Origin of the sequence: Formosa sejongensis (assembly GCF_033447105.1) — a bacterium.
In the GTDB taxonomy this organism is placed as follows: domain Bacteria; phylum Bacteroidota; class Bacteroidia; order Flavobacteriales; family Flavobacteriaceae; genus Formosa.
Genome location: NZ_JAWQUN010000007.1, coordinates 1 through 57671, shown reverse-complemented (window position 1 = coordinate 57671; position 57671 = coordinate 1). Strand labels below are relative to the sequence as shown.

At 31.3% G+C, this 57671-nt stretch carries 51 protein-coding genes, 1 tRNA gene and 1 pseudogene (1 of these 53 running past the window's edge); 13 read left to right on the top strand and 40 right to left on the bottom strand.

The annotated features are described in order from the left end of the window. From R6X41_RS09235 to R6X41_RS09165, 15 genes are all read right to left on the bottom strand, one after another. A protein-coding gene (locus tag R6X41_RS09235; protein WP_318499543.1) for an aldolase catalytic domain-containing protein crosses the window boundary here: on the bottom strand, positions 1–1144 show its 5' portion. The gene continues 407 nt to the left of window position 1, outside the view; only the first 1144 of its 1551 coding nucleotides appear in the window; its start codon is at positions 1142–1144; the stop codon falls past the left edge of the window. Continuing rightward, complete coding sequence (locus R6X41_RS09230) at positions 1134–1667, bottom strand: hypothetical protein (RefSeq protein WP_318499541.1); 534 nt, start codon at positions 1665–1667, stop codon at positions 1134–1136. Before R6X41_RS09230 ends, R6X41_RS09235 begins: the two co-directional genes overlap by 11 nt. Before the next feature lie 244 nt (positions 1668–1911). Continuing rightward, positions 1912–3168 (bottom strand): sulfate adenylyltransferase subunit 1, encoded by a 1257-nt coding sequence (locus R6X41_RS09225; protein WP_318499809.1) that lies wholly within the window; start codon positions 3166–3168, stop codon positions 1912–1914. A gap of 30 nt (positions 3169–3198) precedes the next feature. Continuing rightward, positions 3199–4110 (bottom strand): sulfate adenylyltransferase subunit CysD, encoded by a 912-nt coding sequence (gene cysD, locus R6X41_RS09220; RefSeq protein ID WP_318499539.1) that lies wholly within the window; start codon positions 4108–4110, stop codon positions 3199–3201. Then, positions 4100–4708, bottom strand: a complete 609-nt coding sequence (gene cysC, locus R6X41_RS09215) for an adenylyl-sulfate kinase (RefSeq protein WP_318499537.1) — start codon at positions 4706–4708, stop codon at positions 4100–4102. Before cysC ends, cysD begins: the two co-directional genes overlap by 11 nt. Then, positions 4705–5127 carry a DUF2061 domain-containing protein gene (locus tag R6X41_RS09210; protein ID WP_318499535.1) on the bottom strand — a complete coding sequence of 141 codons (423 nt, stop codon included), beginning with the start codon at positions 5125–5127 and terminating at the stop codon, positions 4705–4707. Before R6X41_RS09210 ends, cysC begins: the two co-directional genes overlap by 4 nt. Positions 5128–5197: 70 nt before the next feature. Continuing rightward, on the bottom strand, positions 5198–5992 hold the full coding sequence (gene cysQ / locus R6X41_RS09205) for a 3'(2'),5'-bisphosphate nucleotidase CysQ (RefSeq protein ID WP_318499533.1): 795 nt from the start codon (positions 5990–5992) through the stop codon (positions 5198–5200). Further along, positions 5993–6844 carry a dTDP-4-dehydrorhamnose reductase gene (gene rfbD, locus R6X41_RS09200; RefSeq protein ID WP_318499531.1) on the bottom strand — a complete coding sequence of 284 codons (852 nt, stop codon included), beginning with the start codon at positions 6842–6844 and terminating at the stop codon, positions 5993–5995. Then, entirely contained in the window at positions 6841–7386 is a 546-nt protein-coding gene (rfbC, locus tag R6X41_RS09195; protein WP_318499529.1) for a dTDP-4-dehydrorhamnose 3,5-epimerase, read from the bottom strand. Before rfbC ends, rfbD begins: the two co-directional genes overlap by 4 nt. A gap of 7 nt (positions 7387–7393) precedes the next feature. Further along, positions 7394–8257, bottom strand: coding sequence for a glucose-1-phosphate thymidylyltransferase RfbA (gene rfbA, locus R6X41_RS09190; protein ID WP_318499527.1), 864 nt, complete (start codon positions 8255–8257; stop codon positions 7394–7396). Between the two features lies 1 nt (position 8258). Beyond that, positions 8259–9278: a dTDP-glucose 4,6-dehydratase gene (rfbB, locus tag R6X41_RS09185; RefSeq protein ID WP_318499525.1), complete on the bottom strand. Its 1020-nt coding sequence runs from the start codon at positions 9276–9278 to the stop codon at positions 8259–8261. Further along, complete coding sequence (locus R6X41_RS09180; RefSeq protein ID WP_318499522.1) at positions 9268–10356, bottom strand: hypothetical protein; 1089 nt, start codon at positions 10354–10356, stop codon at positions 9268–9270. Before R6X41_RS09180 ends, rfbB begins: the two co-directional genes overlap by 11 nt. A 5-nt stretch (positions 10357–10361) precedes the next feature. Continuing rightward, positions 10362–12050 (bottom strand): DUF6909 family protein, encoded by a 1689-nt coding sequence (locus R6X41_RS09175; RefSeq protein WP_318499520.1) that lies wholly within the window; start codon positions 12048–12050, stop codon positions 10362–10364. A 27-nt stretch (positions 12051–12077) separates the two neighbouring features. Then, the gene (locus tag R6X41_RS09170; RefSeq protein ID WP_318499518.1) at positions 12078–13580 is read right to left on the bottom strand and encodes a GH3 family acyl-acid amido synthetase; all 1503 of its coding nucleotides are present in this window, start codon (positions 13578–13580) and stop codon (positions 12078–12080) included. Next, positions 13577–14449 carry a M23 family metallopeptidase gene (locus R6X41_RS09165; RefSeq protein ID WP_318499516.1) on the bottom strand — a complete coding sequence of 291 codons (873 nt, stop codon included), beginning with the start codon at positions 14447–14449 and terminating at the stop codon, positions 13577–13579. Before R6X41_RS09165 ends, R6X41_RS09170 begins: the two co-directional genes overlap by 4 nt. 118 nt (positions 14450–14567) lie before the next feature. On the opposite strand from R6X41_RS09165, the gene tatA reads away from it, so the two are divergent. Then, the gene (tatA, locus tag R6X41_RS09160) at positions 14568–14759 is read left to right on the top strand and encodes a twin-arginine translocase TatA/TatE family subunit (RefSeq protein WP_318499515.1); all 192 of its coding nucleotides are present in this window, start codon (positions 14568–14570) and stop codon (positions 14757–14759) included. 72 nt (positions 14760–14831) lie between these two features. On the opposite strand, the gene R6X41_RS09155 is transcribed toward tatA, so the two are convergent. The 3 genes from R6X41_RS09155 to R6X41_RS09145 all read right to left on the bottom strand — a co-directional run bounded on the left by R6X41_RS09155 (position 14832) and on the right by R6X41_RS09145 (position 18758). Beyond that, entirely contained in the window at positions 14832–15809 is a 978-nt protein-coding gene (locus R6X41_RS09155; RefSeq protein WP_318499513.1) for a DUF4837 family protein, read from the bottom strand. A gap of 24 nt (positions 15810–15833) precedes the next feature. Next, complete coding sequence (locus R6X41_RS09150; protein ID WP_318499511.1) at positions 15834–17456, bottom strand: LysM peptidoglycan-binding domain-containing protein; 1623 nt, start codon at positions 17454–17456, stop codon at positions 15834–15836. A gap of 114 nt (positions 17457–17570) precedes the next feature. Continuing rightward, positions 17571–18758: a phosphoglycerate kinase gene (locus tag R6X41_RS09145; RefSeq protein ID WP_318499509.1), complete on the bottom strand. Its 1188-nt coding sequence runs from the start codon at positions 18756–18758 to the stop codon at positions 17571–17573. 206 nt (positions 18759–18964) lie between these two features. On the opposite strand from R6X41_RS09145, the gene holB reads away from it, so the two are divergent. Both holB and R6X41_RS09135 read left to right on the top strand, forming a co-directional pair. Further along, positions 18965–20116, top strand: coding sequence for a DNA polymerase III subunit delta' (holB, locus tag R6X41_RS09140; protein ID WP_318499507.1), 1152 nt, complete (start codon positions 18965–18967; stop codon positions 20114–20116). Between the two features lie 6 nt (positions 20117–20122). Further along, the gene (locus R6X41_RS09135; RefSeq protein WP_318499505.1) at positions 20123–20518 is read left to right on the top strand and encodes a DoxX family protein; all 396 of its coding nucleotides are present in this window, start codon (positions 20123–20125) and stop codon (positions 20516–20518) included. 429 nt (positions 20519–20947) lie between these two features. On the opposite strand, the gene R6X41_RS09130 is transcribed toward R6X41_RS09135, so the two are convergent. From R6X41_RS09130 to R6X41_RS09100, 7 genes are all read right to left on the bottom strand, one after another. Then, positions 20948–21808, bottom strand: a complete 861-nt coding sequence (locus tag R6X41_RS09130; protein WP_318499504.1) for a DUF4249 domain-containing protein — start codon at positions 21806–21808, stop codon at positions 20948–20950. Positions 21809–21814: 6 nt separating this feature from the next. After that, positions 21815–24184, bottom strand: coding sequence for a TonB-dependent receptor (locus tag R6X41_RS09125; protein ID WP_318499502.1), 2370 nt, complete (start codon positions 24182–24184; stop codon positions 21815–21817). Between the two features lie 215 nt (positions 24185–24399). Next, complete coding sequence (locus R6X41_RS09120) at positions 24400–24912, bottom strand: OmpH/Skp family outer membrane protein (RefSeq protein ID WP_318499501.1); 513 nt, start codon at positions 24910–24912, stop codon at positions 24400–24402. Positions 24913–25142: 230 nt separating this feature from the next. Beyond that, positions 25143–26000: a class I SAM-dependent methyltransferase gene (locus R6X41_RS09115; protein WP_318499499.1), complete on the bottom strand. Its 858-nt coding sequence runs from the start codon at positions 25998–26000 to the stop codon at positions 25143–25145. A gap of 109 nt (positions 26001–26109) precedes the next feature. Further along, positions 26110–27981 (bottom strand): tRNA uridine-5-carboxymethylaminomethyl(34) synthesis enzyme MnmG, encoded by a 1872-nt coding sequence (gene mnmG, locus R6X41_RS09110; protein WP_318499498.1) that lies wholly within the window; start codon positions 27979–27981, stop codon positions 26110–26112. A gap of 67 nt (positions 27982–28048) precedes the next feature. Then, a complete protein-coding gene (gene ybeY, locus R6X41_RS09105) occupies positions 28049–28459 on the bottom strand; it encodes an rRNA maturation RNase YbeY (protein ID WP_318499497.1) in 411 nt (136 codons plus the stop codon). Further along, a complete protein-coding gene (locus R6X41_RS09100; protein ID WP_318499496.1) occupies positions 28456–31863 on the bottom strand; it encodes a DUF4175 family protein in 3408 nt (1135 codons plus the stop codon). The genes ybeY and R6X41_RS09100 overlap by 4 nt, the downstream gene beginning before the upstream one ends. Before the next feature lie 164 nt (positions 31864–32027). Here R6X41_RS09100 and gltX point away from each other — a divergent pair, with 164 nt between their 5' ends. Then, entirely contained in the window at positions 32028–33539 is a 1512-nt protein-coding gene (gltX, locus tag R6X41_RS09095) for a glutamate--tRNA ligase (RefSeq protein WP_318499495.1), read from the top strand. Between the two features lie 97 nt (positions 33540–33636). On the opposite strand, the gene R6X41_RS09090 is transcribed toward gltX, so the two are convergent. After that, positions 33637–35448 carry a T9SS type A sorting domain-containing protein gene (locus R6X41_RS09090; RefSeq protein WP_318499493.1) on the bottom strand — a complete coding sequence of 604 codons (1812 nt, stop codon included), beginning with the start codon at positions 35446–35448 and terminating at the stop codon, positions 33637–33639. A gap of 282 nt (positions 35449–35730) precedes the next feature. On the opposite strand from R6X41_RS09090, the gene R6X41_RS09085 reads away from it, so the two are divergent. Then, entirely contained in the window at positions 35731–36660 is a 930-nt protein-coding gene (locus R6X41_RS09085; protein WP_318499491.1) for an SPFH domain-containing protein, read from the top strand. Between the two features lie 139 nt (positions 36661–36799). Here the strand turns inward: R6X41_RS09085 and R6X41_RS09080 are convergent, their stop codons facing one another. The 5 genes from R6X41_RS09080 to R6X41_RS09060 form a co-directional block, all read right to left on the bottom strand. After that, positions 36800–37111, bottom strand: a complete 312-nt coding sequence (locus tag R6X41_RS09080) for a hypothetical protein (RefSeq protein ID WP_318499489.1) — start codon at positions 37109–37111, stop codon at positions 36800–36802. A gap of 105 nt (positions 37112–37216) precedes the next feature. Continuing rightward, entirely contained in the window at positions 37217–37849 is a 633-nt protein-coding gene (locus R6X41_RS09075; RefSeq protein WP_318499487.1) for a response regulator transcription factor, read from the bottom strand. Next, positions 37846–39465, bottom strand: coding sequence for a sensor histidine kinase (locus tag R6X41_RS09070; protein ID WP_318499485.1), 1620 nt, complete (start codon positions 39463–39465; stop codon positions 37846–37848). Before R6X41_RS09070 ends, R6X41_RS09075 begins: the two co-directional genes overlap by 4 nt. A 35-nt stretch (positions 39466–39500) precedes the next feature. Next, positions 39501–40526, bottom strand: coding sequence for a lipoate--protein ligase (lplA, locus tag R6X41_RS09065; protein WP_318499483.1), 1026 nt, complete (start codon positions 40524–40526; stop codon positions 39501–39503). Between the two features lie 138 nt (positions 40527–40664). Next, positions 40665–42956, bottom strand: coding sequence for a glutamate--tRNA ligase family protein (locus R6X41_RS09060; RefSeq protein WP_318499481.1), 2292 nt, complete (start codon positions 42954–42956; stop codon positions 40665–40667). A gap of 133 nt (positions 42957–43089) precedes the next feature. On the opposite strand from R6X41_RS09060, the gene folB reads away from it, so the two are divergent. Then, positions 43090–43452 (top strand): dihydroneopterin aldolase, encoded by a 363-nt coding sequence (folB, locus tag R6X41_RS09055; protein ID WP_318499479.1) that lies wholly within the window; start codon positions 43090–43092, stop codon positions 43450–43452. A gap of 53 nt (positions 43453–43505) precedes the next feature. Beyond that, positions 43506–43576, top strand: a tRNA-Cys gene (locus tag R6X41_RS09050). Positions 43577–43622: 46 nt separating this feature from the next. Here R6X41_RS09050 and R6X41_RS09045 read toward each other — a convergent pair. Next, complete coding sequence (locus R6X41_RS09045; protein ID WP_318499477.1) at positions 43623–44087, bottom strand: Lrp/AsnC family transcriptional regulator; 465 nt, start codon at positions 44085–44087, stop codon at positions 43623–43625. 167 nt (positions 44088–44254) lie between these two features. On the opposite strand from R6X41_RS09045, the gene metE reads away from it, so the two are divergent. Continuing rightward, positions 44255–46564 (top strand): 5-methyltetrahydropteroyltriglutamate--homocysteine S-methyltransferase, encoded by a 2310-nt coding sequence (gene metE / locus R6X41_RS09040; RefSeq protein WP_318499475.1) that lies wholly within the window; start codon positions 44255–44257, stop codon positions 46562–46564. 53 nt (positions 46565–46617) lie between these two features. Here the strand turns inward: metE and R6X41_RS09035 are convergent, their stop codons facing one another. The 3 genes from R6X41_RS09035 to rnr all read right to left on the bottom strand — a co-directional run bounded on the left by R6X41_RS09035 (position 46618) and on the right by rnr (position 50351). Continuing rightward, positions 46618–47298 carry a LysE family translocator gene (locus tag R6X41_RS09035; protein WP_318499473.1) on the bottom strand — a complete coding sequence of 227 codons (681 nt, stop codon included), beginning with the start codon at positions 47296–47298 and terminating at the stop codon, positions 46618–46620. Between the two features lie 42 nt (positions 47299–47340). Further along, positions 47341–48015: a head GIN domain-containing protein gene (locus R6X41_RS09030; RefSeq protein WP_318499471.1), complete on the bottom strand. Its 675-nt coding sequence runs from the start codon at positions 48013–48015 to the stop codon at positions 47341–47343. A gap of 146 nt (positions 48016–48161) precedes the next feature. After that, the gene (gene rnr, locus R6X41_RS09025) at positions 48162–50351 is read right to left on the bottom strand and encodes a ribonuclease R (RefSeq protein WP_318499468.1); all 2190 of its coding nucleotides are present in this window, start codon (positions 50349–50351) and stop codon (positions 48162–48164) included. Between the two features lie 726 nt (positions 50352–51077). On the opposite strand from rnr, the gene rpiB reads away from it, so the two are divergent. The 5 genes from rpiB to R6X41_RS09000 are packed head-to-tail and all read left to right on the top strand — an operon-like array spanning position 51078 to position 53305. Then, the gene (rpiB, locus tag R6X41_RS09020) at positions 51078–51512 is read left to right on the top strand and encodes a ribose 5-phosphate isomerase B (protein WP_318499466.1); all 435 of its coding nucleotides are present in this window, start codon (positions 51078–51080) and stop codon (positions 51510–51512) included. Next, positions 51513–52424, top strand: a complete 912-nt coding sequence (locus tag R6X41_RS09015; protein WP_318499464.1) for a cation diffusion facilitator family transporter — start codon at positions 51513–51515, stop codon at positions 52422–52424. Further along, positions 52425–52646 carry a hypothetical protein gene (locus R6X41_RS09010; protein ID WP_318499462.1) on the top strand — a complete coding sequence of 74 codons (222 nt, stop codon included), beginning with the start codon at positions 52425–52427 and terminating at the stop codon, positions 52644–52646. Positions 52647–52679: 33 nt separating this feature from the next. After that, positions 52680–52856, top strand: coding sequence for a hypothetical protein (locus R6X41_RS09005; RefSeq protein WP_318499460.1), 177 nt, complete (start codon positions 52680–52682; stop codon positions 52854–52856). Between the two features lie 2 nt (positions 52857–52858). Beyond that, positions 52859–53305 carry a GNAT family N-acetyltransferase gene (locus R6X41_RS09000; protein ID WP_318499458.1) on the top strand — a complete coding sequence of 149 codons (447 nt, stop codon included), beginning with the start codon at positions 52859–52861 and terminating at the stop codon, positions 53303–53305. Here the strand turns inward: R6X41_RS09000 and R6X41_RS08995 are convergent, their stop codons facing one another. The 5 genes and pseudogenes from R6X41_RS08995 to R6X41_RS08975 form a co-directional block, all read right to left on the bottom strand. After that, positions 53306–54943, bottom strand: a complete 1638-nt coding sequence (locus tag R6X41_RS08995) for a S41 family peptidase (protein ID WP_318499456.1) — start codon at positions 54941–54943, stop codon at positions 53306–53308. 43 nt (positions 54944–54986) lie between these two features. Then, positions 54987–55367: a ribonuclease P protein component gene (gene rnpA, locus R6X41_RS08990; protein ID WP_318499454.1), complete on the bottom strand. Its 381-nt coding sequence runs from the start codon at positions 55365–55367 to the stop codon at positions 54987–54989. 3 nt (positions 55368–55370) lie between these two features. After that, entirely contained in the window at positions 55371–55976 is a 606-nt protein-coding gene (pncA, locus tag R6X41_RS08985) for a bifunctional nicotinamidase/pyrazinamidase (RefSeq protein WP_318499452.1), read from the bottom strand. Continuing rightward, positions 55976–57382, bottom strand: coding sequence for a nicotinate phosphoribosyltransferase (locus R6X41_RS08980; RefSeq protein WP_318499451.1), 1407 nt, complete (start codon positions 57380–57382; stop codon positions 55976–55978). Before R6X41_RS08980 ends, pncA begins: the two co-directional genes overlap by 1 nt. A gap of 179 nt (positions 57383–57561) precedes the next feature. Continuing rightward, a pseudogene (locus R6X41_RS08975) lies at positions 57562–57671 on the bottom strand (IS1595 family transposase); the annotation flags it as partial.

Sequence of the window (57671 nt, the reverse complement as noted above, 5' to 3'; positions counted from 1 at the left end):
AAGCAAAATACTGTTTATTTGTAACATCTAAATACGTGCTTGCATTACGTGCACCTGCATGTATAATGCATAAATTAGAACTCGTTGCAGCAAGTTTCTTTATAGCTATACTGTGAGATTTTGCAGATGATCCTCCACCTAAAATTACTGCGGAATTAAAAATGTCTTTTCGTTCTAAAAGAGGTAGTTTAATATTGTCTTGCAAAGAATCTTTTTGATTATTTAATGCATTTACAATATTTCCTATAGGGTACCTGTTCATTCCTACCCATTCCATTACTTGTTTCTGTGGTAACGAAAATGCTCCTGAAAACATATAAGGTAAACTTGTTCCCCATTTATAATGGCTTTTTAACGATTCAAATTCATTTACAATAGGGCTTAACTTTGTAAAATCTACATGTAATATTTTCTTAGAATTTAAATATGTTAAAAGGAGTTCTGTTCTTAAATTCCCTGCACCTCTACCCATTCCTGTTATAGTACCATCAACAAGTACACAGTCATTTTCTATAGCTGTTAACGTATTAATTAATGCCATTTCCAAGTTATCGTGTCCATGGAATCCTAAAGGAACATTGGTTTTAGACTTCACTAAATCAATAATTTCTATTACATCTTCGGGTAAAATACCTCCAAAAGAATCAACCATATAAAAGAAATCTATTGTAGTCTCCAATCCTTCTAATAAATTTAGGAAAGAAGAATCTTCTTTCCAACTGGACATATACATAACGTTAAAAGCAACCTCAAAACCCATTGCTTTAACCCCTTTTGCTAAAACAATTGCACGTTCAAAATTTTTAGGATCGATAGCCATTCTTACCATAGAAATATATGGTTTACATGGCTCTAATAAATCTTTTAAATGCTCTGGACGAATATTTTTTTCATCTAAAATTATTACTAATTTTTTTGATGGCATGAAGGATTTTAAGCTCTCCATAACGTATTCTGGGCAATAAAAATATTCACCTAAATACCCCTCTAACGATATGCTTCTATAACCTATTTCTACATATTCAATGGGAAGGGCCTCCATAGTCCGACAGTAGTCTTCAACAAGTTCTTTATTGAAATCCCAATTGGTGTAATACCCTCCGTCTCTTAAAGTACAATCTAATATTTTAAACTTACTCGACATTATCTTCATTAAATAGGTTAGTAACTATATCATTAATATTTATAGTGACCATAAAGGGGTCATACACTCCATCTATAGAAATTCTATTATAAATATTATTAGATTCTTCGTGTTCTATAAATTTATTGGTTTTAAAAAAAGTATTCAATTCTGGACCTTCGAATGATTTACTTTTGGCTGTAGTCGATAACGTTATTTTTCTAATCTCTATTGGAGATTCAACCTCACTAGACCCAATATCAATTCTTAATTTAATTGGGTATATTCTTTCGGGTAGTTGAAATGAAATATCTTGAAATTCTGTATCTCCAATTACGTGTTTTTCAATTTTATCTTCAACATGATACTGATTTAATATATCTTCAGAAAAATAGACTTCAAACTTATCATTTTCTAATACCTTGGCGTTGATAACTACGGTTAAATAGGAATCCATTTCAATAGATTTAATATTTTTGTTTTCAACAGGTTTGTCTTTACAAGAAAACGCCATTAAAGCCAATACTAAAATAATTCGTTTCATATATTTAATTAATCTAATTATAGAATTAAGAGTTAAAAGCTACAACTACAAATCTTTTTTAAATGATTTCAAATTCATACCATTTCCGATTAATCCAAAAATAAAAATTGTAGTATTCTATATTTATAACATCCTAGTCTATGGAATAACATTTTATAATAGTTTTTATTATAAAAAAACTAAGGATAAGCAAAAATAGCTTATCCTTAGTTAAATTTCCATGTTGGAATTAATTTTTATTATTCTAAACAATCATACCTGCGGCAACTGTTTCATTTGTAGAATCATCTACCAAAACAATACTTCCTGTCATTCTATTTTCTCTATAAGAATCTATCATTAATGGTTTAGTTGTTCTTATCTTAACTTTTGCAATGTCATTCATGTTAAGAACATCATCACCTTCAACACGATTTAAACTTTCAATGTCTATTTTATAAACAACTTCTTTAATCATTGCTTTCTGATCGTTAGATGTATGTTTTATAGTGTATTTTGTACGTGGTTTTGCCCCAGTACTATTTAACCAACATAACATCACTTCGATGTCCTGAGATGCTTCTGGCTTATTATTAGAACGCACAATCATGTCTCCTCTTCCAATATCAATATCATCTTCTAATTGAATAGATACAGACTGCGGAGCAAAAGCTTCTGTTAATTCCTGATCGTTTAAATTAATTCCTTTTATTTTAGAAGTAAACCCAGAAGGCATAACAGTAATTTCGTCACCTACACGTAGTACGCCACTAGCAACACGACCTGCATAACCACGGTAATCTCTGTGAGAATCATTCTGTGGTCTTAATACAGTTTGTACAGGAAAACGAGCATCAACTTTATTAATATCACTACTAATATGCATGGTCTCTAACATATATAACATAGGAGAACCTTGGTACCAAGGCATATTCTCCGAACGGTTTACAACATTATCTCCATCTAATGCACTCATAGGAATAAATCTAACATCTCTAATTAGCATTTTAGATGAAATTTGCTCGAATTGAGATACAATATTATTGAACACCTCTTCTGAATAATCTACAAGATCCATCTTGTTTACACACACGATGACATGTGGTATATTTAATAAAGAGGCAATAAATGCATGACGCTTTGTTTGCTCTATAACACCATGTCTTGCATCTATTAATATCGTTGCTACATTTGCTGTTGAAGCTCCTGTAACCATATTTCGTGTATATTGAATATGTCCTGGAGTATCTGCTATAATGAATTTACGCTTTGGTGTCGTAAAATATCTATATGCAACATCTATTGTTATTCCTTGTTCACGCTCGTCTTTTAAACCGTCTGTAAATAACGCTAAATCGACACCTGCATGACCTTTTTTCTTACTTGTATTTTCTATTGCTTGTAACTGATCCTCGAAAATAGATTTTGAATCGTATAATAAACGGCCAATTAAGGTACTTTTTCCGTCATCTACACTCCCAGCTGTTGTGAATCGTAATAATTGATTATTATCTAACATAATACTTGTTTCTTAAATTGATTGGAGAATTGATTAAAAGTAGCCTTGACGTTTTCTGTCTTCCATCGCAGATTCCGAACGCTTATCATCACTTCTGTTACCACGTTCTGTTTGACGCATTCCGGCAACTTCATCGGCAATTTTAGCTAAAGTATCAGCTTCAGATTCAATACCACCTGTAATGGTAATATCTCCTAATGTTCTAAATCGTATTTTCTTTGTTACCACTTCTTCATGCTCTTCAAGAACTAAAAATTCTGAATTAGGAATCCATGTATCTTGTCGCCAAACCACTTCACGGTCATGTGCATAATACAATGAAGGAATCGCAATATTCTCGCGTTTAATATAATTCCAAACGTCCATTTCTGTCCAGTTACTTATTGGGAAAGCTCTAAAATGCTCACCTTCAAAATATTTACCGTTTAAAATGTTCCATAATTCTGGACGTTGGTTTTTTGGATCCCATTGTCCGAAATCATCTCTATGTGAAAAGAAACGTTCTTTAGCTCTCGCTTTTTCTTCGTCACGACGACCACCACCAATAGCACAATCTACTTTATTAGATTCAATAGCATCTAAAAGCGTTGTAATTTGAAGGGCGTTACGTGTGGCATTTTTACCTTTTTCTTCAGCAACTCTACCATCATCAATAGATTCTTGAACAGAACCTACAATTAAGTTTACTCCTAACTCTTTAATAATATCATCTCTAAATTGAATCGTTTCAGGGAAGTTATGGCCCGTATCGACGTGCATCAAAGGGAATGGTATTTTTGAAGGGTAAAACGCTTTTTTTGCCAAATGCGTTAAAACAATAGAGTCTTTCCCTCCAGAAAATAAAATTACTGGATTTTGAAATTGAGCCCACACTTCTCTTAAGATATAGATAGCTTCACTCTCTAATTCATCTAAATAATTTAAATAATACTTATTACTGCTCATTGCTCAATAATTTTAATTTAGGTAATATATATTCTACTATTCTGTTTGCTGCATCCTCGACAGATACTTCTTCCGTTTTTATTTCGATATCCGGATTTTCTGGCGCCTCGTAAGGTGCCGAAATTCCTGTCATATTTTTAATTTCTCCTGCTCTAGCTTTTTTATAAAGACCTTTTGTGTCTCGACGTTCGCATTCCTCTACGCTAGTATTAATGTAAATTTCAACAAAGTTATCATCTTTAACGATAGTCTTAATATTTAATCTATCATCTTTATAAGGAGAAACAAATGCCGCTAAAGTAACAACACCAGCATCTATCATTAGATTTGAAATTTCAGCTATTCTACGGATATTTTCCGTTCGATCTTCTGGAGCAAATGTTAAATCGTTATTGATTCCCTTACGAATATTATCTCCGTCTAAGGTATAGGTTTTTATTCCTTTCTCAAACAATTTCTGTTCAACTACATTCGCAATTGTAGATTTACCTGATCCTGAAAGTCCTGTAAACCACATTAAAAACGAATTATGCTGATTTAACTTCTCTCTATCTTCTCGGGATATCTGATAATCGTGAGGTATAATATTCTCTTTCATAATTCGTGAGTATGACGTTTATCTTTGTTTAATCCGAAATTAATTTTATACCAAGCTTTTTCATGTAAATAATAAAAAAGCATTTTAGTTACGACTTCAGCTCCTCCTACTTTTAACCCTATCATGGGATCTCCAGAGATTAACCAAGCCAATGTCATGGTATCCATTGTTCCTACAACACGCCAAGTAATTGTTTTTAAAATATGTCGCTTATTACTTTCCTCCATGTCAACTTTAAACCATACACGTTCGTGTAAATAGTATAAAATCATTTTGGTTGTAATTTCTGCTAATCCAATTTTAAGACCTGTTAACGGATCTCCAGATATTAACCAAGATAACAAAATGGTATCTAAAGTCCCTACTATACGCCAAGTGATAGCTTTTGCAATATGTCTCTTATGTGAGGTATCTTTCATTTTTCTTTAGACTATGTCTACATGTTTAACATTGACAAAAGTAAACATTTTTTCAATAAAAACAATTATCCTATAGACTAACTAGGAAATAAGGATTTAATAAATTTTCTTTGTTGTATAATAAAGAACTATTTGTTTCTTTTGAAATGACTTCAATCCCAACAGCATTACAAATTGCCTGACCTGCAGCAGTATCCCATTCCATTGTTGGAGCGAATCTTGGATAAACATCTGCATTACCTTCTGCAACCAAGCAAAATTTTAATGAACTTCCTTTTGAAACAATTTCCACTTCTTTGCCATTACCCTTTAAAGTTTCGACAAAATCTAAAGTATCCTGACTCATATGCGAGCGACTTCCTACAACTTCAACTGGATTTGAATCTGCACTTTTAGGTTGTAATGCTTCAGCATGTTCTAAAATGTAATCTAAGGATGTATTATGATCTTTTAATTCAACTTTAAAACCTTCATTTTTTGTGACATCAGCATAATATAACGTCTTTACAGCTGGTACATAAATAACACCCAAAACAGGTTTGCCGTTAGTTACAAGCGCTATATTTACAGTAAATTCACCATTACGTTTTATAAATTCTTTAGTCCCATCTACAGGGTCTACAATCCAACAGGTTTCCCAATTTTTTCTAACAGAAAAATCTGTTTGCTTGTTTTCTTCACTAATGATTGGAATTTCAGTCGGAATTAAAAATGAATTAATCACATCATTTGCTTTTTTATCAGCTTCGGTTAATGGCGATTTATCATCTTTTAATTCCACATTAAAAGCGGTATCATACACTTGCATAATAACTTCTCCTGCTTTTAAGGACGCTTCAATAGCGGTTTTTAAACTTGCATTCATCTATAAATTTTTAATTGCTTTTTTTAAACTGACTCTCCAATGCGGTATATCAATCTTAAAAACTTCTTTTATTTTTGATTTATCCATAACACTAAACTGCGGACGTGCAGCTGGTGTAGGATAAGCTTCTGTCTTAATAGGAAAAACTTTTGTTTTTGTATCCGCAATTTCAAATATGGCATCTGCAAAATCATACCAACTAGCGACACCTTCGTTACTATAATGGTATAAGCCATAATTAGTACTATTAACGTTTATGATGTTCAAAATCACAGAAGCCAAATCTGTTGCATAAGTTGGTGTACCAATCTGATCTGCAACTACATTTAATTCTGGTCTAGTTGCTGCTAAACGTAGCATGGTTTTCATAAAATTATTAGCATGCTCTGAATACAACCAAGATGTTCTTAAAATAAAATAAGAATCTAAATTGTTTTGAATATCTAGCTCTCCCTCTAATTTTGTTAATCCATAAACTCCAAGAGGTTCTGCGGCATCTAATTCTGAATAAACTGTTGTAGATTTTCCATCAAAAACAAAATCTGTAGACACATGAATTAATTTAACACCATTAGCTTTACAAGCAATGGCTAAATGTTTTGCACCGTCTTTATTTACTTTACGAGCTAATTCGATATCAGATTCAGCTTTATCTACTGCGGTATATGCTGCACAATTAATACAGAAATCTAAGTCGTTATTATGAAAGAAATCATTAACAGAGTCCTGGTTTGTAATATCTAAATTTTCTGAATCTGTATATATAAACTGTAGTTGATTTTCATCTTTACTAACATCTTTAATACTTGCCGCTAATTGTCCGTTTCCCCCGGTAACTAAAATTTTCATCATAATGAAGCTTTTTCAAATGAAGGTAAAATGATATCTTTTTCTGATATCATCATCTCGCTTTCATCAATTTGCCAATCAATATTTATTGTCTTGTCATTATAAATAATTCCACCTTCTGAAGCTTTATTATAAAAATTATCACATTTATAAGAAAAAATTGCTGTTTCACTTAAAACTACAAAACCATGAGCAAATCCACGAGGCACGAATAATTGTTTTTTATTCTCTTCAGTTAAATTTACTGCAACATGCTGACCAAAAGTTGGAGAGCCTTTTCTAATATCTACTGCAACGTCTAAAACCTCACCTTTAACCACGCGAACTAATTTAGCTTGTGCATGTTCTCCTAATTGGTAATGAAGTCCTCTTAAAACACCTCTAGAAGAAAACGATTCGTTGTCTTGAACAAATGTTACATCTTGATTCGTTAATTTCTTAAACGTTTCTGCATTGTATGATTCTAAAAAATAGCCTCTTTTATCACCAAAAACTTGTGGTTCTAAAATGAAACAATCTTTTAATTTAGTTTCTGTAACAGTCATTAATTAATTATTTATTTAATAATCCTAATAAATTTCTACCGTAACCACTTTTTAATAATGGTTGAGCTAAAGCTTCGAATTGTTCTGCATTAATATATCCCATTTCGTATGCGGCGGCTTCAATAGAACCAATTTTTAATCCTTGACGCTCTTCTAAAACCTCAACAAATTGAGATGCCTGCATAAGCGATTGGAACGTACCTGTATCTAACCAAGCTGTTCCTCTATCAAGAATACTCACTTTAAGATTTCCTTGTTCTAAATATACTTTATTAACATCGGTAATTTCTAATTCACCTCTATGACTTGGTGCTATATTTTTAGCAATCTCAACTACTGAATTATCATAAAAATAAATACCTGGAACTGCATAATTAGATTTTGGATGCTCTGGCTTTTCTTCAATAGAAATTGCTTGTCCATTTTCATCAAAATCTACAACACCATAACGTTCTGGATCATGCACACGATAAGCATAAATAATACCACCATCAGGATCATTATTCTCTTGTAATAATTTTCCTAAACCTGTTCCGTAGAAAATATTATCTCCTAAAATTAAAGCTACTTTATCGTCTCCAATAAAATCTGAACCAATAATAAAAGCCTCTGCTAAACCATTAGGTGCATCTTGTACAGCATATTCGAATTTACATCCGAACTTTTCTCCATCGCCCAATAAATCTTTAAACAATGGTAAATCTTTAGGGGTTGAGATGATTAACACCTCATTAATACCTGCATACATCAAAGTTGAAAGCGGATAATAAATCATTGGTTTATCGTAAATAGGCATTAATTGCTTACTTACTGATAATGTTAAGGGATGTAATCTTGTTCCTGATCCTCCTGCTAGAATAATTCCTTTCATCTTAGTTTTTGTATTTATTAATATACCATTCTATTGTTTTCTTGATACCTGTTTCAAAATTTTCATCAGCTTTCCAACCTAATTCATTCTCTAATTTTGAAGCATCAATTGCATAACGGAAGTCATGCCCTGCACGATCTTTTACAAACGTAATTTGGTCTGCATATGGTTTGTCTTTAGGGAAAATAGTATCTAAAATACCACAAATAGTATTTACTATATACATATTATCACGCTCATTTCTTCCTCCAATATTATAAGTTTCACCGAACTCTCCAGTTTTATAAACTAAAGCAATTCCTTTACAATGATCTAAAACATACAACCAGTCACGAATATTTTTTCCATCTCCGTAAATTGGAATGTTTTCACCAGAAATTGCTTTTCTAATAATTGTTGGAATTAATTTCTCGTCGTGTTGTTTCGGACCATAGTTGTTTGAACAATTGGTCGTTAAAACATTCATTCCATAAGTATGGAAATAACTTCTGACAACAAAATCTGAAGATGCTTTTGAAGCACTATATGGGCTATTTGGAGCATAAGGTGTAGACTCTAAAAATAAACCTGTCTCTCCTAATGTTCCATATACCTCATCTGTTGAAATATGGTGAAATTTATTATTCTCGCAACCTTCTTTAAATTCGAAGGGTCCGTTCATCCAATATTTTTTAGCAACATCAATTAAATTAAATGTACCAAAAATATTCGTCTGCATAAAAGCATCTGGATTTTTAATAGAATTATCAACGTGAGATTCTGCAGCAAAATGAATAACCCCTGAAAATTTGTGTTTTTCAAATAATTCTTCAATTAAATTACGATCACAAATATCACCTTGAACGAAGGTATAATTAGAATTGTTTTCAACTTCACTTACATTCGCTAAGTCACCAGCATAAGTCAGTTTATCTAAGTTTACGACATGAATATCTTTATTTTCTTCTAAAAAATAAGGAATAAAATTAGAGCCGATAAACCCAGCTCCTCCTGTTACTAAAATTGAAGTCTTATCCTTCATAATTCTTTATAAATTTAATGGTTTTTGATACAGTGAATATTAAATACAATACTAAAAATGCTAGTATTGGTAGTATAAGCATATATTTTTGTTGAATTTTTGATACTTTATTTCCTACGCTCTGAAACCCCGAAATAACATCAAAAAGCGTGTCTTCATTTAATTTTTCTGCTTCAAGTCTCACTAATTGATTTCTTAACTCCACCTCCCTATTAAACAGTTCGTATTCTTTAGTTACAGATTTATCCTTTTCGAAAGATAAACCATCTCCTATTGTCATTCCTTTTCTTGATTGCGATTTAGACTCTGCTTCTAAAACCGAAATATAAACTTTCTGTAAAGAATCTATTTTAACTAAAGATGAATTTATATTATCTTTTTCAATAACATATAATTTATTCCTTTTATCCATCAATGTCTGAGAATATTTATTCTCAAAAGTTGTGTTTAAACCCGCTTCTAAATCTTGAAAAATATTATTTTTAAGAGCTTCAACTTTAATTTCAAATATTTTTGAAGAATACATATCTCTACCTTCTAAATACTTTTCATAAGTAAAATTGCTTGCCGTTGCAGAATCTGTAGATTGTAAAAATTCTTCGTATTCTAATATTAAATCTGTTTCCGTTTCCGGTCCTTTTTTCACTTCAAAACTTTTAATATTTTTAGCCGTTATTGTATCTATCTGAAAAATGTTAGATAATACTTTGTAATCAGCATTTCCTAGAAGCGAATTATAATAACCAATGTTATTTATAAGCTGAAATTTGGATTCATAATATGGTTTTACCAACATAGTTGAACTGTAAACTACAGGCTTGTTTTTTTCTAAAAAATAACCAGCAATAGCAAATACTACCATAACTAAAATAATAATTTTAGCGTATTTTATAACAGGTTTTAAAGCATAAATTAAACCTTTAAACAAAGACTTAAATAAACTTCCAATAAATTTAAAAAAATTAGAAAATCCTTTTCCAATATAGTTAAACAACACTATTAAATCGACTTCATCTGTCGTGTTTTGTTGTTTTTGAGGCAGATTAGAATTAGAATTCTCTGGTAAGTTTGTGTTCATTTATATTAGTTAAATATTTGTTGTAATATGGTTCTGGTTATTAAATATGTTGGTTTAACACCACTGGTTCCTAAACCTCCAGAAGCTAACGTTCCTCCTGTTTCTAATGGATTATCACTAGCATAATAGGCATATCTTACTTTTACATTTGGAGAGATATTTCCTCTCACTTTAGAAGCAGACTGAATAGCTTTTTGGTAATGCGCACCTTCCATTTCTAAGCCAATAACATTCCATGACGAATTATAAAAGAATTTTAAAATATCTTTATTTTGAAGAGATGTTCCTAAAACGGTAATCATAGTACCTTCAAAAACATCTATACCATGACCTTCTAAATCAGATTTTTTTAATTCGTTATTTAATGGATAGTTATCTGCTGTACCTTCAAAAATATGAGCAGAAGGAATCATAATATCTCCTTTTCCTCCTTCTAAAATTCCAGCCTTACCCATTATAGAAAGCGACTCTACGTTTAAATGCACTTTTTTACCTTCAATTTTATAAGGTTTTAAAAGTTCGTCTATAGTTTCGTAAGCTTGTTCTCCAAAAGCGTAATCCATTACTAAAATCACAGGTTTTTCTTTCTGTAATTTCGTTTGGTCTGAAGCGATATCTATTTTAGAAAAATCTATTTTCTCGGTATCAAAAATTTGAACATCAATATTAGTTCCAGATGTATCTTCTATAAAAATCATCCCTCTTTGCAACGCTTCTTTGTTTACTTTATTGCGAAGCACCTTATTATCTTTATGACTAATAGCTTCATACACCTCAAAAACATCCTTTTTTGAAACTAAAGGTTTTAAAGCGTTTGGTGCAAAAAGTGTATTCATTACACTGTGCATATTCGCGCTTATAACATGAATTGGACGGTCTAATAAATTATTTTTATAAAGCACCTGTTTTATGTTATTCGCCCAGATTTCACCATGAATATGATGTCCTAAGCGTTCGCGTAACATCGGGCTGAAACTAACTGTACGTTTATCGTTATTTAAAACTTCTTCTATCGCTAATTTCCCTAACCAATACACAATGTGTAACAAACGTTCTGGACGACCTGGAGTAGAAAACTGATTGTAAATATCAGTGATTTCATTAAAAGTTCTTCCTAAAATATTTGCGGTATACGTAATAGCTATTTCACGTTCTTGTTGTGATAATTCTTCATTATCTAGAACTACTTTTTCAAGTTTTAACCAATCTCTAGTCGTTGTGCCTTCATCATCGATAATAACACGTTTACTGATTTTATGAGATTCAATAAAAAGAAAGGTAAGATGGGTTAGAATATCGTAAATTTCTGAACGACCACGAGTGATTTCAATATTCATCTGGTCATCGTCAATACGGTAACAATTACGACGTCTTTTTGGAGGAATAATCGCTTGAAAATGAGAATCGGCATAGCCTTCATCGCTTGTTAAATTAATATAACGACATTCTTCTATACCAATAGGAAGTCTGTCAATTATATATAACAATCCATCTAATTCGGCTTTCTCGTCTCCAACAGAACCATAAATTTCTGGTCTTAAAAGCAATAAAGCCTCTCTTAACGTTTCGCCAGAAATCCCCATGGGTTTGTAAAATCCACGATTAAACAAATGCCTCATTGTAATATACATGCGCTCTATTGCGCCAGAACTCTCTTGAGCCCGCGTTCTTTCGTGATGTTTTTTGTTACCCATACAAATGATTTGCGTGCAAATATAACACTATTTAGTTACTTTTAAGGTATATAGCGTATCTGCTATTTTTCGGTCGTTAGATAATCTAGGAATTTTATTTTGACCACCTAATTTTCCAATTGATTTCATATAGTTTTGAAATCCGTCTTTTTTAATCGAAGTTATTTTTAAAGGTTGAAGCACTTTTCCAACAATTAAATCGTAGTAATAGCTATTTTGTTTTTGAAGAGATTCATCTAAACTATGTATTAATTCTTGAATATTCTCTGGTTCGTTTTCAAACTCGACAAACCATTCATGAAAAGGCAACCCTGACTCTGGAGTTATTTGTGGTGCTACAGTAAATTCAGAAATACGAATATCTGTGTTTTGTGTAGCTTCTTTCATAGCCTGTTCTACTTCTTTACCAATAACATGTTCGCCAAAAGCAGAAATAAAATGTTTTATTCTCCCTGAAACAATAATACGAAAAGGTTTTAAAGATGTAAATGCAACGGTATCTCCTATATTATAAGCCCACAATCCTGCCGTCGTCGAGATAATCATCACGTAATTTACTTCTAACTCAACATCCTTAATAGTGATCCGTTTTGGTTCTTTTTCAAAAAATTCATCGGCTCTTATAAATTCATAGAAAATTCCTGAATTTAATTGCAATAGCATCCCTTTTTCATTCTGCTTATCTTGATAGGCAAAAAACCCCTCACTTGCTGGGTAAAGTTCTATACTATCAACTTTTCTTCCTATTAATTTCTCAAATTTAGCGCGATATGGTTCGTAATTTACACCTCCAAAAATGAATAAATTAAAATTCTTAAACACTTCACCAACCGGTTTTCCTGTTCTACTTTGAAGTTTCTCAAAATACATTTGTACCCAAGACGGAATTCCAGAAATAATGGTCATATCCTCTGGCAGCGTTTCATCTACAACAGCATCAACTTTAGTTTCCCAATCTTCAATACAATTCGTTTCCCAACTTGGTAATCTGTTTTTTTGAAGATATTTAGGCACATAATGCGCTACAATCCCTGATAATCGTCCAAGGTTAACGCCGTTTTTCATTTCCAAAATCGGACTTCCTTGAAGGAAAATCATTTTTCCATCGACAAAACTTGAATTTCCTGTTTCGTTTATATATAATAAAATGGCATTTCTTGCCGCTTCGATATGCGTAGGCATACTTTCTTTTGTAATCGGTATATATTTAGCACCAGATGTAGTACCAGACGTTTTAGCAAAGTAAAGCGGTTTCCCTTTCCAAAGGATGTTTTCTTCACCTTCTACAACTTTTAAAACGTATGGTTTTAAATCTTCATAATCTCGAACAGGAACTTGATTTATAAAATCTTCAAAAGTCTTTATATTTTGAAAATCGTGATCTTTTCCAAACTGTGTAAAACGTGCTTCAGAAATTAAATTTTGAAATACTTTTTCTTGGGTTTCAAAAGGATTATTTGCCCATTTTTGGACAGTGTAAGATATGTATTTGGCAAACGGTTTTGCCAATGCTGCTTTTATAGACATCATGGTTTAAAATCGATAAAATTAATTGGATTAATAGGATATCCATCACTCCATAATTCAAAATGTAAATGTGGTCCCGTGGTATACTCGCCAGAGTCTCCTGCTGTTGCAATAACTTCCCCCGCTTTTACTAAATCTCCTTGTTCTTTTGTTAAAGATGCATTGTGTTTATACACAGATATTAATCCATAACTATGTTCTACAATAATAACAAAACCGGTTTGTGAAGTCCATTCTGCAAAAATAACACGACCGTCGGCAGTAGCCTTTATTGGCGTGTCTTTAGCTACAACAATATCTACAGCATAATGTTTATCTTTTACACTGTAAGATTCACTAATTTCTCCACTTACTGGTGGAAATAACACAAAGTTAACAGCAGAAGTCGCCGAATCGAAAAGATTATATTTATCCTCTTTATCTACTTTGTCTCTTAATAAAGAATCTGCTTTTGTCGGACTTAAATCTACTTGACTAGCTTCATACTTTGTGGCTGCAATAATGGAATCTTTATTAATATCGACTGTAGAAATATCGCCTTCTAGTACTTTTTTAATAGAAGCATAAAACTGTTCATTTTCATGTAACACTTGTTGTAACGAATCTGTTCTATAATGCAATTCTGTGGCCGATTTTTTTAATGCTGAAGAAGAATACCCTGGAATATATTCTCGTAATGGTGTAAATGCAATAAAAATGGTTGTTGCTGCAATTAAAAATATACTTAAAAACGAGAGTACAACAAATACATTTAAGCGCGTAAGTTTAAATGATAAACGCTCTTCAAAAGTGTCTTCATTTAAGATAACTAGTCGGTACTTATGAAGTAACTTCTTTGTAATTTTTTTCTTTTTAGGTTTCTTTTGATTCATCTTAAGAACAAAATTAAAGAAATTAATTTCATGAATGCTTTATGTTTTCCTAAAGTTATTATAATAGCATTAATATTAAACATTAATTATTACCTTTGTTTTTTAAACTCATAATAATATGATTTCTTTAGGAATATTTTTAGTTATTGGTGCTCCACAAATTATCTTAATTGTGGTTATTGTTTTATTACTTTTTGGAGGTAAAAAAATACCTGAACTTATGCGCGGATTAGGAAGTGGAATTAAAGAGTTTAAAGACGCTTCTAAAGAAGAAGAGAAAGAAGGAGAAAACAAAGACAAGAAAGAATAGTTAAATATTCGTTATACAAAAAAGCCAACAATTAATTGTTGGCTTTTTTTTTGTACATTATTTTAATGCTACTTAATCTATTTTTACAGATTTAATAATCGCATCGAGTTCCGATACATAATCTCGTTTTTCTACCGAAGGTGCAAAGGTAAATCCTTCAATAACAAGTAATCTATTATTTGCTTTATCTTCAATAATATAATTTACAAAAGGTCCAGACATAAAAGCATTTTTCACATCCCAAATACCTTTTGTTTCAATAGTAGGTTTATCATCTATAGTGGTATGAAATAAATACGGAGCGTATGCTTTCTCTGTAATCATAAACGTACCTTCTACCGGTCCAGGAATATGAACTTTTCCTATAGAATCTCTTATTTTTATAATCTGATTGACTAAACTATCATTGTCTTTAAGTGCATTCAGTGGTAACTCATATACCATGATATTCTGTGTACCAGTTGTAATGTCTTTCCTTAACCAGAAAAAATTATCCCCTTTTTCAGCTATTCTATAAGCCGATGGAAGTTCCATTTTAATACCTAGTGCTTTTTCTATAGTATCAATTTTAAGAAGTGATAATTTAATCCGACGTTGCTTTTCTTTTAATTCTTGAGACTTAAAAGCCTCTATAATCTTAGGTGCATTTGTGTTTAATTGCGCGATAACCTCATCTTGAGTTTTTCCTGAAACAACTACCACTTTTTGAGGAATAGCATATATATTTTTACCAAATTTAACTGAAGGCTTTTTATTCTCGCCAACTTCAACTCTTAGTACTATTCTGTTTTTTGTAACAAATCCGCTAAAAACTTGTGGTGGAATTTGACTTAAAGAGAATAGCGGTTCGTCTTGCGGTAAACCGTCTACAGGTGCAGCCATTGTGTTTCGGATGGCCTCCCCAACCTTTCCTTGCCATAAATCGTTATCGACCACGACAGATAGGTTATTTAGATTTCCAGAAGAGTCTGACAAAATCTTTTGTTTTTTGTCACCATTACAGCCACTAAGCACCAAAAGTGCTGATACAAAAAATAGAATTTTACGCATAATGTTCGTTTTTAAATAGAAAAATTAGCCTTTAGATAATTTTAGAGTCATCCCTGGTTTTAAACCACTACCGCTAATATCGTTCCATTCTTTTATATTATCAACAGAAATCCCAGAATATTTTTGTGCTATGCTCCATAATGAGTCTCCTTTTTTAACAATATAAGTGTTTTTCCCTGAAGGTAATACCGTTGAAGTTGCTACAGTTGCTGTCGTTGTTTTAGGTGCTGCAGTAGAGTTTCTTGGATAAATGGTTAAACGTTGTCCGATCTTTAAATCATTACTTCTTAGCCCATTCCACTGTTTTATTTGGCTAACCCTAACACTATACTTTCTTGCTATTCGTCCCAAATAGTCTCCAGACCTAACAGTATATCTCGTTTTAGTTTCCGATTCTTCAAACTGAGGTAAAGGTTTTTCACGTTCGTCAAATTCAGCTTTAGCAAAAGCATAAATCTGTTCTTCGTTAGCCACAAAAGGCCCAATAGCCTGAACAGGTAAACGCAATGTATAATTCTCTTTTGGGATGTAAGGAATAATATCTAATTTATAGGCAGGGTTTAAAAACTGAAGTTCTTCAATATTAACACCTGTAAGTTCTGAAACCTGATCTAGAGTTATCATTTGTTTCACATGAAGCGTATCTGTTTCAAGATATGCAAATTCTGGTTTAGATCTATAAAATCCTAATTCTTCAGCATTTTCAAAAATATACATCGTTGCTAAAAAAGCAGGTAAATATCCTGCGGTTTCACGAGGTAAATAACTCCTGATATTCCAATAATTTTCATATCCACCAGAACGTCTTATCGCTTTAGTAACATTTCCAGGTCCTGAATTATAAGCTGCTAATGCCAAATCCCAATCGCCAAAAATACTGTATAATTTAGATAGATATTTTGCTGCTGCTTCAGTAGATTTTAACGGATCGCTACGCTCGTCGACATAACTACTCACATCTAAGCCGTAACTTTTTCCTGTAGCATACATAAATTGCCACAAACCTGTAGCTCCAACTCTAGATTTTGCTCTCGGCTTTAAAGCCGATTCTACAATGGATAAATATTTTATTTCTAATGGAATATTGTAATTATCTAATTCGCGCTCGAACATCGGGAAGTAATATTCACTTAAAACCATTAGTTTTTGAAGCGAGTTTCTTCGGCGTTTTAAATACGATTTAATTACACTTTCTAATGCTGGATTATACTCTACATTAAAAGGCGTTTTGGCATTTAACTCTTCTAAACGTTTTTTAAGCGTGTCTGTATTTAACTCTGGATAATCAACTTCATCATAAGTGAGTTCTGTAACAGATTCGTAAATAGAATCGTATAGTGTATTGTTATATAATTCTTGCAACCAAAGTTGATCGACCATTGCAGAATACGCATGGTCTTCCATGTTTTTTAAACTTAGAGAATCAATTATGGGTTTTATTTCATGTTTATAATATGTTTTACCATCTATAATGGTATCTACATATTTTTCTCCGGAGAGCAACATATCCTCAGTTAATAGTTCTGTAACTACTACTACATCTAAGGGATCTTGATTCACTTTTACAGAGAGTGAATCTTGTGCATAAAAACAAGTGATTTGTAAAAATGCAAAATAAAAAAAATACGAATTTAGTCGTTGCTTCATCAATAAAACCATTAAGTGGATATAACGTGGAACCGGCTAAATTCGTATTTTTATACTGAAAATGAAAGTTAAAGTTGCAAAACTCTTAAACTATCATTTTTAAAATAGTATTCTCTAGTCTAAAATAGCAGCAATACCAGGTAAAGTTTTTCCTTCTAAACTTTCTAACATTGCACCACCACCGGTACTTACATAGCTCACTTTATCTTCGAAACCAAATTGTTTAACAGCAGCAACAGAATCACCTCCACCAACTAAAGAAAAGGCTCCATTTTTAGTAGCTTCTGCAATAGAATCTCCTAAAGCGATAGTTCCTTTTGCAAAGGTTGGCATTTCAAACACACCTAAAGGACCATTCCATAAAATAGTTTTACATTCTAAAACCACTTTATTAAAGTTTGCGATAGATTGTGGACCAGCATCTAAACCTTGCCATCCATCAGGAATTTTAGTTACGTCTACAATTTGAGTTTCTGCATCGTTGCTAAATGCATTTGCAGCAACAACATCTACAGGAATATGTATTTGTACATTTTTCTCTTTAGCTTTTTTCAAAATTTCCAAAGCCAATTCCATTTTATCATCTTCACAAATAGAATCTCCTACTTTACCACCTTGAGCTTTAACGAAAGTAAATGTCATACCTCCACCAATAATTAAGTGATCTACTTTATCTAAAATGTTTTCAATAATTGTAATTTTTGAAGACACTTTTGCGCCTCCTAAAATAGCTAAAACTGGCTTTTCTCCAGTTTCCATTACTTTTTGAATACTTTCAATTTCTTGAGCTAATAAATAACCAAAACATTTCTTCTCTGGAAAAAATTGAGCAACTATAGTTGTTGAAGCATGAGCTCTATGCGCAGTTCCAAAAGCATCATTTACATAGATATCTCCTAATTTAGAAAGTTGCTCAGCAAATTTTAAATCGCCAGCAGTTTCTTCTGAGTGAAAACGTAAATTTTCTAATAATAAAACTTCTCCTGGCTGAAGAGCTGCAACAGCTTTCTCTGCTTCCTCTCCTACACAGTCTGAAACCGTTTTTACAGTTACGCCTAATACATTAGAAACTTCTTCACTAATATGTTTTAAAGAAAATTCAGCTTGAACACCTTTTGGTCTTCCTAAGTGAGACATTAATACACAGCTTCCGCCATCTTCTAAAATTTTAATAATTGTAGGTTTTGCAGATACAATTCTTGTGTTATCTGTTACGTTAAAATCCTCGTCTAAAGGCACATTAAAATCTACTCTAATTAATGCTTTTTTATTATTAAAATTGAAATCATTAAGTGTTTTCATCCTAAAAAGTTTTGATGTTATTCTACAAATGTAAACAATAATAAACAGCTTTAAAACGTGTTTTTTTACGAAAACGTTTTCTATTTTAAAAGATTTTTAAAATATTGAGATTACATTACTTAAAATACCGATAAATCTAAATTTCATAATAAAAGTATACCGCATAAAATTCTTAGCCTTAATTAAAAAATATTTAGTTTTGCGACATGTTATTTAAAGATATATTAGGTCAAGATCATATTAAAAATCACTTAACGCAAAGTGTAGATAATGGTCGTATTCCACATGCTCAATTATTTGTTGGCCCGGAAGGTTGTGGCACATTACCACTAGCTATTGCCTATGCGCAATATATTTTGTGTAAAAACAACAACGGCGAAAACAATTCGGGAAACGAAACCTGTAATCTAAAATTTAATAACATTTCGCATCCAGATTTACATTTTGCATTTCCAGTAACCACTACCGGAAGTGTAAAATCGCATCCTGTTTCTAGTCATTTTTTAACGGAGTGGCGCCAATTATTAAAAGAACAACCTTACGGAAATCTTTTCGATTGGTATAAAATGCTAGGTGTCGATAATAAACAAGGACAAATTGGTGTAGACGAAGCCCAAGATATAGTAAAAGCATTGTCTTTAAAAGCGTATGAAGGCGGCTATAAAGTGATGATTATTTGGATGGCTGAAAAAATGAATGCTGCTGCAGCCAATAAATTATTGAAGTTAATCGAAGAACCGCCAAACAAGACTGTTTTTATTTTAATTGCCGAAGAAGAACAAAGTATCATTAATACGATAAGATCGCGTTGTCAAGTTTTACATTTCCCTATACTTGCCGAAGATGTAATTGTAGAAGCTCTTGTTAAAGCTTACCAAATTAAAGAATCTGAAGCAACAAAAATAGCTCATCAGTCAAATGGTAATTACAACAAGGCTTGCGATTTAGTATACCACGATTCCGAAGACACTCAATTTGAAGATTGGTTTGTACTTTGGGTTCGTAGCGCTTTTAAAGCAAAAGGGAATAAAGCAGCCATTCATGATATTGTAAATTGGAGTGAAGAAATTGCGAAAACAGGTCGTGAAACACAAAAGCAATTTTTACATTTTTGTATGGAATTTTTTCGTCAAGCGATGCTTTTAAATTACGGTGCAAACGCATTGGTTTATCTAGAACCAAAGACCACTTTTAAATTAGAAAAATTCGCGCCTTTTATTCATAGTGGTAATATTATGGATATTTATGAAGCGCTTCAAGATGCCATTTATCATATAGAACGTAACGGAAATTCGAAAATAGTTTTAACCGATTTATCGATAAAACTAACACGATTACTACACGCGAAACAAGATTAAGTCATAATGGAACATATTTTAAATCACAGTGCGGAACTGCTTATTCTTGTTTTTTTAATCATTACTTTTTTAATCAGTTTTATTGAAAAAATCACAGATTGGAAAGGTAATATTTCTTTTTTAAAATCACATTTTTCGGAAACTTTTATACTTCCGTTAATTCCAATAACACTAGTCATTATTACCATCTTAGAAGTCTTAGCTGCAGCATTTTGTAGCTTAGGTATTTTTGAACTAATCGCAGGAAAAAACACCAATTTTTCACTGCTCGGTTCCATTATTTCATGTGTTATTCTTTTACTATTTTTAATAGGGCAACGCATCGCAAAAGATTTCGATGGCGCAAGGAATATTACTATTTATTTTATGGTTTCAATTTTTGCTGTTTATCTGTTTCAATAAAGAAAAATAGCTGATTAATCTTTCTCAAAAAGTATATGTTTTTTTAGTAATTTGATCTACTCATTAAAATAGATAAATTCTATATATTTCTGTATTTATTCAGACTACTTGTTATTGGCAGTTTAAGCGAATTCTAACATAATTACATACCATCTCGACGCCGCTCGATTTGACACTAAGATTAATTAAAACACTACATACTGACAACTAGCTAATATTCAAAAAATTCAATTTATAATTTCATTTTTTTACATAATTTTAAAATTTTTAATTTTTCAAAAAAATAAAATTTATTTTAACTATTTTTCCTTTGATTACAATAGTTCACAACGTTTTTAATTTTGAACTCAGCACACAAAAAAAGCATTAAATTTTAAACCCTAAGTTCAAAAAATTAATACTTTTAAGCATATTTTTTACTGTAAAATATCACTCCCCATCATCCACAAAAGTATACGTTTCCTTAGCTGTTTCTGTAACTCTAAAAAAACCATACGGATAATTATTAGCATCAGTAATATTTATACAATTACCACGAATTTCTACAGGAGCTGGAGCAAACGGATTTCCAGAACTTCCTGATTGACTATTTAACAACTGCATAAAATTATAATACTCCTCAGAGATGTTATAAAGATTTACACTTACAGTATCTCCAGGTTCAAATTCAAAATCTTCTCCATCACCATCATCCTCTTCTTTTTCAAAAAACACATGAATTTCATTTCCATTTAAATATTCATCAGATACCGTTGTTATCGTTGGAAAGTAATCACCTTCTTCACGAAAAATTAAAAGATAAAAATTTGTCTCATCTGCTGGATCTTCAAAATAGACATTCAATTCTAAAACATCAGGATAAAACCCTTCACTTCTGGACTGAGTTACACGTGTAATATCTGTTGTAGGTAATAGTGTTTCTGTAGCTGTAAATGTTTCATCTTCATAAATCACATTTAAAGTATAGATGTCGTTTAAACCTGCTCCAAAGTTTGTTGTTGTATACTCTCCATTTAATTGATCTTCGAAAACATACAAAGCATTATCTCTTTCTCTAGTAACTGTAACTTGAGCACCAATTACTGCATTCGGATAATCTGTATCAAAAAAGGGAGTTGTTGTACTTAACTTAATAGTTTGCTGTGTTCCAAATGTTTCTTTTTGCCAATCTACAGACGCTTCTATTACAAGTCTAGGTGCTGCTGTTGGAACTTCAATATCTACGACATCCGTACATGAAATTAACGAGCTAAAAAGAATAACGAAACAAATATATATAGTGTTTTTCATGATGATTTAAAATTTGAAATTATAAGTTACAGAAGGAACAATTCCGAATATTGCAGTTCGTGTCGCTTCATTTGCACCGGTTTCTAAATTTTGTCCGAAGGAAATTGATGCCGCATTTTTACGATCGTACACATTATAAATACTAAACACCCACTCGCCTTTCCATTTTGCATTTGGCTTATTTTGGGGAGTTAAAGTCGCTGCAAGATCTAGTCGGTTGTAAGCTGGTAATCGGTTTGCATTTCGTAAATCGTATACTGGAATTGATAGATCTTCATACTCGTATTGCCCAACAGGATAAGTTGTTGGTCGACCGGTTTGAAAAATAAAATTACTACTAAAACTCCATTTTTCTGACAACTCATATGCTCCTGTTAACGTTATATCATGTGTTCTATCGTAAGATGTATCGTACCATTCACCCTTATTAATTCCGGGACCACCAGCATTTCCACCGGGTGTTTTTTGTTCAGATTTAGAAAGTGTATATGCCAACCAGCCTGTTAAACGGCCTCTGTTTTTTCGCAATGAAATTTCTAATCCATACGCTCTAGATTCGCCTTCTAAAATTTGGGTTTCAATATTATTATTAGCTATTAAATTAGAACCATCAATATAATCTATTCTGTTTGCTACCGTTTTATAATACGCTTCTGTTTCTATTGTAAATAATCCGTTTGTAAGCTCTTTAAAATACCCCACAGAATATTGATTTGCCATTTGGGGATCTATATATGTTCCACTAGGTGTCCACACATCTAAAGGCGTTGCATTTGCTGTATTCGACAATAAATGCAGGTATTGAGCGACTCTAGAAAACCCTAATTTTACAGAAGCTGTTTTATTTAACTGGTAAGCCAACCCTAAACGTGGTTCAAAATTCGAAAATGTCTTTATAGATTCTCCTCTAGAATAATCGATTTCTCCTGTTGTAACCCCTTCTTGATAAATCCCTATTGATTCATTATATACCACAGGCAAATCATTCTCATAAGTTGCCATTGGTTGCCCACCTAAACGATTAAAGTAACTAAAACGCAATCCTAACTGAACGTTTAATTCATCTGAAAATTTGTGTTCGACATTCACGTAAGCACCACCCTCGAAAGCACGTTTTTTATCTAAAATATCTTCATTAATAGAAGAACTTTCATCGGTTGGTTTAACTTCTCCCGGATTAAAATCATAATTAATTCCACTCACTCCAAAATCTATAACTGTACTATTATTTAGATAATATTTAAAATCGTATTTAACATTGAAATTTTTAATATCAGACACCCAATCTAAACCTATAAAATCGAGAGTTAATCCATAATTATACTTACTGTAGACTAAAGATAAATTTGAAAAAAGCTTATCATTAAAAACATGATTCCAACGTAAATTAAAGGTGCTATTCCCATATGAATTTTGAAAAGAATCAGAAAAATTTAAAATATCTCGTCCGAAATACCCTGATATATACAATTTATTATTCTGATTGATTTCATAATTACCCTTTGCATTTAAATCATAAAAGTAAGCGGTGTTATCTTGCTGAGCGAACTTTAAAAACAGATGTGCATAAGATGCACGTCCAGCAACAATAAAAGATCCTTTATTCTTTAATATTGGCCCTTCTGCTGCAAGTCGGCTTGAAATTAAGCCAATTCCGCCCGTTAGATGAAAATCCTTACTATTCCCATCTTTCTGACGTATTTCGAGCACAGAAGATACGCGACCACCATAATTAGATGGAATATTACCTTTGTAAAGTTTCACATCTTTAACAACATCGGCATTAAATATAGAGAAAAAACCAAATAAGTGAGATTCGTTAAAAATAATAGCTTCATCTAAAAGCACTAAGTTCTGATCTGTTGCTCCTCCCCTTACATTAAAACCGTTAGAACCTTCACCGTTACTAGTTACACCAGGTAACAATTGTATTGATTTTATTAAATCTACTTCACCTAAAACAGCTGGCATTTTTTTAATTGTTGAACTTTTAAGTACTGAAACACTCATCTGAGGATCTCGAAGATTTACTTTTTCAGATTCATCTGCGGTAATAACAACTTCATCTAAAGCAGTGGTATCTTCTTCCAATTCTATTGACACATTTTGATTTCCATCTAATAGAATTTCTTTATAAGTTGTGACGTATCCTATATAAGAAACCACAAGAGTGTAATTTCCTTTTGGTGCAGACAAGGAGTAAAATCCGTAGGCATTAGTTATAGAACCATTACTCGAATTCTCTAAATATACAGAAGCACCAAAAACAGATTCTCCGTTAGCAAAATCTTTCACAGTTCCGCTTATTGAGAAGTTTTCTTGGGAGTACATAATCGCACTAAATAGTAAAAAGCAAACACTAAGTGTCGTTTTCATAATATTGGTTGATGTTAAATTTCTAATACAAAACAAGTGAATTTATATTTAATTACACAGATAAATATCGCTCAAGACACTGAATTATTGCAATTAAAAATCACATTATAATTTATAGTTAACAATAGCTTTATAAAGTTTACTAATAGTTAGACATAAAAAAAGTCAAACACGAAATTCATGTTTGACTTTTTTTTATAAAATTATAAATAGACTTATTTCGAATACGTATCGTTTAAAGCTTTAACAAGTACTTCTGTTAAATCGTCTCCATCTTTTCCGTACATAACACTACCTGCATCATTACTTCCTAAAATAAAATCGTACGCATTTGTTTTTCCGTAATCTTTCACAAATGTTCTTACTTTAGAAATTAAAGAATCTATTTCTTGTTGACTCTCTGCAGACATTTGTTGCTCTGTCATTTGTATTTGTTGTTGCAACATTTGTTGCTTTTGTCCTAACTGTTGGTAACGCTCTTGAGCTTTATCTTGAGGCATAGAACTTGCTTGGGCTTGAAATTCTTGATATTCTGCTTGAAAAGATTGAGATAAACTATCAATAGTTTTACTTGATTTCTCAATCATTGCTTTGTATTTCGCTTCAACATCAATTTTTTCTTGATATTCATTTATTAATTTAGAATTGTCTACAAATCCAATTTTTTTCGATTCCTGACAAGAAGCCATAGTAATAAGCGTAATTACTAATAAAGATATTTTTTTCATTTTATTTTAAAATTTATTTCTGAAACAAAAATAGAAAAGTTAAGCAAATAATTCAGAACAAAATTCGCTAATACGTAATCATCACAGTTATTTATAGTAATTTAAAATTAAATAAATTTTAACTATTGAAAACAAGCTTACTAGAAGCTGTATTAGATTAAATCACAAAAAAGACAAACTCTAACACGTAAACCTAATAAAAAGCCCTAAAATCGCTTTAAATTGATTTTTTACTCGTTTTTGGCCACATAAATCAATGAAGAGTATTCTCCAGACTGTTTTGCTTTTAAATTTGATTGTAAACCAATTTTAAGAGCTTTAATATAATTCATCTTCCCTGTTTTATATTTTTCAGAAAGTAAACACACATAAAACGCATCGAAAATCATAGGGAATGTTTTCGCAACTTTAAATTGTTGCTTCTCTAGAAGTTTCGAAATTCCCGTTTGAGAAAAATGCCAAAGATGTCTTGGCACATCGAACGCTGCCCAAAACGATTTATAATATATAGCATCGTAACTCTTAAAGTTTGGAACTGCTATAATTAAAACACCTTTTGGTTTTAAAAGTCTTTTATAGTTTGCAATATGAGTATCTAAGTTTGGCAAATGCTCTAATACATGCCAAAGCGTAATCACATCAAAACTATTATTTTTTAGAGTTTCTATTTTAGAAGTATCATAAACATTATTTCCTACTTTTTTAAGAGCCAATTCTCGCGCATCGCTATCTGGTTCTACCCCGCAAACTTGCCAACCATTTGTTTTTGCAACCTGCAGAAAATCTCCTGTACCGCAACCAACATCTAATAGAAATTTCTCTGTTGTGATAAAACTATTAATAAGATTTAGTTTTCGTTTTAAAGCAATTCCTTTTACAACGTGATATGCTTTTTCAAACAGATTACGTTTTGAATCTGTATGCGAAATGTAATCTTCACTTTTATAATATCGGCCTAATTGATTTTCCTTAGGCTGCGGTGAAGTCACTAAAATATCAAGATTGCTATCTTGAATTAATTCAAAATATTCTCCAGAAACAGAATAATCTTTACACTTTAAATACACCTTGTTTACTATTTTATTCATGAACAATACTAATTGAATCTTTACTCTAAGAATTTTAATTTTTAGATTATCTCTATTTTTTGATTTATTAGCGATTAACAATTATAATGTTCCACGTGGAACATTATAATTATCTACCCATATAAACAAGTAATACAGAAACGTCGTTTGGCGAAACACCACTAATTCTTGACGCTTGAGATATACTTGTAGGTTGAATTTTTTTAAGTTTTTCTCGTGCTTCAAAACTCATTGATTTAATTTGAGAATAATCGTAATTCGCTGGGATTTTAATATCTTCTAAACGTGTTAGCTTATCAGCATTATTTTTCTCCTTTTCTATATACCCAGAATACTTAACTTGAATTTCTGTTTGCTCTATTATCTCACGATCTAATTCGTGTTCTTGAATATAATTTTCAACTTCTTCGATTTTACGCACATCATCCATTTCAATATTTGGTCGCGCAAATACTTTAAATAATTTTCCAGATTGATTAACAACTGCAGATTCTTTACTTTCTAAAATTGGATTCACAACTTCTGGTTTAACACTGAAATCTTTAAAAAACTGAACAAATTTATCAGACTTATTATGCTTATCCTCCATTCTAATTAAACGATCTTTAGAAGCTAAACCTAGTTCATATCCTTTTGGCGTTAATCTAAAATCAGCATTATCTTGTCTAAGCAATGTTCTATATTCCGCACGAGAAGTAAACATTCTATAAGGTTCCTCTGTACCTTTTGTAATAAGATCATCTATTAAAACACCAATATAAGCTTCATTACGTTTTAGCACAAATTCATCTCTTTCTTGAACCTTAAGACTTGCATTTATACCCGCCATTAAACCTTGAGACGCTGCTTCTTCATACCCTGTAGTTCCGTTAATCTGACCTGCAAAATATAAACCATCAATTAACTTTGTTTCCAAGGTATGTTTTAATTGTGTAGGCGGAAAATAATCGTATTCTATAGCATAACCAGGTCTGAAGAATTTTACTTTTTCAAAACCAACTACAGAACGCAACGCTTTAAATTGAACATCTTCAGGAAGCGAAGTAGAAAAACCATTTACATACACCTCACATGTATTCCATCCTTCTGGTTCAATAAATAACTGATGACGATCTTTATCTGCAAAACGATTAATCTTATCTTCTATAGATGGACAATAACGTGGCCCTAAACTTTTAATTCTACCATTAAACATTGGCGAACGATCGAAGCCTTCACGAAGCAAATCATGAACCAACAAACTCGTATAGGTCATATAACAAGACCTCTGGTTTGTTAAGGGTTTTGTTATCTTAGAATAGGAAAATTTTTCAGGAATTTCGTCTCCCGGTTGTTCTACCATTTTAGAATAATCTAAAGAACGACCATCAACTCTTGGAGGTGTCCCCGTCTTCATTCTACCAGATTGAAAACCTAAATCTACTAGCTGCTCTGTAATTCCAGTAGCTGCTCTTTCACCAGCTCTTCCTCCACCAAAATTCTTATCACCAATATGAATTAATCCATTTAAAAAAGTTCCATTTGTAAGCACAACAGACTTAGCCCGAACTTCAATTCCTAAAGAGGTTTTAACACCAGCAATCTTACCACCTTCTATAATTAAACCGGAAACCATATCTTGATAGAAATCCAAATTAGGTGTACCTTCCAACATCATTCTCCAATCTTCAGCAAAACGCATACGATCACTCTGTACTCTTGGACTCCACATTGCAGGTCCTTTAGACTTATTAAGCATCTTAAATTGAATGGCGGAAGTATCACTTACAATACCACTATAACCACCCAAAGCATCAATCTCTCTTACAATTTGACCTTTAGCAATTCCACCCATCGCAGGGTTACAAGACATTTGTGCAATGTTTTGTAAATTCATTGTAATTAACAATGTACTACTCCCCATATTTGCAGCCGATGCAGCAGCTTCACTACCAGCATGACCTGCTCCAACAACAATTACATCGTAAACTTTATCAAACATTTAAATTCAATTTAATATTAAACTTTTTACATTGTTCCACGTGGAACATTAACAGAAATAAGGACTTTTAAACAACTTTAGAAAGATAATAATCTTCCTTAGTTCGCATTAATTCAGCATCAGATTCTGTTTTATCTTTATAGCCGCAGTAGTGTAAAACACCATGTATTATAACCCTGTTAATTTCATCTTGAAACTCAGTTTTATAATCTAAAGCATTTTCCCTAACACGTTCTACAGAAATATAAATATCGCCATGTAATTCCTTACCTATGCAATAATCAAAACTAATAACATCTGTTAAAGTATCATGATCTAAAAACTCGACATTCAATTTATGAAGATACTCGTCATCACAAAAAATATAATTAATTTCGCCCTCCTTAAATCCTTCTTCTATAATAGTCGTAATAATCCAATTAGATAACGCATCTTCATTACCTAAGTCAAAATCTGTTTCGTAATTAAAATATATCATTCTTCGTTATTAAAATACTGTTTCACTTTATACTTAAAACTATTTTGCAAAGGTAGGACTTGTCTATTTAATATCTCAGTAGTATTAAAATATTGTTTGGCTTGTGGTAATTTATCTGAAGTGCTATTTAAAAACGTATTTCCATTAGATTTTGATTCACGTTTATTATCCTGTTCTTGCTGAAAAGTAGCGTCTTGAAGTTTCAATAACTGATGCTCGAAATTAAGCATTTTCTCCAAGGTCTTCTGAGTAAACCCATCGTTTAAAAGTTCCATTTCGACATCTTCCATATCCCTTAATAAACGATATCCGTCTGGTAATAATCCTTCCTTAGCTAAGCGTTCTTCTAACTGATTTCTCAATTCTTGCTGACGTTGGTAAATGCCAAATAAATCGCCACTCATACCTTCTTTAGACTCACTGCCTTCACCCTGCTTATTACCTTTTCCTTTTTCATTATTAGTACCATTTTCTCCTTCAGAACCCGTTTTACCACCTTCACCAGACTCGCCTTCTTTACCATCTTTAGAGCCTTCCTGCTCTCCTTCTCCTTGGGTTTTGTTACCCATTTGCTTATTCAATTGTTGCTGACTCATAATAATATCTTGAAGTTGACCTTCAGACTGACCAGATTTTTTTCCTTCTGAACCTTGCCCAGCAGAAGACGCGGAGTTCAATTGATCCTCCATATTATCTAACATATTACTTAATAAATCTGCTAAAACATTAGCAGAAGTAAAAACGTATTGTTGTGATGCTACACCTTGATAAACCTGATTTTCAGAAAACTCAATAAGTGATTCATCCAAGTAATAAAAGATACTAGTAACTTCTGTATTAACTTTCTCAGACAACATAGGTTGACGAAGAGATAATGAAAACAAACTATCATCTACATGTTCAAAATATTCCCGTAAAGTATGCTGCTTACGTAAATGTGTAGCATAACTATTTCCGTTAGTTTCTACACTTTTAAAAACATTCATTAACCGTTCTTCATCAAAGGAGAATATTAAAAGATTATCAAGTATCTGACGTAACATTTCAGCATCTTCTTCCATTTGTTCTCCGCCATCCATCTGCATAGATTGTTGCATGGACTGACTCATTTCTTTCATTTTCTCACCTGAACGTTTCTGTTTCTGTTGTCCTTGTTTTTCAGAATTCTTCTGCTCACTAGGACTTTGTTGTTGGGATTCACTTTTCTTTAAATCGTCTGAAGCTTCCTTTTGAAGTGCGTCAATCTCATCTTCTGACTTTTGGTTTCTAGGTAATTCCATAGGTTTTTTTAAACCCTTGTTTTCTGTATTCAAGGCATCCAACTCCATTTGAAATTCTTTAAATTTGGAATTTAATTCATCTTGTTTTTCTGATGTATTTTCTTCTTTAGTTTTTTCTGATTGTTTAATTTGTTCATCGGCTAAAGTTTCTAAATCATCCTGCAATTTTTCCATCTTTTTTTGAACATAAAACCGCTTAGTTAATTCTACCAACTGTTCTAAACTTCTCTTCTGTCTTTTATTTTGTTTACTTAAATATTTAAACTTTTTAGCTAACTCTTCATCACTAATTTTATCTTGTAATTTCTCTAATTCTTTTAAAAGACGTTCATCTTGTTCTAACTTTTCTTCATTCTCTTTTAACCTTTTTTCAAGTTGCTCTAATTGAGGATCAGTTTCTTGATTATCTTTTTTAAATTCTTCTAAATTATCTTGAAACTCCTTATTGAAATTCTTCATCAACTTTTCTTGTTGTTTCTGACGTTTCAAAACATCTTCAATTTTCTTTTTATCGTTAAAACTTAAGCTCTTTTTTGTCTTCTGCGATTTAGAAATATCATCAAGTAATTTTTCGTTTTCATCGAACTTCTCTAATGAATTATTTAAGTCTTGAATTGTATTTCGTTGTTGTTCTAATTGGCTATTTTTCTTTTCACTTTTGGTTTCTTCACGATACTTAAAAACTTCACTCTTTGTGCGTTTAAAATGATGTAATTCATCATTATCAAAAACCTCAAAATACAAATTGTAAGAGACACCTTCTTGTAGTTGTAATTGATTTGGAAAAGCAGTTAAAAATTCATCAACATTGGTTTTAGAAATCGGTATTGAAACCGTTTGCAGTTCATTATTTTTATTACTTTCAAAGTAAACTAAGTTTACCTTTCGAAGACCATAATCGTCACTTACTTGCCCTTTAAAATATAGCGTTTGTAAATCCACGGTATCCCTAACCATTTCAATTCTTAATTCAGGAAATTGATCCTTTATAACATCTATAGAAAAACTTAAATTTTCATAGTTCTGAAGGTGTTTGTTACTCGTACTTAAACTGTAATTAAAATTTGAAATTACCGCTTTAGAAACTTCAAAAGAATGTTCATCAATCTTTTTAAAAGCAATCGTGTCGTTTGAAAATATATGTACGTTATCTGTAGATTTGGTATTCAATTTCCATGTGACTTTTGTCCCTTCTGGAACTATTGCATTTCCAGTACTTTTTAAAATTTCATCAGATTTTTGAGTATAGTTGGGGTAATCTAAAACCATGTCGAAACCTAATAATGTAGGAACCTCAACTACAGATAATTCATAAGGTTTAGAACTTACGCCATTAGCATATAATTGAAATGTGATATTAGATTTAGGACTACTAAAAACATATTCGAACTCACCAGAGCCTTTATTTTGTAAAATATATGTTTCGTTATTAAATCTAATTTCAGCCTGTTCTGGAATAACACTACCAGCAGTATTTACCTGAAGTTTAAAATCTTTATTTTCTATGCCATTCAAGTTTTCATTGAGTACAAAAAACTGAAAAGGAGCTGGTGGCTCATATGCTGTTTTATAATCTACAACACGTTTATAACTATCTGTAAACCAATTTATTTTCCCCAATAGCACAACTAATAAAATTAGAAAAACAGGAAGAACAGCATATTTTAAATACGAGATATTCTTATTAAAATTAATTGCTAATTTAAAAGGTACAGGACTTAATTCTGAAGCTTTTTGATTGATACTAGCTAACAATAATTCAGATTTTGAAGTATCGTTATGAAGCTGAAGCACATTTAATAATTTATCGTTTACCTCGGAAAAATGATTCCCAATTAGTTTAGATGCATCTTCGTAATTAATACCTTTTTGAAGTTTGAATAATTTACTAATTGGAAGCAAAATAAACTTCACAAAAAGAAGAGTTTCAAACAAAACAAATACCCAAAATAAAATAGCACGAGCCATTGGGCTTAACCATAAAAAATGTTCGACCAAAAGGGTAATCAATAAATATAAAAGGCCGATAGAAAAAAACAAAATGGCACCTTTGATAAGTTCGTTTATATAATAACGTCTTATAAAGCCTTCAAGCTTATTTACTATTAATTTAAAATTATCCAATCTAACGTGTATTTAACCAACTAATTTACAACAATAATTCTAGCTGTAATAAAGTACAAATGTAACATTCTGTTAAAATGAAATTTACAAAATGATTATCTCTTTTATAAAATCTTTCATCTTTACACATATCACAGTATCTTTGCAGTCTTAAATAAAAAAACATGACTAAAAATGTTCGTGTGCGTTTTGCACCAAGCCCAACAGGACCACTTCATATAGGTGGTGTTCGTACAGCTTTATTCAACTATTTATTTGCTAAAAAACATAACGGAACTTTTGTTTTACGTATTGAAGATACCGATCAAAACAGATATGTAGAAGGTGCCGAAAATTATATTGTTGACGCCTTAAATTGGTGTAATATTCCTTTTGATGAAGGTCCAGGAAAAAATGAAAAATTTGGTCCTTACAGACAAAGCGAACGTAAAGAAATATATAAAGCTTACGCTGAAGAATTAATAACTTCTGGAAATGCCTATTACGCTTTCGATACTGCTGAATCTTTAGATTTTCATAGAAAGGATCACGAAGAAAAAGGAAAAACATTTATTTATAACTGGCATAATCGTTTAAAATTAAGTAACTCTTTGTCACTATCTTCAGAAGATGTTAAGCAAAAATTAGATGCAGGCGAAGATTATGTCATCCGATTTAAATCACCTCAAGATGAAACACTTCATTTAAAAGATATGATTCGTGGCGATATAAAAATCGATACTAATGTTTTAGATGACAAAGTGTTGTTTAAAAGTGACGGGATGCCAACTTATCATTTAGCGAATATTGTAGACGACCATTTAATGGAAATCTCTCATGTTATTCGTGGTGAAGAATGGTTACCTTCTCTTGCTTTACACTATCAATTATATAAAGCATTTGGTTGGGAATCTCCTGAATTTGCACATTTACCATTAATTTTAAAACCTACAGGAAAAGGGAAATTAAGCAAGCGTGATGGCGATAAATTAGGATTCCCAGTATTTCCTTTAGAATGGATTGACCCGAAAACAAACGATGTTTCACGTGGTTACAAAGAAGATGGTTATTTTGCTGAAGCTATGATTAATTTCTTAGCCTTTTTAGGATGGAATCCAGGAACAGAACAAGAATTATTTAGCTTAGACGAACTTATTGAAGCATTCGATATAGAACGTGTACATAAAGCTGGAGCACGTTTCGATCCAGACAAAATAAAATGGTTTAATCACCATTATATGCAAGAACAACATAATTACGAACTTGCAGAAGCATTTAAAGCACAACGCGAAGAATTAAAAGACATCGATGTGGAATACATCTCTATGGCTGTTAATTTAATTAAAGAACGTGCCACCTTTATTTCAGATTTATGGGATTTAAGTCACTTCTTTTTCGAAGCTCCAAATACTTACGACGAAAAGGCTTATAAAAAAGCGGTTAAAGAAGACACCAGAGAGCTTATAAGCGAATTAGCTACACGCATTAACGCTATTGAAGATTTCTCTACAGAGATGCTTCAAAACAATATAAAAGGATGGATAACATCTAAAGAAATAGGTTTTGGAAAAGTAATGATGCCTTTACGATTAGCATTGGTTGGAGCTTTACAAGGTCCTGACGTTTTCGACATTATGTTTATGATTGGAAAACAAGAATCTATTCAGCGTATCGAAAATCTGGCAACAGGTATTTAATACTAAATCCATTCAAAATAATGGGTTTAAACTTATAGAATATAACATAAAAAAAGCGCGTATTAAACGCGCTTTTTTTTGCACTATTTTGAATTGGTTACTGTTTAATAAATTTAAAATTAGTTGCATAATCTTTAAATGAAACTAGATATAAACCATTTGCTAAACTGGAAACATTTACAGTATTATTAGATCTTGTAATTGTATGACTTAAAACCTTTTGACCCATTAAATTATAAATACTAATTTGATGTTCGTTACTTATATTCTTGAAAGCTATAACATCAGAAGCTGGATTAGGATAGATTTTAATACTAGTAAATTCATTTTCGTCTACACTTAAACTAGAACACTCAAACGCTTCTACTCCATAACCTCTATCGTTAAAAATAGTGGTTAAATATTCAATATCGCCACAAGCTAAATCCATATCAACTGCAGCTTGTCGAATGGCTGCTATAGCTTCTGCCTGATTAGTTTTATTACTCGTCATAGACAAACCTTCTAAAACAATTTTATCTGTAGTTTCTTTTCCTAAAAACTCCCATACTTCCATCAAGGTGCTTGCAAAAATTTGTCCATCTTTATGAATTTTTCCTATCAACCCTTCAGGATATTTTACATCGTAATTTGTAATGCGTCCGCTCCAAAATTCATTATGTCCATCCCATTTAAATAAGTTATTATAAGATGTATTAGATCTAGAACTGTTAGAACTTTCTAAACCTCTACTGTAAGATTGTGCCCAATAATCGCCAAAGCCTTCACTTAAACCTTCAACCTGAGAAATACTTCCTCTTATTAACCATTCGTGAATACCATGTCCTAATTCGTGAACAATCACATCTGCATCTTCACCATCGTCTACACCACCTATTCCAAATTTTAAAACTCCTCCACCATAAGATGAATTATCTGAACCATTAAAGGCATGCGGGTCGTAATAAATAATACCATCATTAAAAATAGATTTTAAAGGGATCCCTAAGGTTTCATTTATATATCTCATATTTTTATCTATATGATAATATGCATTTACGGCTTCAAAACCATCTTGATCTCTAGTAAAACTAAAGTCTGGAGAGTCTTGTTCAAACAATCCTGTTTCTGGATCTTGAATATCTTTAATTTCTAAATATTCACCTTTCAACTTATAAACACCATCTACACTATTTAAAATATTAAAAGAAACATCTGTTCTAGCATTGTTTAAAAACACGTTTGTACTGTCGTTATTATCTGTAAAATTTCCACCGTAAACTTCATTTGTAACCGATAATGGATCTGGATTAAAAATCTTTCCTTTGGCCTGAATAGTAGGTTCTGTGCTTGCTTCCATTTTTTCATGACCATCATCATGACCGTGATGATAATGTGCAATGTCAGTCTTGCTTATAATTTTAGCAGTATTGGCATCTATTATAGTTTCCCAATATCCGTTTAATGTTTTAGAATTTGTAGTCACACGATATACCAATTGGGTTGTACCGTTATTATTATATACAAAAAGTTTAGATTCCTTTTGAGTTATAGTACCTTCTATACCTAAAGATTTAGCAGCTAAACTAACTGCTTGTTCAGAAGTTATATTTGGAGTTGTATTTATACTTGAAATAGAATTGTCGAAAGAACCAGAATGAAAAGTCACTTCACTATTTGGTGAAACATGAACTGCAATATTAGCATCGTAAACAGGAACATTATTTACATATTGACCATATCTGAAGGTTTCTCCAGATGCGCCAACTTGATTAAATTCCTTTCTAAGTTCGTAGGTTTTTTGGGATTGAAGTTCAATAAAATTAGAATTTAACCAGGCCGAAGCAATTGTTTCATTTTGGTTTTGTGAGTAGGTAATTTGGGTTGAACAAATTACAATACCAATCAGAGTTAAAATTCTGTGAATCATGGTTGTAGATTTGATTAATAGCAGTTCAAATATATTATATTAGTTGCATATCATAGAGTTACAGGGCTTTAAAACGTTGAATTGGAATTTTTAAAGGGTGAATGAAAATATTGAAGCAGTTCATCTAAGAAATCTGCATTTAAAATTTTATAAATTCATAAAAACTAACCGTTTATCTAACATTTAGTCTAAAAAAATAGTTTAAAACAGCTTATTATTATCACAATCAAAATATATAGACTAAATTTAGAGTTGGATTTTACTAACTCTAAAAACATTTATATGTCTGTTTTATTTATTCCTATTATATTCTTTGTTCTAATTATTTTGTTCCTTTCATTTTTTACAGTGAAACAGCAATCTGCTGCTATTATAGAGCGTTTTGGAAAATTTCTAAGTATTCGCCATTCTGGTTTACAAATGAAAATCCCTTTCGTTGATCGTATTGCTGGCCGAATGAGTTTAAAAATTCAGCAATTGGATGTTATTGTAGAAACCAAAACTCGAGATGATGTATTTGTTCGTTTAAAAATATCGGTTCAGTTTAAAGTCATTCCAGAAAAAGTCTATGATGCTTTTTACAAATTAGATTATGCACACGATCAAATTACTTCTTATGTATTTGATGTGGTTCGTGCCGAAGTTCCAAAAATGAAATTAGATGATGTTTTTGTTAAGAAAGATGATATTGCTATCGCAGTAAAAACAGAACTTAACGATGCCATGGCAGATTATGGTTACGACATTATAAAAACGTTAGTTACAGACATTGATCCGGATGCGCAGGTTAAAGAGGCGATGAACCGTATTAATGCTTCCGAACGTGAGAAAATTGCAGCTCAGTTTGAAGGTGATGCACAACGTATTTTAATCGTTGAGAAAGCAAAAGCTGAAGCAGAAAGTAAACGTTTACAAGGACAAGGTATTGCAGACCAACGTCGTGAAATTGCTCGTGGATTAGAAGAATCTGTTGAAGTTTTAAATCGTGTGGGAATCAATTCTCAAGAAGCTTCTGCTTTAATTGTAGTAACTCAACATTACGATACATTACAATCTTTAGGTGAAGAAACAAATAGTAACTTAATTTTATTACCTAATTCTCCACAAACAGGAAGTAATATGTTAAACGATATGGTTGCAAGTTTTGTAGCAAGTAACCAAATTGGTGAAGCGATGAAAGAGCAAAAAAAGAATCCTAAAAAGTTAGAATAATTTAAGATATCAACTCAACAATTAAACTATAATATTTAATATTAAAAGAGCCCTAACAAATTTGTTAAGGCTCTTTTTTTTAACTAATAAATTCACATTACATTTCTAAAACTGAAATACTTTTAAAATCATATTTATATTATTCAGCGTTGTTACGCCATGGCTTGTAATTTTTATAAGCTGGCCCTGTTAATTTAGAACGTTCTGAACCCATTTCTATAACTGCATATGTTTTTTCAGAATCCGTGCGATCCCATGCTTTTCTATTTTTAAATTCTGGTCCTGTTACTTGCTTTTTATTAGCTTCTACCAGCATTACTGTAGGTTGACTTTCATGTTTCCATGATTTGTAATTTTTGTATTCTGGTCCAGTTAAATCACTTTTATCTTGTGCAAATACAACTGTTGTAGAACCTAAAATTAAAGCTAGTATAAGAGATATATTTTTCATGTCGTGTTATGTTTTTCTGTTTGATACAAAATTAAACACAACACTAGGTGTTTACAGGTCGTAAAAACCACGTAATCGGTATCCGTATAAATACGGATAAACGTTTTAAATTAAATTAATCTCGGTTGCTTTTTTTATAAGCTCTGCAGTATTTTTCACATCTAATTTTTTTAAAGTATTAGCGCGATGGGTTTCAATTGTTCGTGTACTTACAAATAACTTTGCGGCAATTTCTTTGGTAGTTAAACCCTCGGAAATTAAACCCAAAACTTCCTTTTCTTTATTAGAAATTATGTTTTCACTAACCTTATGCTCCGACATAAAATTTATCATCTTTTCGGAGATCGTTGGACTAAAATATTTCTTGCCTTGACTTACTATTCTAATCACCTTAATTAATTCATCTTCATCTGTATTTTTAAGCAAATATCCATACGCTCCTGCTTTAGCACTTTTAGCAATATAATTACCATCGTCATGCATAGAAATAATGATGGGTTTAATAGAAGGATTTATATTTTTAAGTGCTTTTAAAACTTCAAAACCATCCATATTTGGCATAGTAAGATCTAGTAAAACAATACTTGTATCTTTTAACTTTTCGATAGCTTCCATAAAAAGTAAACCATCGCCTACCGATGCCAAAACTTCTATATCTTCATGCTTATTTAGAAGTTCTTTTAAACCGTTTCTAAAAAGCTCATGATCGTCTGCAATTATAATTTTTATTTTATTCATAACTCAATAGGTAATTCAATTTCAACTGTAGTATTTCCGGGTTCTGACTGTATCTGAATCTGTCCATTACAAATGTCTACGCGCTCTTTTATATTGGTAATTCCAGAACCTAATTTTACTTTTTTTAAATCAAAACCTATACCGTCGTCAAAGTAAAAAAGAGAAATAAAATCGTCAAATTCAGAAAGTGAAATTCTAATGTTTTTAGCAGTAGAATGTTTCAATGCATTATTAACTAACTCCTGTCCTATTCTAAATATATTTATAGCTTGATTTTTAGTTATTTTACTAGTATTTTCTTGAGTTAAATCTTCGAATTCAATCGAAATTCCAGAGGTCTTTTTAAACGTATTTACAAAATTAGTTAAGGCTACACCTATTCCAAAATCATCTATTGTTGATGGCATTAAAGCATTAGACATTAATCGAATTTCTGAAATGGTTCCGTCTAAAATCCGTATCATTTCTAACTTCTTATTTTTATCTTGTATATGGTTTTCAATATAAAATTTTAAAGCTGTTAATAACGGACCAATACCATCATGAAGTTCTCTAGACAATCGGCGTCTTTCATTTTCCAAACCATCTACCAATTGTCGTTTGGTGTTAATACTATTTTTATTTTCTTTATTTCTAAATTCTATAAGTTTATCCCTCATTTTAATGAGACTTTTACCCAAAACATCGTGCTCACTTTTTGGAGCATAATCTGAATTAAGATTCATTTTACCTAATTCTTTTGAGAAATTTACAGCACCTTGTAACGATTTTTTAAAATTATCCAGTGCTTCAAACATGTCTTTAATCTCACTCGGATTTTTAACAAATTTCTTCTTTTCGTTATAGTCCCCTCCAGACATTATTTTTAAGCTTTTACCCATACTAGCAATAGGATTTGTAATAATGCGCGTTAAAAAAAGTGATAAAATGATGGCGAAAATCATAATTAAGATGGTAAGACCTAATAATTTTGATCTCAGTTGTGCTAAAGGCGCCCTAACTTCACTTTTATCTATTTCTGAAAGTATGGCTAATTTAAGATGAGAGATGTTAATCGGACTATAAACACTATAGACTTCAATGCCACGATAATCTTTTAAAACGCCTCTCCCAATTTTACCAGATAATGCATCTGTAACACCTTGGGTTTTAATCTCTATAGTCGAAGGTGTTTCTTGTGGTAAAGATCTAGATTGGGATCTTAAATAAAAATCTGAACCGACTAAATAGGACTCTCCACTACTCCCCATTCCTGCACGTTCTAATAAAATTTCATTAATTTTATTATAGTCTATAATTTTAACTTTCGGTAGCCCATTTATTTCAGAAACCAAACCAATTGAAGTAATACCATCGGGTTGATATATTGTTAAATCATAAATTCCAGGTATATTTAATACGTCTTTAGGAATACTAAAATTGAGTGAATCTAGAGTAGATGAATCCGTCTTATTTTCATTTAAAAATGTATTCCATTCCGTGTTAATTAAATCTTCTACTTGAATCTGTTTTAATGTTTTTACAGAATTTAATTGCAATAATATTCTATCGTCTAAAACTTTTGAAAACTCATTATAAAACGTAACAGATAGCATGAGTATAACTAAAAATATCACGCTATTTATTATGATTAATATTAAGGCTCTTAGGTTCATAAATTAACCGTTGTAGTATCTAAATCATCATTACCATAAATCATAGTAATAAATTCATTTTTATCAATCGCTCCAAAATACTCCGTCAAATCAATATCTTTTAAAGCATTTTTTATAGCTATTTCCTCATAAGGCAGTCCAATTAAAATCGCTGAGAGTTCTTCAACCGAATTTTTTCCGAAGAAATCTCCAAATACGGTAAATTCAGCAATGTGTCCTTTTTCCACAAAAATTCTCAAATCAATTTCTCCTATAGCAAAACGTTTTGTACGCTGAATATTAAACTTAGGCGAACGTCCGTAATTCCAATTCCAATCGTCATATTTATCTGCTTTTAATTTTGCAATACCTTCACGATCGGCTTCAGTAAATTCATAAGTTTTAAAATTTTTATCGTTCACATATAAACCTTCTAAAATCAAACTTCTAAACGCTTCAATAGTTAACGGTTCATCTAAAAAATCACTAATATTAGCAACACGACTTCTAACCGATTTATGACCTTTGGATTGAATTTTACTCATCTTAACTTGCAAGGCATTCGCGACTTCATTTAAGTCGGTACTTAACAATAACGTTCCATGACTAAACATGCGTTTTCCTGTTGTAAATTGAGCGGTTCCAGATACTTTTTTTCCATCGATTAAAATGTCATTTCTTCCAATAAGTTCGGCTTCAATATTAAAGTTTTTCAACACTTCAATAACGGGTGCAGTAAATTTTTTAAAATTATGCATACTGCTATTATCGTGCTTCGTAATAAAACTAAAATTTAGATTTCCTAAATCATGATAAACAGCTCCTCCTCCACTAATGCGGCGCACCACATGAATACCTTTTTCAGTAATATAATCTTGATTAATTTCTTCTAATGTATTTTGATTTCGACCAATAATTATTGAAGGTTCATTAATGTAGAATAACAAATAATCTGTTTCAGTATCAAAATGTCGCAATGCATATTCCTCTAATGCTAAATTTAAATGCGGATCTGTAATTCCTTCATTATCTATAAAAACCATACTTAAAATTTTAAAAACGTGTTTTACAAAAATACTTAGAATAGATTAAAATATCCCATAAGAGTTCCTAACAATTGGACATAAAAAAAGCCTTGAAATATTTATTATTTCAAGGCTTTAGGTAGTATTGTATATTGATTATAAATCGGAAGCTTCGGCTACTAAAAGTTCATTACTATCTTCTAATCCTTTTTCTATAAATTCGTTAACGGCATCATTACGTTCTAAGCCGTTTTTAAGCAGTACATTTAACGTTAACATCGCAGCGATACGTGTACCTACTTTTTTAGCGGCAGTTCCAAATAAAGGCTCTAATTCGTCGTAAGACACATTTTCTGCCAATTCAAAAATATCAGCTTTAATTTTTTCGCGTTTTTCATCTGGCAGATTGGTATATTTTTTACCAAATTGCTGAATAACATCAATCGCTTTACGTTGCGGCTGATTCGATTTTGGTTTGTTCTGATTCTGGTTTTGATTCGCTTCAGTTTTCGGCTTTTCTTTAATCCAAGAATCACGTAAACCAACCGTTTTGTTAAAAATTATTTTTTCAGCAGAACTATCTTTATCAACATTAAAATACCCTAAACGTTGAAACTGAAAACGGTCTCCAACATGAGCTTCTGTTAAACTCGGTTCTACATAAGCGGTGATTAATTTTAACGATTCTGGATTTACAAAATCCATAAAGCTTTTATCGGCATGACTATCTGGAGATTCATCCATAAATAATCTGTCGTATTCTCTAACCTCAGCTGTAACGGCATGTTTTATAGATACCCAATGCAAGGTTCCTTTTACTTTTCTTAAACTCGCTTCTGTCCCACTTCCACTTAGAGTTTCAGGATCGTAACTCACATGAATTTCGGTAATGTTACCGTTTTCATCTTTAACTACACGCTCTCCTTTTATAATATATGCATTTTTTAAACGCACTTCTTTTCCCAAAGTCAAACGGAAATATTTACTATTTGCACGTTCTTGAAAATCGTCACGTTCGATATATAATTCACGAGAAAAAGGTACTTGTCTAAATCCAGCGCTATCATCTTCCTGATTATTTTCTGCTTCTAACCATTCTTCTTTATCTTCAGGATAATTAGTAACTACCAATTTTACAGGATCTAAAACAGCCATAACACGAGGTGCTGTTTTGTTTAGATCTTCACGAATACAGAATTCTAAAAGCGAAACATCGATTACATTTTCACGTTTTGCAACTCCAACAGTTTCTACAAATTTATTGATAGCAGTTGGCGTATAACCACGACGACGTAAACCAGAAATAGTTGGCATACGCGGATCGTCCCAACCGTTTACCACACCATCTTCTACCAATTGCAACAACTTACGCTTACTCATAATGGTATAACTTAAATTTAAACGTGCAAATTCGCGTTGTTTAGGTAAAATTTTAAGTTTTTTAATTAATTTAGTTAAAAGCTCTCTAGAAAGATCATTATTTTCGTCGCTTGAATTTAAAACTTTATTTTTAAATTCTTCAATTATTCTATTGGATGTAATTTTACCAATACCAGTTATTTTTATAAAACAATCAACTTTATTATTTTTTATTGCATTCCAAAAATCATCTGCAGAAATTTTAGAAATAACATTATATGCTCTTTCATCTCCAATCCGAGGAATACCTTTCAAAATTTTATACACTAATTGATTATTAGAAATTACAACTTGCTTAATAAACCAATCGTAAAGCTCTCTGTGAGGTTTAAATTCTAGCGAACATAAACTATGTGATACTTGTTCTAAATAGTCACTTTCACCATGCGTCCAGTCGTACATTGGGTAAATACACCAAGTATCTCCTGTACGGTGATGCGATTTCTTTAAAATTCTATAAATAATAGGATCACGCATTAACATATTTACATGTTGCATATCTATTTTAGCACGTAAAATATGTTCGCCTTCGTTAAATTCTCCCGCTTTCATACGGTTGAATAAATCTAGGTTTTCTTCTACAGTACGATCTCTAAACGGACCATCTACACCAGGTTGTGTTGGTGTTCCTTTTTGTTCGGCCATAGCTTCAGACGATTGCGAATCGACATACGCTTTACCATCTTTTATAAGTTGAACCGCCCAATCGAATAACTGCTGAAAATAATCTGAAGAATAGACTTCTTTATCCCATTTGTAACCTAACCAAGACACATCTTCTTTAATCGCGTCTACATATTCCTGCTCTTCTTTAGCTGGATTTGTATCGTCGAAACGCAGGTTTACAGGCGCATTATAACGCTCCCCTAAACCAAAACTAATTCCGATGGCTTTTGTATGACCAATATGTAAATACCCATTAGGTTCTGGTGGAAAACGAAAACGTAATTTATCTTGAGATATTTCTGTTTTTAAATCGTTTTCTATAATATGTTCAATAAAATTGAGTGATTTTGTTTCTTCAGACATAAGTGATATGAATACCTATTAAAAATAAAGCGCGAAATTAATGAAATATCCGCTTGCTTACTATTAATCTAAGAGATAATGATTAATTTTATAAAAATTTTTAATCCACAAAATATCATTTATTTATAAGCTTATGGGCATTATAAAAGTAGAAAACATTAGAATTTTCGCGAATCACGGTTGTTTAACCGAAGAAACTAAAATAGGAAGTGATTACCGGGTAGATTTGGTTATAAAAGCCAATTTACAAGCATCGGCAGTATCAGATAACTTGGCTGATACTGTAGATTATGTATTTTTAAATCGGATAGTTAGAGAAGAAATGAAAATCCCTTCTTACCTTCTTGAAACTGTAGCTAAACGTATATTGGTTAGAATTTTAAAAGAAAATAAACAGATAGACAAAGCGAACATTAGCGTTAGTAAATTAAACCCTCCTATAGGTGGAGATGTAGAAATGGTGACTATAAAAATGACGGAGAAAAGAAAAAAGTAAAAGTATATAGCTTACAATCGTAATTTTTTATACCTTTGCAATCCGTTAATTACGGCGTCGTGGCCGAGTGGCTAGGCAGAGGTCTGCAAAACCTTGTACAGCGGTTCGAATCCGCTCGACGCCTCTTCAAAACCTTCAAGTTTACTTGGAGGTTTTTTTATGCCTAATTTTTAATCTATTGGAATATCGTAACTGTGTTTAATCTCGCCCATTACAAAGGTTGTATGTGCACTTCCTATATTTTCTATCGAGCCTAAACTATTTAAAACAAAATCTTGATAATGCTTCATATCTTCTACAATAACCTTTAATAAGAAATCGAAATCGCCAGATGTATTGTAGCATTCTGTAACTTCCTTTAAAGATTTTATGTCGTGAACAAATTTGTTACCTATAATTTTTGTGTGCTCTTTTAAACGAATACTACAAAAAGCTATTAAAGATTTATTTAATTTATCGCCATCTAAAACAGCAACATATTTTTTAATATAGCCTTCATTTTCTAATTTTTTAATACGTTCAAAAACTGGAGTTGCAGATAGATTAACTTGCTTAGCTAACTCTTTTGTAGTCACATTAGAGTTTTCTTGAAGTAATTTTAATAGCTGTATATCTGTAGTGTCTAAGTGATGCATAGTGTTTTATTCTGTGAAGCTTATTTAATCGATAATTAAAAAGATAAAAAAAATATTATTTTATACTATTAAAGGTTTATAATCCTATTTTTTAAAAGATTAAAGATAATAAGAATGTATTTATAATTTTGAAAAGATTTTAAAACTAATTAAAAAACTTGAAAATTATGAAAACGAACCTCTTAGGATATCCCAGAATTGGAAGTAAAAGGGAACTTAAAAAATCTTCTGAAGCCTATTGGAAACATGAAATATCGTTAGAAAATCATTTGCAAAATGCTGCTAAAATTAGGCAAGATAATTGGACCTATCAACAGGAGTTAGGTATAGATTTAATTCCGTCTAACGACTTTTCTTTATACGATCAAGTTTTAGATTTAACGCTTACTTTAGGATGTATTCCAGAACGTTACAACTCCATAAAATTAAAAGATAATCCGTTAGATTTATATTACGCCATGGCACGTGGTATACAAAAAGATGGTTTTGATATTACAGCAATGGAAATGACAAAATGGTTCGATACTAATTACCATTACATTGTACCTGAATTTAGTAAAAGTCAGACTTTTGAACTTCTAAATTTAAAAGCTGTAAACGAATTTAAAGAAGCTTTAAATTTAGGTATAAAAACCAAACCAGTATTAATTGGACCGGTTACATTTTTAGTATTAGGAAAAGAAAAAGAATCTGGATTTAATAGGATTGAATTACTAGATAAGTTAATTCCTGTATATTTTCAATTAGTTGAAAAATTAATCGATGCCGGAGCAGAATATATTCAGTTTGACGAACCGTGTTTAAGCACAAATCTATCTGTAAAAGAACAAGAAAGCATTACTAAAACCTATACAAAATTAACAGAAGCATTTCCAAATTTAAAAATAATATTAGCTAATTATTTTGATTGTTATGGCGATAATTTAAAAACGGTTTTAAAACTTCCTGTACACGCATTACATCTGGATTTAGTAAGGTGTCCATTACAATTAGATGATATTTTAAATGCTGAAACATTTAATAAAAAAATCATTTTATCTTTAGGTGTTATTGACGGTAGAAATATTTGGAAAAATGATTTTGAACAAAGTTTAAAACTGATTGAAAAAGCAACAAATATTCTAGGAAAAGATAAAGTTTGGATTTCCTCGTCATGTTCGTTATTACATAGTCCGTTGGATTTAAATTTAGAACAAAAATTACCAACAGATATTAAACAATGGTTAGCGTTTTCAAAACAAAAAGTTGAAGAAATAGTAAGATTAAAATCATTAGTAATTCATCCAAATTCAGATGAAAATATAGCTGAATTAAAAGCTAATAAACTTGCTAATTTAAACAAGAAAACTTCTAAATTAATTCATAACGAATCTGTAAAAAATAGAGTATCTAGATTAACTCCAAAAGATAGTACTAGACGATCCATATTTAAGGAAAGACAAAGTCAACAAAAAAGCATTTTAAATTTACCATTATTTCCAACAACTACAATCGGATCTTTTCCACAAACCAAAGACGTAAGAAGTTGGCGTTCTAAATTTAAAAAAGGTGACATTTCACAAACTGAATACGATCTATTAATTCAGGTTGAAATAGAAGAAACCATTCGTTTTCAAGAAGGTATTGGATTAGATGTTTTAGTACATGGCGAGTTTGAAAGAAACGACATGGTAGAATATTTTGGAGAGCAATTAAATGGATTTGCGTTTACAAATTTTGGTTGGGTACAAAGTTATGGGAGCCGTTGTGTAAAACCACCAATTATTTTTGGAGATGTCTCTAGAGAACACCCAATGACAGTTAACTGGACGGCTTATGCACAATCCTTAACAGATATTCCAGTAAAAGGTATGCTTACAGGTCCAGTAACCATTTTACAGTGGTCTTTTGTACGTAATGACCAGCCAAAATCGACAACATGTAAACAAATCGCTCTAGCCATACGAGATGAAGTCTTAGATTTAGAATCTGCAGGTATTAAAATGATTCAAATAGATGAACCTGCAATTAGAGAAGGATTACCGCTTAGAAAAGAAGATTGGAAAACGTACTTAAATTGGGCTATAGAATCTTTTAAAATTTCGTCTTGTGGTGTAGCAGATAGCACACAAATTCATACACATATGTGCTATGCAGAATTTAATGATATTATTGATAGCGTTGCCGGTTTAGATGCCGATGTGATTACTATTGAAACGTCGCGTTCTAATATGGAATTATTAGATGCTTTTGTAGATTATAAATACCCTAACGAAATTGGTCCTGGCGTGTATGATATACACTCTCCAAGAATACCGAGTTCTGAAGAAATTGAACTCTTACTTAAAAAAGCATGCCAATTATTACCTATAGAACATATTTGGGTGAATCCAGATTGTGGTTTAAAAACAAGAGATTGGCCAGAAACAAAATTAGCACTTACACACTTAGTAAATACGGCTAAAAAATTACGAGCCGAATTCCAGATTGAAGCTTAATAAAAAAGAAATCCAGAGAAATTGTAAACCAAAATCTCTGGATTATTATATGTTTAATTTAACGGATTTATCTGCTCAAATTTCTCTTTTAGAATTTGCTTTTCTTTCGGAAAAAAACCTTGAACTAATAATAAAACTCCGAATCCTAAAATAACAAGTGATACTATTTTTTTTGTTTTAAAAATAATACGAGGCGTTAACTTATTTCTTAGTGCTTTAGCAGCTAATATTTTAAAAATATCGACAATAAAATACACCGCTAAAATGGTTCCTAGAAACACATGAATACCATATACGTTATCAGTCATAGAATTACCAATTACAATAAAACTTAACCACCCAAACAAGACTCCTACATTTATGAAATTTAGTAAAAAACCCTTCATAAAGAGTTTACCATAATTTCTTTGAAGTTCTATACGATGGTATTCCCGTAAAATAGTTCTAAAGGATTTTTGTGCTTTTACAAAAGATATTAATCCATAAGCGATAAGTAAAATACCCCCAAAAATAATAAAATTAGGATCTCCTTTAACGTGTTCTAAAATATGGCTTGTACTATAAAATGCAACAATTATAAAAAATAAATCGGCTAAAATAACACCTAAATCAAAAATAAGAGCGCTTGTAAACCCCTTTGTAGCACTTGTTTCCAGTAATACAAAAAAAACTGGGCCAATAGTAAAGGATAACAATATTCCGAAAGGAATTGCTCTTAAAATGTCTTCTAACATATCACGCGATCTCTATCGCAAATTTAGTAAAACTTAAGGGAATTAGTCCACTCTTAAAATTCTTCCTCCTAATACTTTGTTTTCAGTAATGGTTTCTGGATTTCCGTAAACATATACATCGCCTCCAGCACGGATTGTAATATCTAATTCTTTAGATGTTTTAACATGTGCTTCGCCAGCCGCCTGAACAGTTACTTTAGACGTTTCAGATTCTAATAATTGCCCATTATAAATACCACCAGTTAAAATACTTATTTGTTCATTCTTTGCAGTTCCTTGTGTTGTAATATTACCACCTGTAATGGATTTTACTACTACGAACGATACATTAAGTGGAATATCTATTTTTGCGCCCTCCTGAGCTTTTAAATGAATTTCGAATTGTTTAAGAGTGTCTTTAGAAGTTACCATAGAACCTTCATTAACATCTATAGTTCCAATAGAAGTGTAATATATATTTACCTTAGTTTTTTCGCCGTTAAAACTATTATCAATGCTCATTCTAACTTTTAAAGTACCATTTTTATTAACGGTTTCAACTTTATCGGCATTATTACCTGAAATTTCAATTTTGTTAATATCTGATTTTATAAGATTTACCGAGATTAAATCGTAAACTTTAAGTTCTTTAAATTCTCCAACTGTTTTTTCTACTGTTTCTTGTGCATGTATTCCCATTGATAAACATGCTATAAAAAGTACTACTAAATGTTTCATTTTAATAAAAATATAATTGTTATTCATTCTATTTAATTCGTTATAAATTTGATAATCATACTTATAACTCTTATTTTAAAAATTACGTTAGGCTGAAATAAATTCAACATAACGTAATTTTTATATGGTAATAAACGGTTATTTATTTAATCGTTTGGTTTTCCTATCAGATAAAAATCAAGATGTTTTCGTGCTAAATCGGTTTCTTTAACCTTTACGATTACTTCATCTCCTAATTGATACATTTTTTTAGATTCCCGACCAATTATAGCGTACTGACTTTCGTCGAATTCATAATAATCATCTTTTATATCGCGAATTCTAACCATACCTTCGCATTTATTTTCGATAATTTCTACATAAATTCCCCAATCGGTAACTCCTGAAATTACACCCGTAAATTCTTCATCTTTATGATCTTGCATAAAACGAATTTGCATGTATTTAATCGAGTCGCGTTCTGCTTTAGTTGCTAAATATTCCATACTGCTGGAATGTTTACATTTCTCTTCGTAAATAACATCGTTAGCAGATTTTCCATCATCTAAATACAATTGTAATAAACGATGTGCCATAACATCTGGATAACGACGAATTGGCGATGTAAAATGACTATAATAATCGAAAGCCAAACCGTAATGTCCAATATTATGTGTGGTATATTCAGCTTTACTCATAGTACGAATCGCTAAAGTATCGACTAAATTTTGTTCTTTTTTACCTGCAACATCCGATAATAAACCATTTAATGAAGCCGAAATTGTTTTACGATCTTTAAAATCTAATTTATAACCAAATTTAGACACCACATTTTGAAGCGCTTGTAATTTACTTTCGTCTGGTTCGTCGTGTACACGGTACACAAACGTTTTTTCTGGTTTTTTCTTTCCAACAAATTCAGATACTTTTCTGTTAGCCAATAACATAAATTCTTCGATTAATTTATTGGCATCTGCAGATGTTTTAAAGAATACACCTATCGGATTACTTTCTGCATCTAAATTAAATTTTACTTCAACCTTATCGAACGAAATTGCTCCAGAACTCATACGTCTACTACGCATAATTTTTGCTAAATCGTCCATTTTTAAAACGGCATCTGCAATGGTCTGATCTACTAAATATGTTTCACCATTTAATGCTACTTCAGCTGGAATTGTATTGGTTTTACTCTCTATAATCGCTTGTGCTTCTTCGTAAGCAAAACGTGCATCACTGTACGTTACTGTACGACCAAACCATTCATTAACAACTTCAGCTTTATTATTTAATTCAAAAACGGCTGAAAATGTATATTTTTCTTCATGCGGACGTAAAGAACACGCATTATTCGATAAAATTTCTGGAAGCATCGGTACTACTCGATCTACTAAATACACAGAAGTTGCACGTTCGTAAGCTTCATCGTCCAAAATTGTGCCTTCTTTTACGTAATGAGACACATCGGCAATATGAATTCCAATTTCAAAATTTCCATTTTCTAAAACTTCAAAAGATAAGGCATCATCAAAATCTTTAGCATCTTTTGGATCTATCGTAAAAGTTAATACTTTACGCATATCGCGACGCTTCTTAATTTCTTCTTCGGTTATAGACGTATCAATATTATTTGCAAACTCTTCTACTTCTGGAGGAAATTCGTAAGGCAATCCGTAATCTGCAAGAATGGAATGAATTTCGGTATTATGTTCTCCAGGTTTACCTAAAACTTTAAGTATTCTTCCATTTGGAGAATCGGCTTTATCCGGCCAATCTTCAAGACTAACTAGTACTTTATCACCATCTTCTGCCCCATTAATTTTATTTATAGGAACAAAAATATCTTTATACATTTTGTTACCATCTACCACAACAAAAGCATAGTTTTTACTTAGCTGAATAGCTCCAACATACTCTGTTTTAGCACGTTTAATAATAGTAGTAATTTCACCTTCTAACTTTCCATGTTTACGGCGTTTATAAACATATAACTCTACTTCATCCCCATTTAAAGCTTTGTTTATATTATTTGAGGCAATATAAATATCGTCTTCAAATTCATCAGAAATTACATAACCAGCACCTTTAGCAGTTAAATCTAAAATTCCAGTGTGGTATTCGGTGTTAACAACGGCTTTAAATTTACCGCGTTCTACTTCTTCTATTTCTTTTTTAGCAAGTAATTGTTGAAGTGTTTTTATAATTTGATTTCTGCTACTGGCATCATTTACTTCCAATATAGCACCTATTTGTTTATAATTAAAGGTCTTATTACGTTCCTTTCTTAGAATATTTAAAATCGTTTGGGAGAGATTAGAAATTCCTTTTGAAGCTTTGTTCTTTCGCTTTCTTGTCATAATCTACATTTGTATTATAACAAAGCTACATTTTAAAAATTAAATCAATGTTTCTTTATTAAGAAGTTTAACTATTCTTTTAAAATTCAAATCAATTTCAGTTTACAAAAGAGTTATCCACACATATATATATATAATCAGTTTTCTTTTAAAATTTAAAAAAATAAATGGTGCTTATTATAGTCTGTTAATAGCGGTATAACTTTTTTAGGTTTTATTTTGATTCTATTTAGTTTACAAACTGTCTATACGAAGTGAACATCTTGTTAGACTATTAAAGTCTTTATTTTGAAGTGTTTTTATAAGGTTGTTAACAACTGTTGATAACTGATATTTACTTTAAAAGTTTAATAATTAAATTTAAAATTGATGTTTATATGAGTTGATTTTGGGCTAAAAACTTTTCTAAAGAAAATGAGTTAAATTTTAGGTGTGTATTGATTTAAGTTTGGTTGTAAAAATTTCTGAGATTTAAAAGAAAAAGTTTCAAAAAGTAATCAAGAGATATTAACATTTAATTAATACTAAATAGGTTTTTATGAACAATTGTTATGTAAACGTTTATAAATGGTATACTTACTATCAATTTCATAATTAATAAAGGAATGTAAAGTATTTAATTATTAGGCATTTAGGTGGTTTATTAACCATCATTTCGTACATTTACCACTTGTATTATGCAAACTGAATTACATTAAATATAACTAAAAAATAGGGCAATACATTATGAAAATTTCAATTGGAAATGATCACGCAGGAACACAATATAAATTAGAAATCGTAAAACATTTAGAAGCAAAGGGATACGTTGTTAACAACTATGGAACCGATGCTTCAGATAGTGTAGATTATCCAGATTTTGTACATCCTGTAGCAAACGACGTTACTAATAAGACTGTAGATTTTGGAATTATTATCTGCGGAAGTGGAAACGGTGCAAACATGACAGCTAATAAACATCAAGCCGTACGTTCTGCTTTATGTTGGTCTAAAGAAATAGTTGTTTTAGCAAGACAGCATAACGATGCTAATATTTTAAGTATTCCAGCACGTTATACTGCGGTACAACAAGCGATAGAAATGGTAGATGCATTTTTAGAAACTGCTTTCGAAGGCGGACGTCACCAAAACCGAGTAAATAAAATTCCAGTGAGTTGCTAAATGTCTACGTCTATAGACCATAATCACAATCATAATAAGTTAAAAGGTAGAAATTTAATTATTTCTATTTTACTAAATATACTTATTACACTAAGTCAAGCTATTGGAGGATTACTTTCTGGTAGCTTGTCTTTGTTAAGTGATGCATTACATAATTTTACAGATGTTATTTCTTTAATAGTAAGTTATATAGCAAGTAGACTCTCTAAACAAAAAGCATCTAATGTTAGAACCTTTGGCTTTAAACGTGCCGAAATTTTAGCTGCCTTTATTAATGCATCTACTTTAATAATTATTGCATTTTTGTTAATAATTGAAGCTATTAAACGCTTTAAACACCCAGAACCAATAGAATCTAACCTTGTTATTTGGTTATCTATTTTAGGAATTTTGGTTAATGGTTTTAGCGTGTTGTTATTAAAAGGAGATTCTAAATCTAATCTGAATATGCGTAGTGCTTATCTGCATTTATTTACAGATATGATGGCTAGCGTTGCTGTATTAATTGGCGGCTTACTCATGAAATATTTTCAAATGTATTGGGTAGATAGTGTGCTTACTTTTTTAATAGGTTTATATTTGATTTGGGTAGGTTTTGATTTGTTAATAACCTCTACTAAAATGATAATGCTTTTTACGCCTTCTCATATTAATGTGAAAGATGTGGTGAGCGCAATAAATATTTTACCAAAAGTGAATAAATTACATCACGTACACATTTGGAATTTAAATGATGATGAGTTGCATTTAGAAGCACATTTAGATTTTAAAGAAGATATTACATTAACCGAATTTAACGGCATTTTGTTTAAGATAGAAACAATTTTACGTGATAATTTTAATATAAATCATGTAAATATTCAACCCGAGTTTAATAAAGAAGATCCTAAAGAAATTATAGTTCAAGATTAAATGATATTAATAATTTTAAAGCATAAACTAGAGCGGTATTCACTTAGTATACTACTGTTATTTATAAGTGTTTTTGTGTTAACAACTTGCGAGCAAATTTTCGAAAATGTAGCAGAAGATTTGATTCCAGAACCTAAGACGCTTAAAATGGGTTTACTTAATAAGACACCTTATTCTTGGAAAAGAGGAGAAATACGATCTGGGAATACTATTCAGCACTAAGGAAAAACCAATGTTGGTACATTTACAGAGTTCATGCTTTTTAATACGATACATAATGAAGCTGTTATTTTAATTCAAACAGATCAGGAAGTGTTTAGATTTACACCAAAAATGTACCAAGAATCTACAGTAGTAAATGAAGGTACATTTTATTTTGAAGTCAGTTTAACTGATTTAAAAACCTTAGTTATAAAAAGAAAATCCTTTTAATTATGTTAGATATTACCATTAAATTATTTGAAGAATTAACTACAAATGAATTATATGCCTTATTACAATTGCGAAGTGAAGTTTTTGTGGTCGAACAAGATTGTGTGTATCAAGATATAGACGGAAAAGACAATAGAGCACTACACGTTTTAGGTTTTAAAAATTACGAATTGGTAGCATATACTAGGATTTTTACCTCTGGAGATTATTTTGAAAATGCGAGTATTGGTCGTGTAATAGTAAAATCGACCGAACGTTCTCATAAATATGGTTACGATATTATGAATGCTTCAATTCAGGCTATTAGCGATCAGTTTAATGAAACAATAATTAAAATTTCAGCTCAAAAACATTTAGAATATTTTTATAATAACTTAGGATTTGTAGCTGTTTCAGAACCGTATTTAGAAGATGGTATTCCGCATATTAGTATGCTTTTAAAACCTTAACTAATTTAAAAATTTGCTGTAAGTTGTTGCGTTACTTAAAATTTCTGTAGCGCGTTTTATTTCAGGATTATGTGTTTTATAATAATCGTAAACACCTTCTCTATAAGCATAACGTTTTACAATTTCGTCTGTTAATAAACTCGATAATTGTGCTTTATTATCGTCTATACCCTTTATTTTTGAGGCGTTTAGGTTGTTGATAAGTGTGTTGTAATCCTTCTCTATATTATCGTCTAAACCTTCTTTTTCTGCACTTTGAAATGCTTTATATAATGCTTTCTCAGTTTCGGTTTCAAAATTAAAATCGTTACTTTTTAAATATTTTTTGAAGTCAGAAAAATCAGAATCAGTTAATTTAAAATTATCAATATCTTTCATATTTTGATGTGCATAATAGTAAGTAGTTGCATAATCAAAAATAAAGTCTTTCTGTAGTATGGCATTTGTAATGGCAGAATTTTTAGTAATATCTAAAGATTCATCTGGTAAAACACCACCACCATCGAACACTGGTCTGCCATTTTTAGTTTTAAACTCGTGATAATTTTCTTGTGAAATTCGCACCGCATCTCCTTTGTCGTCACGATGCCAATAATCTAAAGCCTGAATACAACGTCCAGAAGGCGTATAATATCTAGAAATAGTTAGTTTTAATTGTGTTCCGTAGGTTAATTGTTTTGGTCGTTGCACTAATCCTTTTCCAAAACTTCTAGAACCAAGTACAACAGCACGATCTAAATCTTGAAGCGTTCCAGCAACAATTTCACTTGCAGATGCACTACGACCGTTTATTAAAATAACTAGAGGTATTTCGACATCTAAAGCTTCTTTTTGTGTGTAATATGTTTTATTGAATTTTTCGACTTTAGATTTGGTAGTCACTACCAATTGGCTTTTCGGAATAAAAATATTCACCACATTTACGGCTTCAGATAATAATCCACCAGGGTTGTCACGTAAATCTAAAATTATATTTTTTGCCCCTTGTGCTTTTAAATCTTTTACAGCATAAGTGGTTTGTGAAGAGGCTTTACTATTAAACTGACTTAATACTATATAACCAGTATTTTCATTAATCATAGAAAAATAAGGCACAGCGGTAATTTCTAATTCTGCCCTATTAATACTGGCTGTATATGTTTCTCCTTGGCGTATATAAGTTACTTCAATAGTAGTTCCAGAAGATCCTTTTAACAAATCGCCTTTATCGTCTTTAAAAGTTTTTAAATCTATAGTTCCAATTTTAATAATCTCGTCTCCAGCTTTTAAACCGGCTTTATCGGCTGGATAATCTTTATAAGGTTCTATGATAACCAATTTATCTTTAAGTGTCTTTACACGTGCTCCAATACCAGTATAATCGCCAGTGTTATTAATTCTAGCAGCTTCCACATCTTGTTCGTTCATAAATGTGGTATAAGGGTCTAAATCCTTCAACATACTTTTTATAGCGGTGTCCATTAAATCGGCAGGATTAGTTTCGTCCACATAATTCATGTTTAGTTCTTTGTAAAGCGTCGTAAATATTTCTATTTGCTTGGCAATTTCAAAAAAATCGTCCTGAAATGCAGTGGTCGAAAAAAATATAGTAACCGCCAAAATAGGAATAAGTATCTTCTTTTTAAGTAATGTTTTCATGTGTAAAACGGTTAATTAAACCACTATTATAAATTGAAAAAAGCTATAAATTTTCAGCTTCAACTTTCGAAAATTTTTCAAATAAGGTAGATATTTTCTTTTCTACAAAATCATAAGTTGGTATGTCTTTACCAAAATACAAAATCATAAACGCATATTGAGACGTAATAGTATCGAAATGTTTATTTTTGTTTAATCGGTAAGCTTCTCGTAATAGGCGTTTTATACGATTTCTATCGACAGCCAATTTAAAATTACGCTTGCTTACAGATACGCCAGTTTGTATGGAAACATTTTCTGTTAAAGCAGTTTTTAAATAGACTAAACGCAACGGATATGCAGACACAGTTTTCCCTTCGGAAAAGAGTTTTTCAATAATAATTTTACTCTTAAGTTTTTCGGTTTTACCGTAAGTTTGCTTCATAAATTAAATGTCGGCACTGTTTAAAATAATTACACCATGTTGTTTTAAATCTAGAATGGCAGTGTTGTAAACTTCTTCAGAAATATAACGTGTAGCATCGGTAATATAATATGTTTTAAATCCTAAAGCTTGTGCATCTTTTGCAGTGAAATACACACAATAGTCTGCTGCTAAACCACAAACATAAACGTTAGTGACCTCCATACTTTTTAAATACGCTGCTAAACCGGTTTGCTGCGTTTTGTTATTATCGAAAAATGCACTGTAACTATCTACGTCTTTATGCATCCCTTTTCTAAAAATGGCAGAAACTGCATGTGTATTTAATTCTGAAGAAAATTCTGCGCCTTTGGTACCTTGTACACAATGATTTGGCCATAATACTTGATCCTGACCTTCTAATTTAATTACATCGAATACCTTTTTATTTTCGTGATTATTGGCAAAACTAGCATGATTTAATGGATGCCAATCTTGGGATGCAACGACAACATCAAATTTAGATTGAATGCTATTTACTAACGGAATAATAGCGTTACCATGTTTTACTGCAAGTGTTCCGCCAGGTAAAAAATCGTTTTGAATATCTACAAGAATAAGTGCTTTCATTACGATTTTAGTTTATCTTTTTTTAATTGATCTCTTAACTGTTCCAATTCTGGACTTAAGCCTACTTTATAGACATGCGGATTTGCAAAACGTTTATGTTCTACAGGTAATTTTGAAAGATTTTCTTCTGCTATTTTAACCAATTCAGTAGTCGATTTTTTTGTATAAACACGTTTCCCATCAACCATAACATCTATTAAAAGCGGTCTAAATGAAGCAGATTCTATAGGCATACGTTTATGTGTTTCAAAGGGGTGTGCCATTGTTTTTGGTGCATCCAAATGGTGTAATGTAATGGCATCTGCAATATAAAGTCCGTCTTCGTTCATATAACGATACACTTGTTTTTTTCCTGGAAAATTCATTTTCTTTAAATTTTCAGAAATTTTTATTCGTGGTGTATTGTTAAAACTACACAATTTATAAACGCCATCTAATGCACCATTTTCCTTACCTACAACAAGGTTTGTTCCTACGCCATAAACATCAATCTGAGCATGTTGTTCTTTTAAACTTCTAATAACATGTTCGTCTAACTGATTGGATGCTGCTATTTTTACATAGTCTAGTCCGGCTTTATCCAATTGCTTTCTAGCAGCCTTAGATAAATATGCTAAATCTCCACTATCTAAACGAATTCCGAGTAATTTTTCACCTCTTGATTCCATTTCTTTGGCCACTATTATGGCATTTGGAACACCGCTTTTTAAAGTATCGTAAGTATCGACTAAAAGTACACAGTTTATAGGTCGTGTTTCTGCAAAATCTCTGAAGGCAGTAAGCTCGTCGTCGTAGCTTTGAATAAAAGCATGAGCCATTGTTCCAGAGACTGGAATGTCGTATAATTTTCCGGCAAGCACATTAGATGTATAATCAAAGCCTCCAATGTAAGCCGATCGCGAGGCCTGAAGCCCAGCAAAACCTTGTGCACGTCGTAAACCAAATTCGGCTAAACTTTTATCCTTTCCAGCAATGTATCTAATTCGACTTGCTTTTGTGGCTATTAAAGATTGAAAATTAAGACAATTTAAAATGAATGTTTCTATAATCTGACATTCAATTATTGATCCGGTTACCGTTAAAATAGGACTAAAAGGAAATATAATTTCACCTTCTTGCATACTTTGAATGTGTCCGGTAAACTTGAATGTTTTTAAGTAATTTATATAATCTGAATCAAAATCTTGTGCCTTTAAATATGTTATATCTTCTTCAGAAAATGCTATGGTTTCTAACCAATCTAAAGCTTCTTCTAATCCGCAGAATAACACGTAACCACCTTCAAAAGGATTTTTTCTAAAGAAGTAATCGAATGTTGCGGTGACTTCGTGTTTCCCTTTTAAAAAATACGATTGACCCATTGCAAGTTGATACAAATCGGTATATAAAGCAGAATTTAAATTCATATTGGCATAATTTTATAATCCGTAATACATTATAATATATTCGTTTATTAGAACATGTTTAAGAGTATTGTTTTAGCACAATTTGCATACAGTTATGTGATGCTAAAACGCATTCAATAAGACCTAAAATTAGGTTGTGAAACAAAACGGAATTGATATAATTTTATAGAGGTCAGTAGTTAGTTACTTATTAATTTAGTTTGATATATTTTATCTCTATCGACCATTTTTGTTATTAAGTTATTGAATATTGTGTTCTTACTTTGCGAACGATTTATTCTAAAACAAA

Bases quoted from the DNA above. Each gene is read 5' to 3' on its own strand.
- R6X41_RS09230 (WP_318499541.1), bottom strand. From the start codon at position 1,667: ATGAAACGAATTATTTTAGTATTGGCTTTAATGGCGTTTTCTTGTAAA.
- cysD (WP_318499539.1), bottom strand. From the start codon at position 4,110: ATGAGCAGTAATAAGTATTATTTAAATTATTTAGATGAATTAGAGAGT.
- cysC (WP_318499537.1), bottom strand. From the start codon at position 4,708: ATGAAAGAGAATATTATACCTCACGATTATCAGATATCCCGAGAAGAT.
- R6X41_RS09210 (WP_318499535.1), bottom strand. From the start codon at position 5,127: ATGAAAGATACCTCACATAAGAGACATATTGCAAAAGCTATCACTTGG.
- cysQ (WP_318499533.1), bottom strand. From the start codon at position 5,992: ATGAATGCAAGTTTAAAAACCGCTATTGAAGCGTCCTTAAAAGCAGGA.
- rfbD (WP_318499531.1), bottom strand. From the start codon at position 6,844: ATGATGAAAATTTTAGTTACCGGGGGAAACGGACAATTAGCGGCAAGT.
- rfbC (WP_318499529.1), bottom strand. From the start codon at position 7,386: ATGACTGTTACAGAAACTAAATTAAAAGATTGTTTCATTTTAGAACCA.
- rfbA (WP_318499527.1), bottom strand. From the start codon at position 8,257: ATGAAAGGAATTATTCTAGCAGGAGGATCAGGAACAAGATTACATCCC.
- rfbB (WP_318499525.1), bottom strand. From the start codon at position 9,278: ATGAAGGATAAGACTTCAATTTTAGTAACAGGAGGAGCTGGGTTTATC.
- R6X41_RS09180 (WP_318499522.1), bottom strand. From the start codon at position 10,356: ATGAACACAAACTTACCAGAGAATTCTAATTCTAATCTGCCTCAAAAA.
- R6X41_RS09175 (WP_318499520.1), bottom strand. From the start codon at position 12,050: ATGGGTAACAAAAAACATCACGAAAGAACGCGGGCTCAAGAGAGTTCT.
- R6X41_RS09170 (WP_318499518.1), bottom strand. From the start codon at position 13,580: ATGATGTCTATAAAAGCAGCATTGGCAAAACCGTTTGCCAAATACATA.
- R6X41_RS09165 (WP_318499516.1), bottom strand. From the start codon at position 14,449: ATGAATCAAAAGAAACCTAAAAAGAAAAAAATTACAAAGAAGTTACTT.
- tatA (WP_318499515.1), top strand. From the start codon at position 14,568: ATGATTTCTTTAGGAATATTTTTAGTTATTGGTGCTCCACAAATTATC.
- R6X41_RS09155 (WP_318499513.1), bottom strand. From the start codon at position 15,809: ATGCGTAAAATTCTATTTTTTGTATCAGCACTTTTGGTGCTTAGTGGC.
- R6X41_RS09150 (WP_318499511.1), bottom strand. From the start codon at position 17,456: ATGAAGCAACGACTAAATTCGTATTTTTTTTATTTTGCATTTTTACAA.
- R6X41_RS09145 (WP_318499509.1), bottom strand. From the start codon at position 18,758: ATGAAAACACTTAATGATTTCAATTTTAATAATAAAAAAGCATTAATT.
- holB (WP_318499507.1), top strand. From the start codon at position 18,965: ATGTTATTTAAAGATATATTAGGTCAAGATCATATTAAAAATCACTTA.
- R6X41_RS09135 (WP_318499505.1), top strand. From the start codon at position 20,123: ATGGAACATATTTTAAATCACAGTGCGGAACTGCTTATTCTTGTTTTT.
- R6X41_RS09130 (WP_318499504.1), bottom strand. From the start codon at position 21,808: ATGAAAAACACTATATATATTTGTTTCGTTATTCTTTTTAGCTCGTTA.
- R6X41_RS09125 (WP_318499502.1), bottom strand. From the start codon at position 24,184: ATGAAAACGACACTTAGTGTTTGCTTTTTACTATTTAGTGCGATTATG.
- R6X41_RS09120 (WP_318499501.1), bottom strand. From the start codon at position 24,912: ATGAAAAAAATATCTTTATTAGTAATTACGCTTATTACTATGGCTTCT.
- R6X41_RS09115 (WP_318499499.1), bottom strand. From the start codon at position 26,000: ATGAATAAAATAGTAAACAAGGTGTATTTAAAGTGTAAAGATTATTCT.
- mnmG (WP_318499498.1), bottom strand. From the start codon at position 27,981: ATGTTTGATAAAGTTTACGATGTAATTGTTGTTGGAGCAGGTCATGCT.
- ybeY (WP_318499497.1), bottom strand. From the start codon at position 28,459: ATGATATATTTTAATTACGAAACAGATTTTGACTTAGGTAATGAAGAT.
- gltX (WP_318499495.1), top strand. From the start codon at position 32,028: ATGACTAAAAATGTTCGTGTGCGTTTTGCACCAAGCCCAACAGGACCA.
- R6X41_RS09090 (WP_318499493.1), bottom strand. From the start codon at position 35,448: ATGATTCACAGAATTTTAACTCTGATTGGTATTGTAATTTGTTCAACC.
- R6X41_RS09085 (WP_318499491.1), top strand. From the start codon at position 35,731: ATGTCTGTTTTATTTATTCCTATTATATTCTTTGTTCTAATTATTTTG.
- R6X41_RS09080 (WP_318499489.1), bottom strand. From the start codon at position 37,111: ATGAAAAATATATCTCTTATACTAGCTTTAATTTTAGGTTCTACAACA.
- R6X41_RS09075 (WP_318499487.1), bottom strand. From the start codon at position 37,849: ATGAATAAAATAAAAATTATAATTGCAGACGATCATGAGCTTTTTAGA.
- lplA (WP_318499483.1), bottom strand. From the start codon at position 40,526: ATGGTTTTTATAGATAATGAAGGAATTACAGATCCGCATTTAAATTTA.
- R6X41_RS09060 (WP_318499481.1), bottom strand. From the start codon at position 42,956: ATGTCTGAAGAAACAAAATCACTCAATTTTATTGAACATATTATAGAA.
- folB (WP_318499479.1), top strand. From the start codon at position 43,090: ATGGGCATTATAAAAGTAGAAAACATTAGAATTTTCGCGAATCACGGT.
- R6X41_RS09045 (WP_318499477.1), bottom strand. From the start codon at position 44,087: ATGCATCACTTAGACACTACAGATATACAGCTATTAAAATTACTTCAA.
- metE (WP_318499475.1), top strand. From the start codon at position 44,255: ATGAAAACGAACCTCTTAGGATATCCCAGAATTGGAAGTAAAAGGGAA.
- R6X41_RS09035 (WP_318499473.1), bottom strand. From the start codon at position 47,298: ATGTTAGAAGACATTTTAAGAGCAATTCCTTTCGGAATATTGTTATCC.
- R6X41_RS09030 (WP_318499471.1), bottom strand. From the start codon at position 48,015: ATGAAACATTTAGTAGTACTTTTTATAGCATGTTTATCAATGGGAATA.
- rnr (WP_318499468.1), bottom strand. From the start codon at position 50,351: ATGACAAGAAAGCGAAAGAACAAAGCTTCAAAAGGAATTTCTAATCTC.
- rpiB (WP_318499466.1), top strand. From the start codon at position 51,078: ATGAAAATTTCAATTGGAAATGATCACGCAGGAACACAATATAAATTA.
- R6X41_RS09015 (WP_318499464.1), top strand. From the start codon at position 51,513: ATGTCTACGTCTATAGACCATAATCACAATCATAATAAGTTAAAAGGT.
- R6X41_RS09010 (WP_318499462.1), top strand. From the start codon at position 52,425: ATGATATTAATAATTTTAAAGCATAAACTAGAGCGGTATTCACTTAGT.
- R6X41_RS09005 (WP_318499460.1), top strand. From the start codon at position 52,680: ATGCTTTTTAATACGATACATAATGAAGCTGTTATTTTAATTCAAACA.
- R6X41_RS09000 (WP_318499458.1), top strand. From the start codon at position 52,859: ATGTTAGATATTACCATTAAATTATTTGAAGAATTAACTACAAATGAA.
- R6X41_RS08995 (WP_318499456.1), bottom strand. From the start codon at position 54,943: ATGAAAACATTACTTAAAAAGAAGATACTTATTCCTATTTTGGCGGTT.
- rnpA (WP_318499454.1), bottom strand. From the start codon at position 55,367: ATGAAGCAAACTTACGGTAAAACCGAAAAACTTAAGAGTAAAATTATT.
- pncA (WP_318499452.1), bottom strand. From the start codon at position 55,976: ATGAAAGCACTTATTCTTGTAGATATTCAAAACGATTTTTTACCTGGC.
- R6X41_RS08980 (WP_318499451.1), bottom strand. From the start codon at position 57,382: ATGAATTTAAATTCTGCTTTATATACCGATTTGTATCAACTTGCAATG.